Annotated in this window: 36 protein-coding genes; 17 read left to right on the top strand and 19 right to left on the bottom strand. The window is 71.5% G+C overall.

Annotated elements, in window-relative coordinates:
- The 6 genes from FAF44_RS25550 to FAF44_RS25525 all read right to left on the bottom strand — a co-directional run.
- A partial coding sequence (locus FAF44_RS25550) for an alpha-hydroxy-acid oxidizing protein (protein WP_237105791.1) occupies positions 1 to 274 on the bottom strand: 274 nt, incomplete at its 3' end.
- The gene (locus tag FAF44_RS25545; RefSeq protein ID WP_237105790.1) at positions 271 to 1272 is read right to left on the bottom strand and encodes an NAD(P)-binding domain-containing protein; all 1002 of its coding nucleotides are present in this window, start codon (positions 1270 to 1272) and stop codon (positions 271 to 273) included. The genes FAF44_RS25550 and FAF44_RS25545, both read right to left, overlap by 4 nt.
- On the bottom strand, positions 1269 to 2084 hold the full coding sequence (locus FAF44_RS25540) for a DedA family protein (RefSeq protein WP_237105789.1): 816 nt from the start codon (positions 2082 to 2084) through the stop codon (positions 1269 to 1271). Before FAF44_RS25540 ends, FAF44_RS25545 begins: the two co-directional genes overlap by 4 nt.
- A 56-nt stretch (positions 2085 to 2140) precedes the next feature.
- Complete coding sequence (locus tag FAF44_RS25535) at positions 2141 to 2752, bottom strand: TetR/AcrR family transcriptional regulator (protein WP_237105788.1); 612 nt, start codon at positions 2750 to 2752, stop codon at positions 2141 to 2143.
- 186 nt (positions 2753 to 2938) lie between these two features.
- On the bottom strand, positions 2939 to 6124 hold the full coding sequence (locus tag FAF44_RS25530) for an AfsR/SARP family transcriptional regulator (RefSeq protein WP_272894999.1): 3186 nt from the start codon (positions 6122 to 6124) through the stop codon (positions 2939 to 2941).
- A gap of 81 nt (positions 6125 to 6205) precedes the next feature.
- Positions 6206 to 6763 (bottom strand): TetR/AcrR family transcriptional regulator, encoded by a 558-nt coding sequence (locus tag FAF44_RS25525; protein ID WP_237105786.1) that lies wholly within the window; start codon positions 6761 to 6763, stop codon positions 6206 to 6208.
- Positions 6764 to 6833: 70 nt separating this feature from the next.
- On the opposite strand from FAF44_RS25525, the gene FAF44_RS25520 reads away from it, so the two are divergent.
- Genes FAF44_RS25520 through FAF44_RS25510 form a run of 3 tightly spaced genes read left to right on the top strand, consistent with a single transcriptional unit; the run spans position 6834 to position 11216 of the window.
- Entirely contained in the window at positions 6834 to 7772 is a 939-nt protein-coding gene (locus FAF44_RS25520; RefSeq protein WP_237105785.1) for an alpha/beta hydrolase, read from the top strand.
- Positions 7765 to 9510, top strand: coding sequence for an ABC transporter ATP-binding protein (locus FAF44_RS25515; RefSeq protein WP_237105784.1), 1746 nt, complete (start codon positions 7765 to 7767; stop codon positions 9508 to 9510). The genes FAF44_RS25520 and FAF44_RS25515 overlap by 8 nt, the downstream gene beginning before the upstream one ends.
- Positions 9507 to 11216, top strand: coding sequence for an ABC transporter ATP-binding protein (locus FAF44_RS25510; protein WP_237105783.1), 1710 nt, complete (start codon positions 9507 to 9509; stop codon positions 11214 to 11216). Before FAF44_RS25515 ends, FAF44_RS25510 begins: the two co-directional genes overlap by 4 nt.
- A gap of 19 nt (positions 11217 to 11235) precedes the next feature.
- On the opposite strand, the gene FAF44_RS55925 is transcribed toward FAF44_RS25510, so the two are convergent.
- The 10 genes from FAF44_RS55925 to FAF44_RS25460 all read right to left on the bottom strand — a co-directional run bounded on the left by FAF44_RS55925 (position 11236) and on the right by FAF44_RS25460 (position 22952).
- Positions 11236 to 12450 (bottom strand): cytochrome P450, encoded by a 1215-nt coding sequence (locus FAF44_RS55925; RefSeq protein ID WP_237105782.1) that lies wholly within the window; start codon positions 12448 to 12450, stop codon positions 11236 to 11238.
- Between the two features lie 16 nt (positions 12451 to 12466).
- Positions 12467 to 13216: a phytanoyl-CoA dioxygenase family protein gene (locus FAF44_RS25500; RefSeq protein ID WP_237105781.1), complete on the bottom strand. Its 750-nt coding sequence runs from the start codon at positions 13214 to 13216 to the stop codon at positions 12467 to 12469.
- 108 nt (positions 13217 to 13324) lie between these two features.
- A complete protein-coding gene (gene cysS / locus FAF44_RS25495) occupies positions 13325 to 14809 on the bottom strand; it encodes a cysteine--tRNA ligase (protein ID WP_237105780.1) in 1485 nt (494 codons plus the stop codon).
- A 55-nt stretch (positions 14810 to 14864) separates the two neighbouring features.
- Positions 14865 to 16436, bottom strand: a complete 1572-nt coding sequence (locus tag FAF44_RS25490; protein WP_237105779.1) for an RpiB/LacA/LacB family sugar-phosphate isomerase — start codon at positions 16434 to 16436, stop codon at positions 14865 to 14867.
- A complete protein-coding gene (locus tag FAF44_RS25485; protein WP_237105778.1) occupies positions 16433 to 18070 on the bottom strand; it encodes an HAD-IA family hydrolase in 1638 nt (545 codons plus the stop codon). Before FAF44_RS25485 ends, FAF44_RS25490 begins: the two co-directional genes overlap by 4 nt.
- 4 nt (positions 18071 to 18074) lie before the next feature.
- Entirely contained in the window at positions 18075 to 19001 is a 927-nt protein-coding gene (locus FAF44_RS25480) for an alcohol dehydrogenase catalytic domain-containing protein (protein WP_237105777.1), read from the bottom strand.
- On the bottom strand, positions 18998 to 19741 hold the full coding sequence (locus FAF44_RS25475; protein ID WP_237105776.1) for a sugar phosphate isomerase/epimerase: 744 nt from the start codon (positions 19739 to 19741) through the stop codon (positions 18998 to 19000). The genes FAF44_RS25480 and FAF44_RS25475 overlap by 4 nt, the downstream gene beginning before the upstream one ends.
- Before the next feature lie 25 nt (positions 19742 to 19766).
- Entirely contained in the window at positions 19767 to 20801 is a 1035-nt protein-coding gene (gene aroF / locus FAF44_RS25470; protein ID WP_237105775.1) for a 3-deoxy-7-phosphoheptulonate synthase, read from the bottom strand.
- Positions 20798 to 21979 carry a cysteine--1-D-myo-inosityl 2-amino-2-deoxy-alpha-D-glucopyranoside ligase gene (locus tag FAF44_RS25465; protein WP_237105774.1) on the bottom strand — a complete coding sequence of 394 codons (1182 nt, stop codon included), beginning with the start codon at positions 21977 to 21979 and terminating at the stop codon, positions 20798 to 20800. The genes aroF and FAF44_RS25465 overlap by 4 nt, the downstream gene beginning before the upstream one ends.
- Positions 21927 to 22952 (bottom strand): hypothetical protein, encoded by a 1026-nt coding sequence (locus FAF44_RS25460; RefSeq protein ID WP_237105773.1) that lies wholly within the window; start codon positions 22950 to 22952, stop codon positions 21927 to 21929. The genes FAF44_RS25465 and FAF44_RS25460 overlap by 53 nt, the downstream gene beginning before the upstream one ends.
- A 261-nt stretch (positions 22953 to 23213) precedes the next feature.
- On the opposite strand from FAF44_RS25460, the gene FAF44_RS25455 reads away from it, so the two are divergent.
- The 9 genes from FAF44_RS25455 to FAF44_RS25415 all read left to right on the top strand — a co-directional run bounded on the left by FAF44_RS25455 (position 23214) and on the right by FAF44_RS25415 (position 34545).
- Entirely contained in the window at positions 23214 to 24644 is a 1431-nt protein-coding gene (locus tag FAF44_RS25455; RefSeq protein ID WP_237105772.1) for a radical SAM protein, read from the top strand.
- A gap of 338 nt (positions 24645 to 24982) precedes the next feature.
- A complete protein-coding gene (locus FAF44_RS25450; protein WP_237105771.1) occupies positions 24983 to 26746 on the top strand; it encodes an ABC transporter ATP-binding protein in 1764 nt (587 codons plus the stop codon).
- On the top strand, positions 26743 to 28527 hold the full coding sequence (locus FAF44_RS25445; RefSeq protein ID WP_237105770.1) for an ABC transporter ATP-binding protein: 1785 nt from the start codon (positions 26743 to 26745) through the stop codon (positions 28525 to 28527). Before FAF44_RS25450 ends, FAF44_RS25445 begins: the two co-directional genes overlap by 4 nt.
- On the top strand, positions 28524 to 29831 hold the full coding sequence (locus FAF44_RS25440; RefSeq protein WP_308193371.1) for a condensation domain-containing protein: 1308 nt from the start codon (positions 28524 to 28526) through the stop codon (positions 29829 to 29831). The genes FAF44_RS25445 and FAF44_RS25440 overlap by 4 nt, the downstream gene beginning before the upstream one ends.
- Positions 29831 to 30073, top strand: a complete 243-nt coding sequence (locus FAF44_RS25435) for an acyl carrier protein (protein WP_237105768.1) — start codon at positions 29831 to 29833, stop codon at positions 30071 to 30073. The genes FAF44_RS25440 and FAF44_RS25435 overlap by 1 nt, the downstream gene beginning before the upstream one ends.
- Positions 30070 to 31437: a class I adenylate-forming enzyme family protein gene (locus FAF44_RS25430; protein WP_237105767.1), complete on the top strand. Its 1368-nt coding sequence runs from the start codon at positions 30070 to 30072 to the stop codon at positions 31435 to 31437. The genes FAF44_RS25435 and FAF44_RS25430 overlap by 4 nt, the downstream gene beginning before the upstream one ends.
- 49 nt (positions 31438 to 31486) lie before the next feature.
- On the top strand, positions 31487 to 33163 hold the full coding sequence (locus FAF44_RS25425; RefSeq protein WP_237105766.1) for an AMP-binding protein: 1677 nt from the start codon (positions 31487 to 31489) through the stop codon (positions 33161 to 33163).
- A gap of 61 nt (positions 33164 to 33224) precedes the next feature.
- Positions 33225 to 33785 (top strand): LuxR C-terminal-related transcriptional regulator, encoded by a 561-nt coding sequence (locus FAF44_RS25420; RefSeq protein ID WP_237105765.1) that lies wholly within the window; start codon positions 33225 to 33227, stop codon positions 33783 to 33785.
- A gap of 184 nt (positions 33786 to 33969) precedes the next feature.
- On the top strand, positions 33970 to 34545 hold the full coding sequence (locus FAF44_RS25415; RefSeq protein ID WP_237105764.1) for a dihydrofolate reductase family protein: 576 nt from the start codon (positions 33970 to 33972) through the stop codon (positions 34543 to 34545).
- 108 nt (positions 34546 to 34653) lie between these two features.
- On the opposite strand, the gene FAF44_RS25410 is transcribed toward FAF44_RS25415, so the two are convergent.
- Positions 34654 to 36120, bottom strand: coding sequence for an alpha/beta fold hydrolase (locus FAF44_RS25410; protein WP_237105763.1), 1467 nt, complete (start codon positions 36118 to 36120; stop codon positions 34654 to 34656).
- 138 nt (positions 36121 to 36258) lie between these two features.
- On the opposite strand from FAF44_RS25410, the gene FAF44_RS25405 reads away from it, so the two are divergent.
- Together FAF44_RS25405 and FAF44_RS25400 are read left to right on the top strand one after the other, a co-directional pair.
- Entirely contained in the window at positions 36259 to 37503 is a 1245-nt protein-coding gene (locus FAF44_RS25405) for a sensor domain-containing protein (RefSeq protein ID WP_237105762.1), read from the top strand.
- A gap of 23 nt (positions 37504 to 37526) precedes the next feature.
- On the top strand, positions 37527 to 38171 hold the full coding sequence (locus FAF44_RS25400) for a response regulator transcription factor (protein WP_237105761.1): 645 nt from the start codon (positions 37527 to 37529) through the stop codon (positions 38169 to 38171).
- A 39-nt stretch (positions 38172 to 38210) separates the two neighbouring features.
- Here the strand turns inward: FAF44_RS25400 and FAF44_RS25395 are convergent, their stop codons facing one another.
- Complete coding sequence (locus tag FAF44_RS25395; RefSeq protein ID WP_237105760.1) at positions 38211 to 39368, bottom strand: DUF5685 family protein; 1158 nt, start codon at positions 39366 to 39368, stop codon at positions 38211 to 38213.
- Between the two features lie 141 nt (positions 39369 to 39509).
- Here FAF44_RS25395 and FAF44_RS25390 point away from each other — a divergent pair, with 141 nt between their 5' ends.
- Positions 39510 to 39812, top strand: a complete 303-nt coding sequence (locus FAF44_RS25390) for a hypothetical protein (RefSeq protein WP_237105759.1) — start codon at positions 39510 to 39512, stop codon at positions 39810 to 39812.
- Between the two features lie 19 nt (positions 39813 to 39831).
- Here the strand turns inward: FAF44_RS25390 and FAF44_RS25385 are convergent, their stop codons facing one another.
- The gene (locus tag FAF44_RS25385; protein ID WP_237105758.1) at positions 39832 to 40341 is read right to left on the bottom strand and encodes a signal peptidase II; all 510 of its coding nucleotides are present in this window, start codon (positions 40339 to 40341) and stop codon (positions 39832 to 39834) included.
- A gap of 131 nt (positions 40342 to 40472) precedes the next feature.
- Between FAF44_RS25385 and FAF44_RS25380 the strand changes: the two genes are divergently transcribed.
- The gene (locus FAF44_RS25380; protein WP_237105757.1) at positions 40473 to 40820 is read left to right on the top strand and encodes a hypothetical protein; all 348 of its coding nucleotides are present in this window, start codon (positions 40473 to 40475) and stop codon (positions 40818 to 40820) included.
- A 1-nt stretch (position 40821) separates the two neighbouring features.
- A partial coding sequence (locus FAF44_RS25375; RefSeq protein WP_237105756.1) for a hypothetical protein occupies positions 40822 to 41865 on the top strand: 1044 nt, incomplete at its 3' end.

The following is a 41865-nucleotide window of genomic DNA, read 5'->3' as shown; positions in this document are numbered from 1 at the left end:
GGATGGTGCTGCGGTGGTCGCGGGTGGAGACGTCACGGAGCATGCGGGGGATGATGCGCCATCGGTCGAAGGCGGTGCGGTTGGCGTGGATGGTGGTTTCGCGGCCCGCTCCCCCGGCGAGGAAGCCGAAGACCTCCTGGGGAAGCTGGCGGCGGGCGAGTTCTTCGAGCTGGGTGAGGTCGACGGGGAGGTCGGGGATGGTGCCGGTGATGCCGCGTTGGTAGATCTCTCGCTGGGCGGTGCTGAGGTCGGCGCTCGGGGCGGTGGCGGTCATCGGGTCTTTCCCTGGGTGGTGAGGCGGTGGCGGACGCGGCGTTCGGCGCCGGCCAGCGGGAGGGGCCGGGAGGTGGCGCGCAGGGTGTCGAGGGGATCGTCGTCGGCGTGTGACCATTCGCGGGCGAAGGCGCCGGCGAGGATCTCGGTGTCGAGGACGTCGGTGAAGTGGCGGCGTAGCTGGTCGGTGGGCAGGGCGGCGAAGCCGCGCAGGTGGGCGTACTGGCTGGTGCGTGAGTGCAGGTTGAGCTGGGCGAACAGGCCGTCGGTGGCGGCGCGTCCGAAGATTTCGGCGAGTTCTCCTGACAGGTACATCTCGTGCAGGATGGCTTCGTCGGAGAATCCGGCGTGGTGGAGGGTGTCGTAGGCGGCGGTGAGCAGTCCGAGGATGGCGGGGCCGATGGCGAGTTCGGTGAACAGGTCGAGGGCCGCTTCTTCGCCGGCGGTGGAGGCGATGGCGCCGCCCCGGGTGGCGCCGATGGCGCGGGCGACGGCGAGGGCGCGGGTGAGCGCGTGGCCGGTGGTGTCGTGTTCGGTGGAGACGAAGCAGGGGAAGCCGCGTCCGTTCTGGAAGTTCGAGCGGACCCCGGCGCCGATCATGCGGGGGGCGACCATGACGACGTCGATGTCCCCGGGTGGTCGCAGGAGGCCGTAGGCGAGGTTGTATCCGGAGGCGACGACGAGGGTGTCTCCGGGGCGGAGGCCGGGCCGGATGTCGGTGTGGAAGGCGTCGGGCTGGGCTTCGTCGGGGATGAGCAGGAGGATCACGTCCCCGGCGGTGACGGCCTCGGTGACGGGGTGTACGTCGAAGCCGTCGGCGCGGGCGGTGTCGGCGGCGGTGGGGTCGTGGTCGGCGATGAGGATGCGGTCGATGCCGGAGTCGCGCATGTTGAGGGCCTGGGATCGGCCCTGGTTGCCGTAGCCGACGACGGTGACGACGCGAGTGGTGAGCCAGGTGAGGTCGGCGTCGTCGTCGTGGTAGATGCGGGGCGCTGTCACTGTTCTCCCTGAGGTCGGGCCGGGATGTCGGTGTGGCGGGTGATGTGGTGGCGCAGTTGGCCGGCGAGGGTGCGCAGACGGTGGTCGGGGTCGCGGTCGGCGATCTGGCCGAGGAGGTGGCTGATCTGGTCGGCGCCCGATGGGGTGAGTCGGTAGTGGTCGGGGCTGGTGGGTTCGTACAGGGAGGTGGGGGAGGCACGGGCTTTGAGAAGGGTGCCGATCAGCGGCAGCAGTGACAGCAGCATGATGATCAGGACTATCGGCAGGATGTAGCCGTCGACTCCGCCGGGGATGCGGTCGCCGATGAGGTAGCCGGCGAGGATGAGACCGTCGGTCCACACGATGGCGCCGATGACGTTGTAGAGCAGGAACCGGCCGGTGGGGACGCCGAGCATGCCTGCGGCGGGGTTGATGAAGGTGCGGACGACGCCGACGAAGCGGGCCAGGATGATCGCGCGGGCGGGGCCGTAGCGGGCGAAGTAGGTTTCGGCGCGGCGCAGGCGTTCGTGCCGGTCGGGGCGGCGGAAGAGGTGCCGCCCCGCGGTGGCGCCGAGGTAGTGGCCGAGTTGGGCGCCGGCGATGGCGCTGAGGGGTGCTCCGATGAGGAGGGGGCCGAGGGGCAGGGCGGTTCCGGCCAGGCTCGTCATGGCTCCGGAGGCGGCCAGGCCGGTGACGAACAGGAGTGAGTCGCCAGGCAGGAAGAATCCGATGAGCAGTCCTGTTTCGGCGAACAACACGACGTAGATGCCTATGAGGCCGAAGGATTGGATCAGTGCCTCGGGACTCATCAGGTCGACTGCGAGAGCCTCCATGGGGGCACGCTAACACGTGACTGTCCGCTTGGACAGCATGCTGTTCAAGCGGACAGTCAGGAGTCGATGGCGAACATCCCGTGACGCAGCAGCCGCTGGTTGGCCTCGCTGCGCGCCCGCAGCACCTCGGCCGCGAACGGCTCCGAGCTCAGGCTCCGGCGCAGCACCGGCTCCAGCAGCAGCGGCCCCAGGATGAGGAACAGCACCTGGTAGGCGGCCCACACCGGGTCGGCGTCGGAGCGCAACGCGCCAAGGCCGCCCAGCCGGTCCAGTTCGGCCCGCGTCCCGGCCAGCAGCCGGTCGAACAGGCGGCTGCTGGTGTCGCTGTCCTCCAGCAGCACCCGCCGCAGGTAACCGCGCAGGTGCGGGTCGGCGCCGAACAGCCGCGCCGAGACCTCGCCGAGCGCGGCCACCAGGTCGCCGGACTCCAGTTCGGCGCCGACCTCCTGCAACGCCTCCCCCAGCGCGCGCGACACCTCCCGGTCCACCTCCTCGCGCAGCCCCTGTTTGGAGCCGAAGTGGTGGCGCAGCAGGGCCGGGGACACGCCCGCCTGCGCGGCGATCCCCCGGGTCGTGGTGGCCTCGAAACCCTGCTCGGCGAACATCGCCAGCGCCACGTTGCGGATCTTGGCCCGCGCGGTCAGGTCCTCACTCGACACAGACGTCATGTCGGCACCGTACTGCCGCCGGGGTGCACGCCGGATCCGGGGCGAGGGCGACCCCGCCCCGCGCCGCGCGGCGGCCGGCGGCGCGGGGCGCCCGATCACGGCGACGCGGGCGACGCCCGCGGGTCAGGTCGTTCGACCTGCCACGATGGGACGCCGGAGAGGTCGGCCGCTGCCCTCGTTCGGTGATCAGTCCGGGGTGTTCGTGCCCGAGTGGCCCGCCTGAGCTTGGACGCGGGCAGGTACGGCAGCCAGCAGGGCGGTCGTACGTTCCGCCCCGAGCCGGAATCCGGTCTCGCCGTGCACGGCGAGTGCCTGCCGTGCGTACCGCGTGGACAGCGCGTGGTCGAGGCGGGCACGGTGGATCTCGGCCAGCGTGGTGAGGGCGTTGCCCGCCTGGATGCGGTAGCCGGCGTCGTCGGCGATCTCGAGTGACCGCGTGGCCTGCAGCAGTGCCTCGTCGTGGTGGCCGAGCCCGAGGTGGGCGCGGCCGAGCCCGATCATGGCCCGGACGATCATGTACCGCATGTCCGCCGCGCGTGCGCGGGTCAGAGCGTCCTGGTGTGCGTCAAGGGCCTGGCGATACGCGCGCCGGCAGGTGTGCACGGTGCCGACGGTGTTGAGGGCGCCGCACAGGGCGTAGACGTTTCCGGCTTCCTGGGCGAGTCGCCGGGACCGCAACGCCTGGTCGAGGGCGAGATCGAGGCGGCCGGCGTCACGATGGACCTGCGCCAGGACGGCGAGACTCTTCGCCGCCTCCATCTGGAAGCCTCTCTCGCGGTTGCGCGCGAGGCCGTCGGTGGCGTGCCCGAGCGCGTCATCGAGATGGCCGAGAAGCCGGCGGACGGTGGCGAGGTTACTGAGTTCGATGCCGCTGAGGCCCTTGCCGAGCGGCCGGCGCAGCGCCGCGGTCGTCCGGATGTGCTCCTGCGCCTCCCGAAGCGCACCGAGTTGCAGGTGGACGGCGCCGAGGTTGCCGACGGCGGCGGCCTCGCTGAGGGGCATCCCGGCAGCGCGGTAGATGGGCGGCACGGCGCGCAGGTTCGTCAGGGCCTGTCGCATCTCGCCCCGTTCCACATGAACGGCGGCCAGGTTGTTGTGCGCCACAGCCGCGCCTTCGGGCCAGCCGGACCGCCGGCACAGTGCCGCGGCGGCTTCGGCGATCTCGATCGCCTCGTCGTACCGCGAGCGCAGCCGGCTGATCATGGCCAGGCTGAGCTGTGCGGCCGCCTGCCCCAGTGGTTCGTCGTCCGCGATGGCGGCCCGGAGCGCGGCGTCGGAGACTGCGGCCCAGTCGGCGAGGCCGGCGCGGGGGACGAAGTAGTGGCGCAGCACGTCGCCGAGCAGCCAGGCGAAGCGGTACGGCCCGTGCTCGGCGGCGTGCACGGCGATGGCGACGAGGTTCTCGCACTCGGCGGCCAGCCACGCCGACGCGTCGCCGGGGCCGGCCGGCTCGATGCCGGACAGTCCCGCCACGGTCCGGACGGCGGGCAGCCGGGTCGTCGCCGGGTAGGCGACCTCGATCGCCCTGGCTGCCGTGGAGACGTACCAGGAGCCGAGGCGTTCGGTCGCCTCCCGCCGGCTCGGCGGATCGTCGTCCTGCTCGGCCTGGCTCCTGGCGTGCCGGCGCAGCAGGTCGTGGAAGACGTAACGGCGCGGCCGATGTTCCTCGATGAGGTGCGCGGCGGCGAGCTGGTCGAGCAGCCGGGCGGCCCGCGCGGTGTCGGTGCCGGACAGGGCCGCCGCCGCCTCGGCGGTGACGTCCGGACCGGGTACCAGGCCGAGCAGGCGAAACAGCCGCTGAGCGGCCGTGCCGAGCCGCACGTAGGACTGGGTGAAGGCGGCGCGCACCGCGGACTCACCGTCGACCTCCAGCGAGGACAGCCGGTCGGCGGCCAGCGCCGCCACGTAGTCGGCGACGGATCGGTGCGGGTGGATGGCGACGTTGGCGGCGGCGACCCGCAGGGCGAGGGGAAGGCGGGCGCACAACCGGGCCAGCTCCGCCACGGCCTCCGGCTCCGCGGCCGCCCGGTCCGCGCCGATGATCGAGCGAAGGAGGGTGCGCGCGTCGGCCTGTCCCAGCACGTCGAGGGGCAGCCACCAGGCGGTGTTGCCGACGACGAGATCGGCGAGCCGGCTCCGGCTCGTGACCAGCGTCAGGCAACCGGGCGCGGCCGGCAGCAGGAGCCGTACCTGCTGGGCGGACAGGGCGTTGTCCAGCAGGATGAGCACACGCTTGCCCGCGAGACAGGACCGGTACAGGCCCGCGGCCGCCTCCTCGTCGGCCGGGATCTGCTCGCCCGGCACGCCCAGCGAGCCGAGCAGCCGAGTCATGGCCTCGACCGGTGTCATCGCCGGGCCGGGCGAGTAGCCGCGCAGGTTGACGTACAGTTGCCCGTCGGGGAACGCGTGGGAGACCTGGTGGCCGAAGCGGATGGCGAGCGCGGTCTTACCCACGCCCGCGGTGCCGACGATCGCCGCGACCCCGCCGGCCGGCCCCGTGCCGGACGCCAGGCGCTCCTTCAGCATCGCCAGGTCTCCGTCACGGCCGACGAACTCGTCGTCCCGTCCGGACAGCCGGGACAGCATCGGCGGCAACTGCCTGGGGATCGGTGACAGGCGGGCCACGTGGGTGGTGACGTCGAGCGCCGGCTCCTGGTTGAGGATGGCCCGTTCAAGCATGCGCAGCTCGTCGCTCGGTTCCAGACCGAGGGCGTCGAGGAGCAGGCCGCGATAGGCGCGGAAGGCGTCCAGGGCCGCCGCCTGCCGTCCTGAACGGTAGAGCGCGAGCATGAGGAATCGGTGCGAGCGCTCGTGCAGCGGATGGTCCTGGACGAGTTTGCGCAGCTCGCCGAGTAGCTGCTGGTGGCGGCCGAGGCCCAGCTCCAGCTCGATGCGCCGGTGGAGGGCCAGCAGGTGGCGCTCGTCGAGATCGTGCACGATCGCCCGGATCAGGTCGCTCTCCATGCCGGACAGCGCGGGACCGCGCCAGAGGGCGAGAGCCTCGCCCAAGGTCCGCACGGCCTGGACGGGGTGTTCTCGCTCCGCCCGGCACACCAGGTCGTCGAATTCGGCGAGATCGAGCCGGCCCGGCTCGACGCGCATCAGGTACCCGGGAGCCCGGGTGATCAGGAAGTTGAACGGTTGCACCGTGTCATCGAGCAGCCGGCGGAGCTGGGAGACACGGATCTGGATCTGATTGCGGGCGGTGTTCGGCGGGTTCTCGCCCCACAACGCCTCGCTGATCCTGCCGACCGGCACGACCCGGTTCGCATCCAGCAGCAGAATCGCCAGGACGATCTGCTGCATGCCTCCGACGTGAAGTTCCTCCCCTTCATCTGCTACGGCCAAGGGCCCGAGAATCTTGAAGCGCATGCGTTCCCCTCCGCGAAGAATTGTGCCATCGCGAGATCGCACGCGGCCTGCGCGATCTCGTGATGGCACGGCCACGCGTTCTCAGCGGAAGGCCGGCAGGACCATCTCCACCAGCGCGTCGATGTCGTCGTCGGCCATCGGCCGGCCGGTCATGCCCATCCGGTGGAGCAGGGTCCCGACGACGACGTCGATGAAGAACAGGACCCGGTGCGCCGGCTCGCCGAGCGCGTCCTGGAGGGCGAGCCGGTAGGGGTCCTGCAGCCGCGAGGAGAGGATCGCGCGCAGCTCCGGATCGCTGACACCGTCGCTGAACACGCCCGCGAACGCGTCGCCCACCCCCGGCTCGCCGATCTTGCCCGCGACCCAGCGGATGGCCGCGGACATGGTCTCGGCCCGGCTGCCGCCCTCCAGCGGCACCGGGCCGAACGCGTCGAGCAGGCAGTCCACGATCAGCGCCCCCTTCGTCGGCCAGCGACGGTAGATCGTCGTCTTCGCGATGCCGGCCGCGGCGGCGATGCGCTCCACCGTGGCACGCGCGTAGCCCAGCTCGTGGACCGTGCTCAGCGTCGCGGCGAAGACCACGTCGTTGATGCCGGACCGTGGCCGGCCGGGCGGCCGGGCGGGTGTGCTCGAGGTCATGCTCACACGATATCGAATTGCGCTACCGTAGGTTTCGAAACCGAAGGTAGCGAAACTTGAGGAGAAGCCCATGAACGACATCACCGCGCCGCGACGGCCGGCGGAGCCGGACTGGTCCACGGTGACGGCCGCGGAACTGAGCGCCTTCCGGGACGCCGAGAACCGCGTCCGGGCGTCCACGGCGGCACGGGTGATCACCGGGGAGCCCGACCCCGGTGCCACGATCAGTTGGCAGCAGGTGGCGCTGCCCGGCCGCGAGCTCCCCGTCCGGGTGTACCGCCCCTCGGCCGCGGGCGTCCTGCCCCTCGTGATCCACGTGCACGGAGGCGGCTTCGTCGGCACGGCCGCGCAGAGCGACTGGGTCAACAGCCACCTCGCCGCCCACCTGCCGGCGGTCGTCGTCTCGGTCGAGCACCGCCTCCTCGACTGGGGGACGCCGCTGTCCGCCGCCGCCGACGACGGCTGGGACGTGCTGCGGCACCTGGTGGAGCACGCCGGGACGTGGGGCGTCGATCCGGCCCGCGTCGCCGTCTTCGGCGAGAGCTGCGGCGGGCTGATCAGCGCGCTGGCGGCCGTCAGGGCCAGGCGGGCCGGCCTGGGGCTGCGGGCGCAGGTGCTGGTCAACCCGGCGCTCGACGTCACCTCGACGGCCTGGACATACGACTCGACGACCCGGTACGCGGACACGCCCACCCTGTCCGTGCCGCAACTGCGGTTCTTCCAGCGGCTGGCCGTCCCCGAGGGCGCCGACGCCCGCGCGCTGTCGCCGCTGTACGCCGGCGATCTGACCGGGCTGGCCCCCGCGCTCGTGGTGGTGCCGGTCCGCGACCCGATCGCCGACCACGGCCGCCGCTACGCCGAGCGGCTCCAGGCGGCCGGGACGCCCGCGCGGCTCGGCGAGTACCCCGAAGCGGGGCACGCGTTCCTGAGCATGCCGGGCACGGCACCCCAGGCGACGCCCGCGCGGGCGGAGATCCTCGCCTTCCTCAGCGAGTCCCTCGGTGAGTGACACCCGGCCGGACTCCGGCACCGTGGCCGGGCTGTTGCGCCCGCACGCCGGCGCGTTCGCCGCCCTGGTGCTCCTCCAGGTGATCGGCGCGCTGGCGGGCCTGGCGCCGCTCCTGGCGGTGGCCGAACTGGGACGCGCCTTACTGTCGCCCGGCCCGGTCGATCGCGCTCACGTCTGGTTCGTGGTGCTCGCCGGCCTGGCCGGCCTGCTGGTCCGGCTGCTGTTCAGCGCCGCGTCGTCGGGGATCGGGCACCTGCTCGACGGCCAGGTGCAGCTCGCCTTCCGGCGGCGGCTGGCCGCGCACCTGGGCCGCGTCCCGATCGGGTGGTTCTCCCGGCGCAGCACGGGTGAGCCGGCCAAGGTGGTCGGCGAGGACGTGAGCGCGGTGCATCCGTTCATCGCGCACACGCCCGGCGAGCTGGTCTCGGCGTTCGTGGTGCCGACGGCGTCGCTGGTCTACCTGTTCACGGTGGACTGGCGGCTCACGCTGATCACGTTGATCCCGGTGCTGCTGGCGGTGGCGCTGGTCCCGTTGATGACGGCCCCGGCGCGGCAGCGCGAGCAGCGCGAGTTCGACGCCGCCATGGGGCGGATCGCCGGCTCGGTCGTGGAGTTCGTGCAGGGCATCGCGGTGGTCAAGGCGTTCGGCGGGGCCGGGCGTACGCACCGGAGGTTCCTGACGGCCACGGACGAGTTCGCCGGCACGTTCCTGCGGTGGGCGCGCGGGCTGGCGCCGATCGCCGCCGGGATGCAGACGGCGCTCTCGCCACCGTTCGTGCTGCTGGTCGTGCTGGCCGGCGGCACCGTCCTGATCGCGGGCGGCGGCCTGGCGCCGGCCGACCTGCTGCCGTTCCTGCTGCTGGGCCTGGGGCTGACCGCTCCGGTGGCGGCGCTGGGGCACGGGTTCGACGACCTGCGGGCGGCCCGGAGCGCGGTCGGCCGGATCAGGGACGTGCTGGCGGTGCAGCCACTGCCCGAACCCGCCCGCCCGCTCACGGCGCGCGGGCACCGGATCGAACTGCGGGACGTGCGCTTCGGCTACGACCCCGGCCGCGAGGTGCTGCGCGGCATCGACCTGGTGCTCGAACCCGGCACGAGCACCGCGATCGTGGGCCCCTCGGGCAGCGGCAAGTCCACGCTGGTCCAGTTGCTGCCCCGGTTCTTCGACCCCACCCACGGCTCGATCACCCTGGGCGGCGTCGATCTGCGCGAACTCGGCAGCGGGCAGCTCTACCGGACGCTCTCCTTCGTCTTCCAGGACGTCCGCCTCCTGCGCGCCTCCGTCGCCGACAACATCGCGCTGGCGGTCCCGGAGGCCGGCCGCGACCAGGTGATCAGGGCCGCCAGGCTGGCCGACGTCCACGACCGGATCCTGCGGTTGCCGCGCGGCTACGACACGGTGCTCGACGAGGAGGCCGGGCTGTCGCGCGGTGAGGCGCAACGGATCGCCATCGCCCGCGCGCTGCTCGCCGACACCCCCGTGCTGGTGCTGGACGAGGCGACCGCGTTCGCCGACCCGCGGACCGAGCAGGCGATCCGGCACGCGCTGGCCACGCTGCGGGGCGATCGCACCATCGTGGTCATCGCCCACCGTCTGGAGACGATCGCCGACGCCGACACCGTCGTGCTGCTGGATGACGGAGCGATCGTCGAGCGCGGCACACCCGCCGAACTGCTGAGCCGGGACGGCAGGTTCGCCGCGTTCTGGCGATCCCACCGAGGAGACGAGCTCCGATGATCCGTATGCTGCTGCGCGTCCTGGGACACCAGCACGCGCGACCGGTGCGCCGCACCGTGGCCCTGATGACGGCGGCCGCGGTGGTCGAGGGCCTGTCGTACGCCCTGCTGGTCCCCGTGCTGCGGGCGCTGTTCGACGGCGACGCCGCCGGTGCCCGTCCCTGGCTGATCGCGTTCGGCGCGGCGGTCGCGGTCTACGCCGTGCTGCGCTACGTCAGCGACCTGTCCGGGTTCCGCGTCGGGACCACGTTGCTGCGCGGGACGTACCGGCGGCTCGGCGACCACCTGGCCCGCCTGCCGATCGGCTGGTACGGCCCCGGCCGCGTCGGCGAGGTGTCGCTGCTGGCCGGCAGGGGCGTGCTGCGGGCGATGAGCGTGATCGCGCATGTGCTGGCGCCGTACGTCTCCGCCGCCGTGACCCCGCTGACCATCGTCGCGGTGCTGCTCGCCGTCAACTGGCAGATGGGGCTGGCCGCGCTGCTCGCCGCGCCGGTCGTGGCGGGCATCCAGCTCTGGACGGGACGCGCCACGGCCGCCGCCGACGCGGAACGCCACCACCGCGACCGGCAGGCCGCCGATCGGGTCGTCGAATACCTGCAGGCGCAGCCGGTGCTGCGGGCGAGCGGCCGTACCGTGGAGCGCTTCGGCCTGCTCGACGGCTCGCTGCGTGAGCTCCAGCGCGCCTCCCGCCGCTCCATGCTGTCGGCGCTGCCCGGCATCCTCGGCCTGTCCCTCACGGTGCAGGCGATCCTCACCGCGCTGCTGGTGCTGGGCACCTATCTGGCGCTGGGCGGCGCCATCGGCCCGGCCGAGGTGCTCACCGTCCTGGTCCTGGCCACCCGCTGCGCCGACCCCCTTCTCTCCCTCGGCGACATCGGCGGGCAGCTCCGTGGTGCCCGCGCCGACCTGGCCGAACTCGACACGCTGCTGCGCACCCCGCCGCTCCCCGAACCCCGCGAGCCGGTCGAACCGGCCGGACACGACCTGGAGTTCGACGCCGTCACCTTCCGCCACGGCGACCGCACGGTGATCGACGACCTCTCGCTGACCCTGCCCGAAGGCCGGCGACTGGCCGTCGTCGGCCCCTCGGGCGCGGGCAAGAGCACCTTGCTGCAGCTCCTGGCCCGCTTCCACGACGTGGCCGCCGGCGCGATCCGCGTCGGCGGCACGGACGTCCGCGCAGTCGACACGCAGGCGCTCATGGCCCGGTTCGCCATCGTCTTCCAGGACGTCTACCTCTTCGACGGCACCATCGAGGAGAACGTCCGGCTCGGCCGCACCGACGCCACCGAGGCCGAGGTCCGTGCGGCGGCGACCGCGGCCCGCCTGGACGAGGTGATCGAACGCCTGCCGGACGGCTGGGCCACCGCCGTCGGCGAGGGCGGCGCCCTGCTGTCGGGCGGCGAACGTCAGCGCGTCTCCATCGCCCGCGCCCTGCTGAAAGACGCCCCCATCGTGCTGCTGGACGAGGTGACCTCCGCCCTCGACCCGGTGAACGAGGCGGCCGTCCACCAGGGCATCGAACGGCTGATGGCGGGCCGGACGGTGGTGATGGCGGCGCACCGGTTGCGTACCGTGCGCAGCGCCGACCACATCGTCTTCCTGGACGGCGGCCGGGTGGTGGAAGAGGGCACGCACGACGAACTGCTCCGCCGTGGCGGGCGCTATGCCGCCTTCTGGGACCTCTCCATGGCGTCGGCGGAATAGCGGCGTCCGCGCGAGCCGGCTACTTCTCCCCCGTCTCGCGCAGGACGCGCACCTTCAGCGCCGTCACCCTGCTGAAGATCGCGTCCCGTGACCGGACGAGCGACCCGTCGACGGGGATGACCGTCACGCCCGTCGTGGCCATGGCGCCGAAGAGCTGGTCCAGCATCGCGGTGGCCAGGCCCGCCCCAGGGCAACGGTGGGGGCCCATGCCGAAGGTCAGGTGCCGGTTGCTGTCGGCTCCGGGCCGGAAGGTCAGGCCGCCGTGGAAGGTACGGGCGTCCAGGTTGGCCGCCGCGAATCCGAGCAGCACCTTCTGGCCGGCCACCAGCCGGTGGGCGCCGAGGTCGACGTCGGCCGTCACGTGGCGCACCGAGCTGAACCGGAAGGGACACGCGTGCCGCAGCACCTCGTCGGTCTCGCGCCGCACCGTGTCGGGCGGCGCGGCGGAGGGACCCGGAGATCCCGCGAGGCCGGCTTCGAACGGCAGCACGACGGCCTCGGTCAGCACCGTCATGGTCGGGTCGAGCGTGCCGGTGATGATCTGGGCCACCGCCGCGGCGGCCGGCTCGGGCCCGAGTTCGGGATCCTCCGCGATGGCCGCCAGAGCGCGGCAGAAGCCGGTGGCCGGGCCGGCGGTGAGGTGACCGGCCTCCTCGATCAGGACGTCGAGCGCCAGCCTGGCCCGCCTGCCCAGTTCGTCGTCGAAGCGGGCTCCGGTGATGTACTCGATGATCGCTGACCCCGCGCTCATCAGGCGGCCGAGCCGGTCCCGATCGACGGCGAACAGCAGGGACAGGGTGTGCTCGATGTACGGGCGGACGAATTCTCCGAGCCAGTCGACGGCGGTTCCGCGTTCGCCCAACCGCGGCAGCGCCTGTTCGCAGTACGGGCCGAGTGCCGAGATCAGCTCTTTGAGCCGGTGGGCGGAGAGCGCGCTGTTGAGGTGCGCGCGCATGCGCTGATGATAGGGACCGTCGGAGAAGACCGGCCACAACGACAGGAACCGGTCCAGCGTGTTGTGCAGGTCCCGGGTGCCGGCCGGCAGTTCGTCGAAGGACGTGCGATCGCGGCCGTTGACGAGTCGCCGGTCCAGCAACATCCGGCGGATCAGATCGTGCTCCAGTATCAAGACCCGCCGGCGTTCGTGGTCGATGTGCACGGGGGCGGCCTGAGCCGCCTCGCCGAGGAGCGCACGGAAATTTCCGGTGGAGAAGTCCTGGTCGAGAATGCTCACGCCATGTCCCTGGAATTCATCGGGCGGGTCCGCCGCTCACGTACGTGTTCATCCCGTGGCTGTGCCCCCGCGCGAGCCACAGACGATGACTCACCATCCGTTCCGGATTGACTCCCACGGTGGCCGGGAAGTACCGCATGACGAATCCGATGCGGAAATCCTCGGAGCGGTTGGGGAAGGACGCGTGCATGATGCGCCCGTCGTGCAGGCTGACCTGTCCCGGAGCCAGGACGAAGCTGACCGCTTCGCTCTCGTCGACCGCGCGGATCTCCCGGGTGAACGAGATCGGGGCCGGTCCTTCGACCTCGACGTAGTCGGTGGAGTCGGCGTCGAGGTGGCTGCCGGGCAGCACCCGCATGCACCCGTTCTCCTCGGTGGAGCCGTTGATCGACAGCCACACGCTGACCATCTGCGTGTAGTCGGTGAGGGTGTCGCTGAACTTGAGATAGGCCGTGTCCTCGTGCCAGGGCGTGGCCCGGCCCACCGGTTCTTTGGCGACGAGGTGGCTCGATCCCAGCACGATGTCGGGACCGCATATCGGCTCCACGAGGCCGAGCACCTCGTCGGCGAGCAGGAACTCCAGCAGCCGGTCGTCGGCGAAATGCGGCTTGTCCAGATCGTCGCCGGCCAATTCGCCGCGCGCCGCGATGTGTTCGTCGCAGACGGCCGCCAGTCGCGCGAGCCGTTCCGGCGCGAAGAGCTGCCCGGGCGGCAGGCAATATCCGCGGTCCGCGTAATGACGGAGCTCTGCTGAATTCAGTCGCATAAGCCGCCTGTCCAGGTCCGTTCCAGCTTTCGTGGAACACCCTATTAGCGCGGTGGCCGCCGGTCCTGCCCCCCGAAACGGGGACAAGACCGGATGCGACGCTTGTGGTCAGTGCTGCGGATCGGCGGCCACCGGCTCCCAGCGCGGTCCGGCGGGCGTGTCCACCACCCGCACGCCGAGTTCGGTGAGCTGCGCGCGGATCCGGTCCGCCTGCGCCCAGTCGCCGGCACCGCGTGCCGCCGTCCGCGCGGCGACGAGCTCGTTGATGAGGTCCTCGGAGATCGACAGCTCGCCCTTGGCCGTGAGGTCGTCCGGCGAGAGGGTGCTGAGGCGCAGGCCGAGCAGCACGTCGACGGCGGCGACCACGATCGCCTTGTCCGTGTCGGCCAGCGCGTCGTCGCGCAACACGCCGTTCAGCTCGGCGAGCACCCTGGGCGTGTTCAGATCGTCGGACACCGCGGCGTCGACCTGTCGCAGAGCCGTCCGCCCGGCCTCTGTCGTCAACGCGGCGCAGGCGGCGGCGAACGTCGCGGGTGCCGGCAGCGGCCGCAGGGGCGCGACCCTGCCGAGCAGCCGGCGCAGGGCGGCCGAAGCGGAACGGAGACCGTCGTCGCTGATGTCCATCTGGCTGCGGTAGTGCGCGTTCAACAGGAAATAGCGGAAGACCAGGGGGTGGTGACCGGCGTCGATCACGTCGCGCAGCACCGGCATGCGCCCTCGGGATTTCGCCATCTTCTGCTGCCCGAACAGCATGAATTCGTTGTGCATCCAGAGTGGCACCCAGTCGCGGGCGTGCTGCACGTCCAGGAAGGCGGTGCTCTGCGCGATCTCGTTGACGTGGTGGATCTCGCGGTGGTCGACACCGCCGGTGTGGATGTCGAAGACGTCGCCGAGCAGTTGCCGGCTCATCACCGAGCATTCGAGGTGCCAACCCGGCACCCCCGGGCCCCAGGGCGAGTCCCAGTGGACCAGCCTCTGCTGCTCGCGGCGCTCACCGCGCCACACCGCGAAGTCGGCGCGGGATCGTTTGCCGGGCACGATCTCCAACCGGGCCACGTCCGACTCGGAGTCGAGCGCCTTGAGCGCCAGCAGCCCGTAGTCCTTCGACCTGCCGGTGTCGAAGTACACCCCCGATTCCACCTGATAGGTGAAACCGCGCTCCTCCAGCACCTTGATGAAGTCGATCATCTGCGGGACATAGTCACTCGCCCGCGGGCTGTGCGTGTGCGGCAGCACGTTGAGCTCCGCCAGATCCGCGAAGTACCGGTCGGTGTAGTGCCGGGTGACCTCCCAGACCGACCTGTCCTGCTGCCGGGCCGCCAACTCGACCTTGTCCTCGCCGAGGTCGGTGTCGCCGACCATGTGCCCGACGTCGGTGATGTTGACGGCCTGTACGACTTCCAGGCCCTTCCACTCGAAAAGCCGCCGCAGGGTATCGCTGAAAACATAGGGCCGCATATTTCCGAGGTGCGGGTCGGAATACACCGTGGGACCACAGGAGTAAATTGTCACCCGGCCGGGCACGGCGGGCCGGAAATCGATCGGCGTGCGTCCCAGTGAGTTGAACAAACGAGGCGTGACCCCATTCGTCATCGCGCGATCCTCCGCTGTCTCCACAGGTTTCGACGGTTGATTCTGGCAAGCTAACTTACCGCACGTCCGGATGGCCGATCACGCAATTCCCGGCATCCCGCAGGAACATCGCCAGACGGCGCTCCCCCGGATCAGCCGGATAGTAGGAGGCGACGCGGATCATCTCCTCGCTGAGTTCACCGAGTCCGCCCGCGACGAACCAGCCGGCTTCCGCCATGGCGGCACGGAACTCGCGAGCGGTCAGGTGCGGAGGCGTCCGGAATGCATGAATCGGCGATTCTGCACATAGCACGGATTCAGGGAGATAACTCCCGAATCCGAGTGCACGCATGCCGGACAGCAGCCGGCGGCGTCGTCCGGCCGCGTGAGTGGCGCCGAGGTCCCAGTGGGCGGAGGCGGCGTGCACGGCGGCGACCAAGGGGATCGGCGGGGTCCACAACATCTCCGCGGGGTCACGGGACTCCGCCCTGACGGCTCGCTCCCAGGAGAAGTAGAGCGAGCGCGAGCGCCGGTGCGCGGCCCGCCGCCAGACCTCGTCGGTGAAGGCGACGATCCCGACGCCGGGCGGAGCGGCGAGTCCTTTCTGCGTCGAAGAGACCAGCACGTCGAAACCGTGCTCGGCGAAGGACACCGGCAGCGCGCCCAGGCTGGACACCGCGTCCACCACGAGCGGAACTCCGGCCCGCCGGGTGACCTCCGCGACCGCGCGGACGTCGTTGACCTGACCGGTCGAGGTCTCCAGATGCACCATGAACACCGCCGCCACGCCCTCGTCCAGGCAGGCGGTGAGCCGGTCGATCGCCAGCGGCCGCGTCCAGGCGGACTCGATCGCCTCCACGGACAGCCCCTGTGCGCGGGCCATGGCCACGATCCGGTCGCCGAAGTGACCGTTCGTCAGCACCACGACCCGATCCCCGTGGGCGCAGAGATTCCAGCACGCCGACTCGACGCCACCGGTGCCCGCCGCGCTCATGAGCAGCATGTGCCCGCCGGTCAGGCCGGTCATCCGGCGCAGGCGACCGGTCACCGTCTCCAGCATGGCGGCGAACTCCGCGCTCTTGTGGTGCGGGACGGGCCGGGCGAGGGCGGCCAGCACGCCCCCGTCCACCGCGGTGGGGCCCGGGGCGAAGTCGATCGCGAGCGGTTCGGAGCCCGTACGCGGGACGGCGGGCGCGGACCCGGCGGCCCGCCCGCCGAGCGCCGTCAACTGCGCCACCCTGCCGCGGTGCCGGCCGCCCTCGTAGGGGGCGTCCAGGAAGGCGGCCAGGATCTTGATCGCGTCGCCCTGCGAGGTCACCCGGGAGCCGAGGCACAACACGTTGGCGTCGTTGTGCCCGCGCGCCACCACCGCCTCCTCCACCGAGTGCCCGACGACCGCCCGCGCGGCCGGGAACCTGTTGGCGGCGATCGCCATCCCCACTCCCGAGCCGCAGACCAGGACCGCGGTCCGGCACCGACCGGCGGCGAGGTCACGCACCGCACGAGCCGCGTAGCGGGGGTAGTCGACCCGGTCGGCGGAGTGCGTGCCATGGTCGTCGGCCACGTGGGCGTTGCGCCGCGCCCAGTCCACGAGCGCCGTCTTGAGGTCGTACCCGATGTGGTCCGACGCGAACGCGACCCGGCTCACCCGCACAACCTCCTCAGACGCAGTTCGGCGCGCAGCCGGGCCGGCGAGCGGAACCGCACCGCGTCCCAGCCGGCGCGCCGGGCGGCGGCGACGTTCTCCGGCAGGTCGTCCACGAAGAAGCACCGGTGCGGCGGGACGCCGAGCGCCTCGGTGACGTGCGCGAACACGGCCGGGTCCGGCTTGGCCAGGGCGAGTTCGGCGCTGCCGTAGACGTCGTCCACCTCGGTGTCGAGCCCGAGTGCCGCCAGGTCGGTGCGCAGGCAGTCGTGGGCGTTGGACAGGATCACCACCCGCACGCGCCGCCGTGCCTCGCGCAGCAGCGCGACGACCTCCGGGTCCAGGGTTCCCCGATGCCGTTTCCAGGCGGCGACGGCCGCGGCCGCGCGTGCCGGGCCGGACCGGGCCGCCAGGTGGCGTTCGATCTCCGTGCACCAGTCCTCGAAACGCGCATGGCCGATCATGGCGTCGTGGTACTGCGGGAGCTGGAAGGCGAACCGGTCGAACGTGCCCGGCGGCAGAGCGGTGTCCCGGTCGACCCGGGTCGCGGCATCCGGATCCCAATGCCGCAGGACGCCGTCCATGTCGAAGACGCACACCTGGTGGTCGGTGTAGGTGGCCCTCGCCTTCGGCAGGAGGAGCGCTTCGGTCTGCGAGCACCCCAGGTGCTCGGCGAACTCGCGCAGGGGACGTGGCCGGTGCTCAGGGTGCTCCCCCATGACGAGGACCTCGGCAGGCTCCGGCGCGGCCCCGGATCGCCCCACCGCCACCGACCGGTTCATGAACACCGCGGCCAGGCGCAGCAGCCGATCGCCGGCGGCCACCTCCCATCCGACGGCGTGCGACGGCAGCCCGTCCGCGTACCCCAGGTCCAGCTCGTAGTGGGCGCACCCCGCCGCGGACGCCTCGGTGGCGTAGCCGATCGTCGGGCCGGCCTCGATCGGCCGGGCGGTGGCGAGCCAGGCGCCCGCGGCGCCGAGCGGCGGCCGCTGCTCCCGCATCCGGCTGGGCACCACGCCGAAGAGCAGCCGGCCGGCCCGCACCGGCACCGCGACGGGGGCGCCGGCCAGGGCGCTGCCGCCGACGTGGACGTGCACGGACGGCACCGCCGCGGCGATGTCCCGCACCATCGTCACGGCGCCGCCGGCGTCCATCGTGGCCGGGGCCTGGAACCCGACGCCGATCGACGTCGCTCCTGAGCCGAGGCGGCCGACCGCGGCCGGAAGGTCGCCGACCGTGAGCCCGCCGCGCCCCAGACCGGCGTCGGCTTCCAGATCGACCCGGCCCAGCCGGCCATGGCCGGCCACCACGGAGACGTCAGCGGCGCAGCCGAGGGTCGGCGCGGCGTCGAGGCGGCGGAACTCGTCGCACTCGTACGCGTCCTTCGCGGGCCGCAGGACGGTCAGCGCGGCGCGCCACCCCGCCCGGCGCAGCTTCCCCGCCTCGGCGAGGCTGCCGACGAAGAGGTGGCGGGCGCCCGCGTCACGCAGGGTCATCGCGACCGGGACCAGTCCGTGCCCGTAGGCGTCCCCCTTCAGCACCGGCAGCACGCCGGCCGGGTGCCGCCGGACGGCCCACGTGTAGTTCCGCGCGATGCGCTCGAGCGAGACGATGTGCCGGCCTCGGTGCCCACTCATCCCGCTACGCCTTCACGACATGCCGGAACACGTCGCGCCCCGGCCAGTCGGTCAAGGCCCTACCCGTCTCGGCGAGGTCGAACACGGTCATCCCGTACGGCGACAGATCGACCCGGCCGTCGGCCAGCAGCGCGCCCGCCGTCCTGATGTGATCGCGCAGGTTCGGCCCGGCCGTCCACGGCACGGCGTTCGTCACGGCGATGCCGCCGCGATGCCAGGCGTCCAGCAGCACGCTCGCGCGCAGTGCCGAACGGCTCTGGTAGTGCGACACGATGACCAGGCAGCCGGCCGGACGCATCGCGGCCGTCACGTCATTCAGCGACTCGATCGCGCCGGAGCACTCGAACACGACCGCCGCTTCGGCGATCGCCGCCCGCGTGTCGTCCTCGGTGCCGGCGACGGTGACGCCCGCTCGTGCCGCCGCCGCCCGGCGCAGGGGGTCGGCGTCCGCGCCGAGCACGAGGCGGGGGTGTTCCAGCCGGGCGACATCGAGGACCAGGCGACCGAGCAGGCCGAGCCCGACGACGACGATCGGGCCGTCGCGCAACGGCCTCGCCTGGGAGACCGCGTTCACGGCGCAGACCAGCGGTTCGAACATCACCGGCGTCAGCGAGCCGTCGTCCGGAACCGCGCTCACCTGCCACGCGGGTACGGCCGTGCGCCGGGCGAACGACGCGCTTCCCAGCCCGGCGACCCGCGTGCCCGGCGCAAGCCCCGACCCGGCAGGCGCCGCCGCGACCCGGCCGAGCAGTTCGTGGCCGAGCACGCCGGGCAGTGCGGCCGGCACCTGCCCGCTCCACACGCCGGTGTCACGATGGCACACCCCGCACGCTTCCACGTCGATCACGACCTCGTCGTCCGCCACCGGCCACTCGGCCAGCCCTCCCTGGCCGGGGCCGGTGACCACGTACGCCTCGGCGGGCTCCCTCATGTCCGCAGCCACGGGAGGGTGGCGGTCAGGAGGTCCACCGTGCGGAGGACGCCCTGGCGGTGCGACGGCTCGCCCTCGTACTCGATGACCCAGAAGCCGTCGAATCCGGCCGCGTGCAGTTCGGTGACGTATCTGGCGACGTCCACCGTGGTGTCACGACCCGAGTGGTCGAACGCGTACGTCTTCACGTGCACGTGTGAGGTGTACGGGACGAACTCCGTGACGACGGCGTCACGCCCGTCCGCGGGGATGTTGCCGAAGTCGACGCAGACGCCGAGAGACGAGCGTCCGAGGTCGCGTAACACCGGCACGAGATAGCCCGGATCGTTGGACAGCCCGCCGTGGGTCTCGACGACGGCCGTGACGCCGAGCGCTTCGGCGGCCTTGGCCACCCGGTGCAGGCAGGCGGCCACCTGTTCCCGGGCGGCGGCGTCGGTGTGGGTGACCCCCGTCCAGACGCGCGCCACCGGGGCGCCCAGGCGCTCGGCCGCCTCCAGCCACGACAGCACGTGGTCGACCTGGCGGTCGGCCTGGTCGCAGAGCGTGAAGTCGTTGCGGATGGCGATCGATCCCAGGCTGAGGTCTCGCTGGTCCAGCAGCCGGCGGGCGGTGTCGAGCGCGTCCAGGGACAGCGTCCGGTCGCACAGCTCCACCGTACGGAACCCGAGGGCAGCCGCCTCGTCCAGGAAGCCGGCCAGATCCATCCGGCCGGAGACCAGCGGATCGTGGTAGCTCGCCACACCGAGTGAGATGCGGGGATCGCGCCTAGGCCGCATGGTCGGCCGCCTCGACGAGTTCGCGGACCCGGCCCGCCGTCTCCACCAGCTCCGCCAGCCCGGCGGGCGGAAACGCCTGCGGCCCGTCACCTGGCCGGTACATCGTGTGCGGCGCGTCGTGGGCCTCCACGAGCAGCCCGTCGGCCCCGAACGCGGCGGCCGCGGTCGAGGCTGCCCGGACCAGCCGGACATCACCGGTCGAGTGGCTCGGGTCGAAGACGACCGGCAGGCCCGTCGCCCGCTTGACCGCGGTGATCGCGCCGAGGTCCAGGGCGTGCCGCGTGGCGGTGTCGAACGAGGTGATCCCGCGAGCGCACATGATCACGTGGGGGTTCCCGTGTGCCACGACGTACTCGGCGGCCTTGATCCACTCTGCCAGCGGAGCGCCGGCGCCGCGTTTGAGCAGCACCGGCACCGGAGCCCCGCCCAGCGCGGTCAGCAGCGCCTGATTGCTCATGTTCCGGGTGCCGACCTGCAGGCAGTCGACGACCTCCGCGAGGGCGTGGACGTCGTGCGGGTCCAGCACTTCGCTGATGATCGGCAGGCCCGTCTCGCTCCGGATCGCCCGCAGGGACGCGAACGCGGCGCGGCCGGCACCCTGGAAGTTGTACGGACTGGTGCGGGGCTTGTAGACGCCGACGCGCAGCGCGTGCGCGCCCTGGTCACGGACCTGCTTGGCGATGCGGAGCACGTCGGCCTCGTCCTCGAAGGCGCATGGTCCGGCGGCCAGCCACATCCCGGTCGTGGGCGCCCCGACGTGGACTCCGCCGACCTGGACGTCATACCGCAGCCCGCTCTCGCGCGCGACCAGCCAGTAACCGTCGCGGGTGGTGGGATGGACGGCGATGACGCCGGCGCAGGTTTCCGGGTCCCCCGCGACGAGCGCCTCGTCACCCGACACGGCGACGAACCTGCGCCCGTCGGCCCGGACCTCCCAGGTGGTCAGTCCCGGGTGGCCGAAACAGGCCGCGACCAGCCCGTCGACGCTGTCCCGTCCGGCGGCCTCGGCAATCTCGACGATCATCGGCCACGGTCCTCCGTCGCTCCGTCGAGGCCCAGCACCTTCAGGAAGGAGCGCAGCGCCACGGGGCCGCGTGCGTCGGAACCCCGGCCGGCCAGGATGTCGCCGGCCAGTTCGTCCGCGACGCCGATCGCGTCGGGCAGTTCGACGTTGTCGTCGAGCCTGGCGAAGAACGCCTCCTCGAACCGCTCCGGAGCGGGGCCCGACTCCGCCCGCGCCGCACGTCTCCACCGGTCCAGGCGCTCCGCGGCCTCGTCCACGTGGCCGTCCCGCCACTCGCCGCCGCGCCGCGGCGAGTAGGAGCCGAGTGCGGCCAGCCGGACCACCATCGGGTCGTGCTTGTCCAGCAGGTCCCGCGCCAACACGATGTTGCCCCTGGACTTCGACATCTTCTCGCCCCGATAGTCGAGCAGGGCCGAGTGGAACCAGATGCCGACCCTGCTGCCGTCCATCCCCCGGTCCTGCGCGGCCTCGCACTCATGGTGCGGAAACACGAGGTCGGCGCCACCTCCGTGGATGTCGACCCGGGGTCCGCAGTGCCGCCGCGACATCACCGAGCAGCCGATGTGCCAGCCCGGACGGCCGCGGCCGAACGGCGAAGCGTATTCGGGCTCGCCGGGGCGCGACGGCTGCCACAGGACGAAGTCGAGCGGGGCTTCCTTGCCGGACCGGTCCGGGTCGCCGCCGCGTTCGCGGGCCGCCGCGACCATCTGTGCCTCGTCGTAGTGGGACAGCCCTCCGTACGCCCGGTCACGCGACACCCGGAAGTAGACGGTGCCGTCCATCTCATAGGTGAGACCGGCCGCCGCCATCTCCTCGATCGCGGTGATCATGCCGTCGATGTGCTCCGACGCTCGCGGCTCGACGTCACAGGCGAGGCCGAGGCGCCGGGTGTCGGCCATCCACTGGGCGATCTCCGCCTCGACCAGGTCCCAGTAGGGGATGTTCAACTGCTCGGCGCGGGGCAGCAGCGGGTCATCGACATCGGTGATGTTACGCACCACGCGGACCCGGGCGCCCCGCGCGCGCAGGCGGCGGGCGATGACGTCGTAGACGGCGGCCATCGCGAGATGGCCGGTGTGCGCCGAATCGTACGGCGTCACCCCGCACACGTACAGCGTCATCTCGTCATTGACGATGACTTCGACGTCGCGACCCCGCTGCGTGCAGTACAGCTTCAAGATGTGCACCCTCCTGCAGGACTTTTTCCGCGTTGAACCTGTCCCGGCGATCGAGAACAGGCTTCCGGACGCCGACGAAGAGCGGCGCCAACTGCCCGCCCTCGGTCCGGCGCCGAAGTTGCCGGCTCGGGCTGTATTCGCGGTTGTAGTGGTCGTACGCGTCCGCGGGAATGCCCAGTCCGGGTCGCAGACGGGCGTAAAGGTCGGCGAGCAGCCCGAAACGCCTTCGTGCGTCCTCGGCGGAACCGGTACAACGAACGGCGTCGTCAAGGGCCGCTCTGTCCGCGTCGTCGAGCAGGTCGAGGGTGGCCAGTTCGCCCATCCGCCATTTCCGGGCGGGCGGGAAGCGGCCGGCGGCGATGTAGAGCAGTTCGACGAGTTCGTCGACCGCGGCGGTGAGCACCGCGTGGGCGTCCTGGGTCCGGCCGCGGCGTAGCTGGCGCTCGGGAAGCACGTCGATGTCCCACTGCAGCCGGGCGGCCAGCGTCGCCGCGCGCCGCTGGAGCCGCGTCCACCTGTCTCGGAGTTTCTCCTCGATCAGTCGCGCCAGCAGGCCGCGGCGGTCGTGGACGATCTCCGGCCTGCTCGCGTACGCCTCGCAGCGGCTTTCCGGCCAGACGGTCCGGGGATCCAGCTCGTACTCCATGAGCGACTGGTGCAGGTTGACCTCGACGGGGCCGTATTCCGATTCGATCCAGAACGAGAAGTCGGGCAGCCAGTCGGGCAGGTCCGAGGCGAGCGCGTCGGCGGTCTCGCGCGGATCCGAGCGCCATAATTCGGCCGGCACCGGGGTGTCGAGATAAACGGCCACGTCGATGTCGGACCATTCATCGAAACGGCGCCCGCCCAGGTCGCCGCAGATGCTCGACAAGAGGACGACCGCTTCCACCTCGGGCTTGCCGGCGAGTGCCGCCAGCAACGGGGCGACGGCCGCGCGGGCCTGGTCCAGCACCGATCGTCTGGTCGTGGTCACCACCGCCACCGCCGCCGGGGTCCCGGCGTCCCGTCATCGTCGAACGCGAAGCCGCCGGCGGGGTCGGTCAGCAATTCCGGCACATCGCACCCTCTCCCCCGGCAGGTCAAGTGATTCGCCATTCGCCATCGCGGTCTGCGAATCCATCGACCGCAGCCTGTCCGAAAAGATGACATCGCCCATGCCGCCCTGTCCTGTCCCCATTAAAGGGGACGAAGCACGTCACCGGATCGCGGACCGAATCAGCTAACTTCGGGGCCGTTGACACCCGACGACAGCACCGGGACGGACATCATGCTCGAACGGCGCAAGCTTGTGCTGCTGTCGACGATCGCCGTCGTCGACCGCAACGACGAGGCGCTGTGGACGCCCCTCGGCATCCTGGCGCTGGGCACCGCGCTCGCCGATGTCGGCTTCGAGCCCGTACTGATCGACACCCAGGTGGACGCCGACTGGGAGCAGCGGTTGCGCTCCGCGCTCCGGGACGACCTCGTCCTGTTCGGCGTCTCGACGCTGACCGGCCCTTCGATCGAGGGCGCCCTGGACGCCATCGCGATCGTCCGGGAGGTTCGCCCGGACCTCCCCGTCGTGTGGGGCGGCTATCACGCCAGCCTGGCCAAGGAGGCGATACTGCGCGAGGGGTGGGCCGACTACGTCGTGCGTGGCGTCGGCGAGCCGGCGATCATCCCGCTGGCGCGCCTGCTCGCCGCAGCACCGGCCGGCGCGTCCCGCCCGGACATGAGCGACCTGCGGCGGGTGCCGAACCTGACGGTGCGGCACGAGGACGGCTTCGTCGACACGCACACCGTGGCGCAGAACCTCGACGATCTTCCGCCGATGGACTATTCGCTCATCGATCCGATCCGGTACTACACACCCGGCCGACGCAACATCTCCTACATCTCCAGCTATTCGTGTCCATGGCGCTGCAGCTACTGCGCCGAACCCATGCACACGATCCGCAAGTGGCGGCCACAGGGCCCGCAGCGGGTGCTGGACGCCGTGCACCAGATCCGCACCGCTTACCGGCCGGACTTCATCGACCTGGTCGACCCGAACTTCTCCAGCTCACCGCCACGTGTCGTGCAGATCGCGCAGTTGCTCACCGCGGCCGGGAACGACCAGCCGCTGGCGTGCAACATGCGCGCCACCGACGTCGTACGGCTCACCGAGATGACCGACCTCCGTGTCCTGCGGGACGCCGGTTTCGCGCGCGTCTTCCTCGGCCTGGAGTCCGGCTCGCAGGCCATGCTCAACTCCGTGCTGAAGAAGGACTCGCAGGTCGAGCACGCCCGCATCGCCTGCCGCAAGCTCGACGAAGCCGGCATCGAGCAGTTTTCCAGCTTCATCCACGATTTCCCCGGCGAGACCGACGAGGACAACGAGCAGACCGCGGAACTCGCCCGCGAGCTCGGCGAGCTACAGCACAACAAGCAGTTTCACCACTTCTTCATCCCTTTCCCGGCCACCGACCTTTACAATCAGCTCCTGGCTCGCTCCGAGATCGACCCGAGCAAGCTCAGGGTTCGCGACTGGGCCAGGGCGAACACCTATGGCGGCTGGCAGGCGCTGTGGCCGGGCCGGCGGGACTTCCGCGAGCGGGTGCTGCACCGGCTGGAGGCACTGAGGGCGGAATTCCCGGAGAAGTTCTCCTATCCCCAGACGGTGCCGGAAATGCAGCCGGAAACCTGAGTCGAACCGCGCGGAATCAGCGTTCCCGTCGGCGCTCCCGCCGCCTCGCCGAGGCGGCGGGGCGCATTTGTGCCAGGTGCCGGTTAGCGCTTTCCATACCGCCTCCATACCGCCTCCATACCCGCGCGACGTACCCTTCATGATGATCAGTCCGACAGCACCTCAAGGTGCGTGTCGGCGATTGTTCGATCCGGGAAACGAATTATCAGCGGCGCTGAAGCACGCGATTTGGAGTTCTCACCCGCATGGCGACGTGCAACCTCCCCGATCCTCGATTCGGATTAGGTGCGCTACGGCCTTCCGAGTTCCGGGCACTGACTGCGGAGCGGGTCCGGCTCATGCGGCTGCTCCCCCTGGCCGGGGCCGGCTCGATGACCGCGATGCTGGGCGTGCTGACGCTCTCCGCGCTGACCGGACCGGCGCTCGCGTTGCTGACCGGCGAGCTGGTCACCCAGGTCCAGCAGGAGCGGAACGCCGGATGGGCGCTGGGCGGGCTGCTGGGCGGGATCCTGCTCAGCCGTCTGGTGCGGCCGTTCGGCGACGTCGTGCTGACGCGGGCCGGTCGCCGGATCGACGGGGCCGTCCGGGCCGGGTTGCGCCGTACCGCGCTGGCGCCGCGCACCATCACGCACCTGGAGGAGGCGGAGTTCGCGGACGACGCCCTGCGGGCCGGCGAGATCGGTGACGGGTTCTGGGTGCGTTCGTCGGGCACCGCCGCGTATTCCAGTCTGCTGCTGACGGGACGGCTGCTGGCCGCGGCCGGCTCCGCGTTCGTGCTCGCCGCCTGGTTTCCGTGGCTGGCCCTGTTCCTGCTCGCCGCGTCGCTGTTCAGCCGGGCCGTGCAACGCCGTCAGTGGACCTACTTCGTCAACTTCGGCGACCGGTTGACCGGTGGCCAGCGGCGGCTGGACTACCTGGACGAACTGGCCGCGGGGCCGGCGACCGCGAAGGAGATCCGGCTGTTCGGCCTGGCCGACTGGGTGGTGCTGCGCCGGGCCGGCGCCCACTTGGAGCTGCGTTCGCCGATGTGGGCGTTGCGGCGCAGCCTGCTTCGCCGCCAGGGGCTGGCCGTCCTGCTGTCGGTGGTGTGCGGCGGGGGCGCCTTCATGGTGCTCGGCCTGGCCGCGGCCGACGGATCGATCAGCGTCGCCACGCTGACCACGTGCCTGGTCGCGGCCTTCGGCGTCTTCGAGATCACGTATGTCGGATCCGAGACGTTCGACATCGAGTACGGCAAGGGCGCGGTCCAGGCGGCGGATCGGTTGACCGCCCGATACGGCTCGCGCCCGGCCCACGCCGCACGCGCCCAGGCCGGGAACACGGCGCCGGAGATCCGCTTCGAGAACGTGCACTTTCACTATCCGGGCAGCACGCGGCCCGTCCTGAGCGGCCTGGACCTGACCGTCGGCCCGGGTGAGGTGCTCGCCGTCGTCGGCGTCAACGGCGCGGGCAAGACGACGTTCACCAAGTTGCTCGCCGGCCTGTACGAACCTGCCGGCGGGCGGATCCTGATCGACGATCATGACCTCGCGGAGTACGACATCGACGCCTGGCGCCGCCGGCTCAGCGTCGTCTACCAGGACTTCCTGCGTTATCCGGCGACGGCACGGGACAACATCGCCTTCGGCGCCGTCGAATGCCCCGCCGACGACGACGCCGTCACGACCGCCGTCCGGCGGGCCGGAGCCGAGGACGTGCTGTCAGGGCTGGACGACGGTCTTGACACGCAGCTCTGGCGTACCGGCAGCGGCGGGCGGGACCTGTCGGGCGGGCAGTGGCAGAAGCTGGCCATCGCGCGCGCCCTCTATTCCACCGCCCACGGCCGCGAGCTGATCATCCTGGACGAACCTACGGCGCACCTGGACGTCAGCGCCGAGATCCAGTTCTTCGAGAAGGTGGTCGAGGGCGCGCGGGCCGGCGGGGCGTCAGTGGTGATCATCTCGCATCGGCTGTCCACCGTCCGCGACGCGGACCGCATCGTCGTTCTGGAGGATGGACGGATCGGCGAGTCCGGCACGCACGCGGACCTGCTCGCCCGCGGCCGCACGTACGCACGGCTGTGGAACCTCCAGGCGGCCCGCTTCGAAGCAGCCGCCTCATGAAGGATCTGCTGGTCAGCTACCGTCACACGTTCGGGCTCTGCTGGAAGATCGCTCCGGCGGTGACCGTGGTCAACCTCCTTCTGATCGCGTTGACGTCCGGCGCCGTCACGCTGACCGCGCTCGCCCAGCGATTCCTCATCGACGCGGCGGGCATCGGCACGACCGCTGCCGTCGTCACGGCGGCCGGACTCGGGGTGCTGGCCCACGCGGGCAACTTCCTGCTCTGGCGCGTCCAAGGGGAGGTGAACCAGGACCTGACCGTACGGGTGGCCCGCGAGCTGGATCTGGAGGTCCTCTCCCTGTCCGCCGCCATCCCCACCCTGGAGCACCTGGAACGGCCCGAGTTCCTGGATCGGGTGACCAACCTGCGCCGTGGCACCGCGTCGCTCGCCCGCGCCCTGTGGTGGGGCGCGTCCCTGGTCGGGACCCTGCTCAGCGTGGGTGCGAGCATCTGGTTGCTGGCCGCCGTGCACCCGGCGTTGCCGCTGCTGGCGGGCTGCGTGGTGCCGCTGCTCCTCCTCACCCACCGCGGCGACCGCCATCGGCGGCTGGTACGCGACCGGACCGCGGAGAGCGAACGCCACGAGCGCGCCCTGCACGAGCTGTGCCTGCGTCCCGAACCGGCGAAGGAGTTGCGGATCGCCGGCACCGGCCCGGAGCTGTCTGATCGCGCCGGCCGGTTGTGGGACGAGACCACGCGGCAACTCGCTCGCGCCCGACTGCGCACCGCCGGCTACGAGGCCGTCGGGTGGCTGATCCTGACCGCCGCACTGGGCGCCGCCCTGCTGCTCATGGTGGACCTCCATGGCAGCGGCCAGGCCGGCATCGGGGACGTGGTGCTGGTCATCACCCTGGCCACCGCGCTGAGCGGGCAGATCGACCGCGTGCTGAACAGCTTCACCATGGTGAGCGACGGCGGCCACGTCACGGGCCACTACCTGTGGCTCAAGGAGTACGCCCGGGCCCGGCCCGCCGGGGAACTGCCGGCACCGGCCGAACTGTCCGGCGGCATCAGCCTGCGCCGGGTCTCCTTCTCCTACCCCGGTACGACCAGCCAGGTGCTGCGGAACATGGACCTGGAGCTGCGCGCGGGGAGCATCGTCGCGATCGTCGGGCTCAACGGCACCGGCAAGACCACGTTGATCAAGCTGCTCACCGGCCTGTACCGGCCCGGCTCCGGCACGATCGCCGCCGACGGCATCCCGCTCGCCGACATGGCCCCAGGGCAGTGGGCGAACCGCTGCGCCGGGGTCTTCCAGGACTTCGCCAAGCTGCAACTCCTGGCCCGCGAGAACGTGGGCGTCGGCGACCTGCCCCGGCTGGACGATCCGGACGCCATCGCCGATGCCGTGACCCGCGCCGCCGCGGACTCCGTCGTCGCCGGCCTGCCGGACCGGCTCGACACCCAACTCGGCACGCTCTTCCAGGGCGTCGACCTCTCCCACGGCCAGTGGCAGCGGCTCGCCCTCGCCCGCGGAATCATGCGGGCCCGGCCGCTGCTGCTGATCCTCGACGAGCCCACGGCCGCGCTCGATCCCCAAGTCGAGCACGAGCTGTTCGAGCAGTTCGCCGCCGAAGCGCGCGAAGCGGCCGCCGCGCACGGCACGATCAGCGTGATCGTCTCCCACCGGTTCTCCACGGTGCACATGGCGGATCACATCGTCGTCCTCGACGACGGGCGCGTCTCCGAACAGGGCAGCCACACCGACCTGCTCGCCGCCGGCGGCCGGTACGCGCACCTGTTCACCGCTCAGGCAACCGCATACGCACGTGAGCCATGACCGCGAGAGGAGGAGAGCCGATGCGGAATCCGCCACAGGACGATGTCCACACCCTGCGGTTCACCGGGTTGCGCCACAGGAAGGGACCGCTCACGTGGTCCCAGAGATCCATGTGGAACAACATCCAGCGACTCAAGCCCGACGACCGGCACCTCAACCAACTGCTTCGCCTGACCCTGCCCGAGGCCGTTCCGGTGGAGCGTGTGTCGCAGGCCGTACGGGAGTTGCTGGGACGTCACGAAGCGCTGCGGACCACCTATTCCACGGATGCGCGCGGGACCCCTGTCCAGCAGGTGCAAGGGGCCGGCGAAGTGACGCTGGTCGCCTACCGCCGGGAGCCGGGGACGGACGCGGCGGAGACGTGGCCCCCTTCACTGACGGAAAGATTCGAGCTGGACACCCACCTACCGCTTCGCGTCGCCCTCGGGCTGCACGACGGCATGGTCTGCAACGTGGTCCTCTGTCTCTCCCACCTGGCGACCGATGCCTACTCGAACCGGATTCTCCGCGATGAACTGCGGACACTGCTCACCGCCGGGAGCGACCCGCGACGGCTTCTGGAGCCGCCCACCGCGCAACCCCTGGATCTGGCGTCGGAGCAGCAGGAGAGCTCGCCGGAACGGCTGGCGGCGACGTACGCCTACTGGCGCGAACTGATGGCGTCGGCCGCGCGCACCCGCTTCGACGCCCCCACCGGTGCACCGATGTCGCCGCGCTTCTGGCATGGCGAGTACTCGTCCCAGGAGATGTTCGAGGCGTCCTCCGCCGTCGCCAAACACGCGCGTATCAGCGAGGCCGCGGTGCTCCTGGCCGCCATGTTCGCCCCGCTCGGCGGCGAGTTACGGCAGACACGGTTGCCCGTATGGCTCCGGGCCGGCAACAGGTTCAGACCGGAGACCAGGAGATCGGTCACCTATCTGTGCCAGAACGTCCCGATGATGTGCGAGGTGGGCTCCGCCGGCTTCCGCGACGCCGCCGTTCAGGCGCACCGGAGCATGATGCGGGCATCCCGGCACTCGAGCTACGACCCGGATCGGGTCGCGGGCCTGGCCGCCCCTGGCGCGCCTTTTCCGTCCGTCACCTACAACGCCATCGGCCGCCACGGCCCCGCGCGGTCCGTCGCCGGGGACCGGTTCCGCTGGATCGAGAAGCTGGACCACGAAGGCATCCTGATCTTCGCCAATGTCTTCATGGGTTCGAGCGTGAGCCTGCTCGCGGACTCCGCCCTGCTCCCCCCGGACCGGCTCCACACGTGTCTGCGGGAAACGAAGCACATCCTCGTCTCGGCGAATCGGGAGTGTTGATGGCCGCGATCTCCACCCTCAGGACGGTGTTGACCGTCGCCGAAACGGTCTTCGGCACGAGAGTCGACGCCGACGACAACTTCTTCAGCGTGGGCGGCGATTCGGTGAGCGCCGTGGAGCTCATCGCCCGTCTTCATGAGGCGTTCGACCGGGAGATCGATCCGGAGGTCATCCTCGAATCGGACACCTTCGCCGAGATGGCCGAAAGCCTGCACGCCCTGCGGATGAACGAGAGCGCATGATGCGACCGTTCCTGTGGGACCCCTGGCGGATGGCCGACGCGGACCCACGGCGACCGGCGGTGATCGCCGGAGCCGACTCGTGCACCTTCGGCGAGCTGGTGACCAGGGCCGACACCCTCGGGCAGGGGCTCCGGGCGCTCGGGGTGGCGGACGACCAGGTGGTCTCCACCGACCTGCCGAGCGGGCCGAAGTTCTTCGCCCTCACCCTCGCCGCCCTCAAGTACGGCTTCGGCCTGCTTCCCGTCAACGACGGCCTGCTCGACGTGCCGGCGGGCCGAAGGCTGATCGCCCAGGCCGGCGCCCGGATGCATGTGAGCGACGATCCGGGCGTGGACGTGGTGTCGGTCCCGGAGCAGGAACTGCACGCGGCGGGCCGTTCGGAGCACCCCCGGTTCCGGGCGGGAGGCGCGGGCAGAGCGGGCTACCTGATCTTCGTCACGTCCGGAACCACGGGATTCCCCACGCTGGTCAGACGGGCCCGGCCCTGGTACCCCTACAAGGGCGTCGCCGTCGTCGATCGCTACGCCGCGGGGCCCGCGGCGGGTCCGCACATCATGTCGAACCCCACCTTTCACCTCGGCACGGTCGGGCCCGCGCTGTACGCGCTCCAGGCCGGCAGCACCGTGGTGGTCCAGCAGCAGTGGTCGCCGGGCGCCTTCGTCGAACTCGTCGATCGGTGCCGGGCGGACAGTGCGTTCATCAGCGCGGACCGGCTGGTCGAACTGGTCGGCTACCAGCGGTGGGGACGGCACCGGCCCGGTGCCGTCTTCCACGGCGGTTCGTCCTGCCCGCCGTGGGTCAAGCGGGCTGCGATCGACATGATGGGCCCGATCCTGCACGAATACTACGGAACGTCAGCGGCGGTCATCAGCGAGATCTCCGCATCCGACTGGCTCGGCCGGCCCGGGTCGGTCGGCCGCCCGCTGCCCGGCGTGAAAGTGGAGATCATGGCAGACGGCGCCGCCCAGCCCGTCGGCGCGGTCGGGGAGATCGTCGTCCGTCCGCGGGCCATCGACCGGACCGGCGAGAGCACGATCCACACCGGTGATCTGGGCTACCGGGACGAATCCGGTCACCTGTACGTGCTCGGCAGAATCACGAGCCGGCAGGACTGGCCGGCGGCTCGCCTCGAACACGCGATCCGATCCGTTCGCGGCGTCTTCGACTGCGTGGTGCCGGGTACGGAGAGCGATCCGCCGACCTGCCATATCGAAGGCGACGTGCGGGCCGCCGAGCGGATCGCGGCCGAAGCGCGGCAGTCGGCCGCCCGGCTCGGCTTCCCGCAGGTGACCATCGACATTCGCGCCTTCGGCAGCTTTCGCCGCACACCGAGCGGAAAGATCGAACGCCGATCGCTTCAGTGAGCTCAGGGGCTTCGGCACGCGGCTCGCCTCCACGTCAAGAAGGAGTGTTTTGACCATTCGCGGCACCGCCTACGACTGGCTGCGGCAGAGAGCCGCTGCTGACGGCTCCTCCGGTGCGGTGGCGCTCTGGCGGGATCAGCAGGTCAGGAAAGGTCTCAGCTTCGGAGAGCTGCTGCACCTCACCGACAGGGTGCGCGCGGGACTTCGGGATCTTGGTGTGCTGCCGGGCGAACGCGTGTTGATCTCGCTTCCCAACGACGAGGGATTCACCGCCGTCGTACTCGGATGCATCGGGGCCGGCGCCATCGCGGTCCCGGCACCGGTGCCCGACATCGGGCGGCGGGAGGCGTTCCGCGACCGGCTGCGCGCGATCGCGGCCGACTGCGCACCCGTCGTCGCGGTCACCTTGGAGGGCTGGGCCGCAGATCTCACCGGCTTTCTCACGACCCGCGTCGTCACCTGGGAGACGCTCCGTCAGTACGCTGCCGACCCGCCGCCAGGCGCGCGGAACAGCCCGACGGCGTTCCTTCAGTACACCTCCGGGTCCACGGGCGATCCCAAGGGCGTCCGCATCTCACATGAGGCATTGCTGTCGAGCTGCCGCCAGGCCGCGCAGGTCTATCGCGAGGAGAACAGCGACACCGCCGTCACCTGGGTCCCGCTCTACCATGACATGGGCCTGATAACCGGGCTGATGCGACCGCTGTTCTCCGGTTATCGATCGGTCCTGCTGACACCTGGTGACTTCGTCCGGAATCCGGGGAGCTGGCTCGCCGCACTGTCCGGCTGCCGCGGCACGGTGTCCAGCGCGCCGAATTTCGCCTATGACCTCTGCGTGCGAAAGATCAGCGACGACGAGGCCGCCCGCTGGGACCTTTCCCGCTGGCGAATAGCGCGTAATGCCGGCGAGGTCGTGCACGCGGACACGATGGCGAGATTCGTCGGGAAGTTCTCCTCCTCCGGTTTCCGGGAGAGCAGCTACTGCCCTTCCTACGGCCTGGCGGAGGCGACGCTGACGGTCTCCACGTGCACGCCGACGGCCCGCCCGATACACCTTGCCGTACCGCGGACCGAACTACGCGCCGGCGAACCCGCCGATCAACGGCCGGTCAACTTGATCTCCTCCGGGGTCGCGCTTCCGGACACCGGCCTCCGAATCTCCGGCGCGCACGGCCGCTGGCAGGTCGGGGACATCCTGGTCCGGGGTCCGCAGAACTTCTCGGGCTACTGGAACACGAATCGCGACCACCCGCAGGGCGCCGATGGCTGGCACGCGACGGGCGACGTCGGATTTCTCTACGCCGACCACCTCTTCGTACTCGGCCGGAGCGCCGAAAGCTTCACGCATCACGGCCAGAACTACTACCTGAGCGACATCTCCCGCGCCTGCGAGCGCATCGACGGCATTCGAGCCGGACGCGTCGCCGCCTTCGTCGTCCGAGGCTCTCCTCCTGAGGAGGAGAAGGTGTGTCTCGTGGCTGAACTGTCCCGCGACTTCGCTCCGGGCCGGTCGTCGTTCGCCGAGGTGGAGAACGCGACGAAGCGGCGTCTGGCCTCCGGCCTCGGCCTCTATGTCGCCTCGGTCGTGTTGCTGAAGACCGGGAGCATGCCGATGACGACCAGCGGCAAAGTACGCGTATCGGAAGTGAGGCGGCGGTGGCTGGACGGGACCCTGCCTCCGGTCACCTCGACCCAGGTTCAGCCTCCGCGACAGAAAGAGCGGTAGAAGCGTGATTCGAGTCAGAGTCTTTTCTCGCTCGGAGATAATCTGCGCCGGACTGGTCAGCATGCTTTCCTGCGCCAACCTGGAGGTTCGGGCGGTGCAGCCGAGATGCGCCGAAGAGGCGGTCCGGGGAAGCGACATCTATCTGATCGACTCGGACGCGCTCCTGGAGAAGGAGATGGTCAGCCGGGTCGCCGTATTGTCCAAGCACGCACCGGTGATCATTCTTCGGCAGCAACTGCTGCCGACCACGGATCCGCTCTTCGACGCTGGAGCGTCTCTGGTCATCGACAAGTTCACCACGCGCGAATCACTTATCGAGGACATCTGGCGTGCCGTCGCCCTCATGGGGAATGCCGAGACCTTGACCGCCTGCGAGGTCAGCCAACCGAAGCTCTCCAACCGAGAGGCGCAGATTCTGCATCTCATCTCCCAAGGACTGACCCATGGCCAGATCGCTCGACGGCTGACCATCAGCCAGCACACGGTGGACACCTACGTCAAACGCATCCGCGCCAAGCTCGGCATCGGGAACAAGGCGGAGCTCGCCCGTGCGGCTGTTCTCCACCAACTCGGCGAAGTCGGCTCCGCACCCACCGACAACCACATCCACACCTGCCGGTAAAGCTCCGCGCCCGAGGATGCCGGATGCCCGCGCTTCGGGAAGCGTCCCATTCCGTCGGTGGCTCGTGAAATTGTGCTTGATGCGCCTACGCTGATCCGCCGTTGATCGCCCACCGGTGGCTGCGCGAGGCTTGTCCCGGGCCGCCCGCCCGGCGCAATCGGCTACGCATTCGAAGGAGACTGCCATGGCACGAGAGTTGGTCTACACGGGGTTCATGTCGCTGGACGGCATCGTCGACTCGCCCGGGGACGTGACCGAAGGACACCGGAGCGGCGGATGGGTCGTCCGCACTCCGTTCGTGCCCGAGGCGTTCTCGCTGAAGGCCGATGAGCTGGCGGAGACGTCGGCGGTGATGTTCGGCCGGCGCAGCTACGACCTCTTCGCGCCGGTCTGGCCGAGTTCGGAAGATCACGCCGCCTACAAGGAGCTGCCCAAGTACGTCGTCTCCGGCTCACTGACCGAGCAGGAGCTGGTCGCGGACTGGGGGCCGATCGCGATCCTGCGCTCCGCCGAGGACGTGGCCGAGCTCAAGCGGGGCGACGGCGGCGCGATCTTCATCCACGGCAGCGCGGAGCTGGCCCGCCGGCTGAGCGAGGCGGACCTCATCGACCGGTACAACCTGCTCGTCTTCCCCGTCCTCCTGGGCGCGGGGAAGAGCGTGTTCAGCCGTGCGGACCGGGACCAGCAGAACCTGGCGCTGCGGGAGTCGGCCGGCTACTCCAACGGGGTCACCAAGCTCGTCTACGACGTCGTCCGATGACGGCGTGGCCATGGGCTCTCCGCTGAGCTGAGCCCGGAGCGACTCCGGGTCGGGCGAGGGAAAGGCTGCGGCGATCGCCGAAGTGGGCTCTCCGAGGTTTCGGCTGGATCATTCGGCGGGGCAGGTGGTGCCCGGCTCGGGCAGCCGTAGGTCGGTCAGGTACGTGGTCGCGTGCCGGATCACACACTTCTTGCCCGACAGGTACATGACATGGCCGGGCCCGTCGTAGGCGACGGTCACCGATCCCGGGATCATCCGGGTGAAGCTCTCGGTCCATGCGTAGTCGCCCCACGTGCTGCCGGCTCCCAGGAAGGGCGGCAGGCCACGCGTCGGCAGCGGGCGGGACGGGTTGGCGACCGGCAGCGGCCAGCCGGCGCAGCCGAGCGCGTCGAGGGCCGTCGCCCCGAGGCTCGGCGAGACCTTCTCCGCCTGACGGCGGTACGTCCGCAGTTCCGCGTAGCCGCCGAAGCCACGGTCATCCGCGCACGTCATCGCGAGCGCTCCGGGCGCGGCCCAGATCCGCGCGTTGCCGAGCGCGAATTCGGCGAAACCGGACCCGTCCCCGCCCCGGGCCTTGGCGACCGCCTCGGCGAAGGTCAGCCATCGCGAGTCGTCCGGTCCGGGGTCGCCGAGGAACCCGAAACTCCTCAGGTGCCATCCGGTCAGCTCGCCCTCGCCGAAGGACGAGGTGACCGGGATCGGCCGGCGATCGGCGTCCCGGACGAGCTTGCGCCAGACCTTCCCGGCGTCCTGTCCGTGCAGCGCGCAGGCGGGGGTGTCGGCGCACCAGGTGGTGAACCTGGCGAAGACCTGCTCCGTGACGGAGAGAGCGCGCAGTCGCAGGTCGGCCCAGCCGCCGACCTGATTGACCGTCCCGTCGAGATACATGGCCCGGATGCGCCGCGGGAACAGCCGGGCGTAGGCGGCGGCGGGCACCCCTCCGTAGGAGTTGGCCGTGAAGCTCAGCCGTTCCTCGCCCAGGGCCGCGCGCACCGCGTCCATGTCCCTGGCGGCCGACAGCGAGTCCAGGTTGGCGAACAGGCCGGTCCTGTCCGCTTTCCGGCAGGCTTCGAATGCCTTGGTCATCGCCGCGGTCAAGGCCGTGTACTGCTTGCGCTCCGGTGGATCCAGCAGCGACGTCCCCGGTCGCATGCAGGAGGCCGGCATCCGCTCCTGCCACACGTTGGTGCGCGGCCGGTAGGCGACCAGGTCGAACCTGGTCCGCAGTTCGGTGAGGTCGGCCGCGGCGTGCTTCAGGTCGCCGATCCCGTTGGCCCCGGGACCGCCGGGGACGCCCAGCACGCTGCCGATCCGGCGGGCGGGCTCGGTGGCGGGCAGCCGGGCCAGCTCCAGTTCGACCTTCGGCCCGTCCGGTCTGGCCCAGTTCACGGGCACCTCGATCGCGGCACACCGCAGGCCCGCCGGTACGTCCTGGCCGGCGCAGTCGCGCCAGACCGGTTGCGCGTCCGGGGCGGCGGAGGCCGCCGGGGCCAGTCCCGCCAGCGCCGCCATCGTCACCCCGATGACCAGCCCGCTGGTCCTGCCGCGCCCACGTCGCTGCTTGGTCGTCATCATGCCGATCACTGTGGTGGCACCGGCCGGACGGCCACCACCGGGATGTCCTCCGTTGTGCCTTCGGGATGTCCCCCACGGGCTGCCCGGGTGTTCCCACAGGTGAGCGACCGGCAGGATGGAGACCGGACGAGGAGGGGCGTGGACGAGCGAGCAACGGGCGGCTCCGTCTGCCGGCGTGCTCCGGCGCGGCGTGACCTCGCCTACACGCTGGTGCTGCCGGTGCTGGCGGTGCTCGGCCTGGCGCATCTCGTCCTCGTGGGGCTGAGCACCGTCCTGACCGTCAACCTGGTCGGCCTGCCGATGCTGGCCCTGTGCGTACGGGCGGCCAGAGCCCTGGGCACGGCCAACCGGCGGGCGGCGCGGGCGCTGGCCGGGGTGCGGGTGCCCGATCCGGCCCCGTTCCGCGCCGGGCCAGGCCTGCTCGACCGGTTCACGGCGGCGCTCGGCGACGTCACGGGTTGGCGTGCCGTCGGCCACGCGCTGGTCCGGCTGCCGGCCGCCGTGGTCGCCGTCGCGGCCACCGCCGGGCTGTGGGCGGGCGGCCTGCTCCTGCTCGGTTGCCCCCTGTGGTGGCAGTTGCCCGCCCTGGCGCGGCTGTCCCCCGGCGGCTGGCCGGAGGCGGCGCTGATGAGCGCGGCCGGACTGGCGCTGCTGCTGCTCGCCCCCAAGGGCGTCCACCTCGCCCTGGCCCCCGAGCGCCTGCTCGCCCGGAGCCTGCTGGGGCCGGGGCCGGGCGAGGCGCGGATCCGCCGGCTGGAACAGGCGCGGACGCTGGCCGTGGACGACGCGGTCGCCAGGCTGCGCCGGATCGAACGAGACCTGCACGACGGGACGGCCGCACGGCTGGTGACGCTGGCCATGAGCCTCGGCATGGCCAGGGAGGAACTGGAGCAGGCCCCCGATCCCGGCCGGCTGGACCGCGCCCGCGCTCTCGTCGAGGGCGCGCACCGTGACGCCAAGGAGACGGTGGCCGAACTGCGCGACCTGATCCGCGCCATCCACCCGCCCGCGCTCGACCACGGGCTGGAGACCGCCCTGGCCACACTCACCGCCCGCAGCCCGATCCCCGTCCGCCTCGACGCCGACCTGCCCGAACGTCCGCCCCGGGCCGTCGAGGCCGTCGCCTACTTCTGCACGACCGAACTGCTCGCCAACGTGATCAAGCACAGCGCCGCCGGCCACGCCACGGTCGAGGCGCGGACGGCAGACGGCCTGCTGTCCCTGCGGGTGCGGGACGACGGCGTCGGCGGCGCGGCGATGCGGACCGGATCCGGGCTGCACGGCCTGGCCGCCCGGGTCCGGACGGTGGACGGCACGCTCGACGTCCACAGTCCGGCTGGAGGGCCTACGGTCATCACCGTCGAACTACCGCTGCACCTGTGAACGCGCACCTGAAGGGACGGCCCATGCGGATCGTGATCGCCGAGGACGCCGTGATGCTCCGGGAGGGCCTGTGCATGCTGCTCACCTCGCGCGGCCGGGAGGTGGTCGCCGCCGTGGGCGACGGAGACGCGCTGCGGGCCGCCGTGGCGGAGCACCGTCCCGACATCGCCGTGGTGGACGTGCGCATGCCGCCGTCGCACACCGACGAGGGCCTGCGCGCCGCGATCCTGATCCGCCGCGATCACCCGGAGACGGGCGTGCTGGTGTTCTCCCAGTACATCGAGACCCGCTACGCAACCCAACTGCTCGCCGGCGGGGCCCAGGGGGTGGGCTATCTGCTGAAGGAGCGCGTCGCCGACGTCAAGGACTTCCTGGCCGCGCTCGACCGGATCGCGGCCGGGCAGACCGTCCTCGACCCCGAGGTCGTCACCCAGATCATGGGGGCCAGCAGGCGGGCGGAGGCCCTGGGCACGCTCACTCCCCGGGAACGCGAGGTGCTGGCGATGATGGCGGAGGGGCGCTCCAACAACGCCATCGCCGGCGCGCTGTTCCTGTCGTACGGCTCGGTGGAGAAACACGTGACGCAGATCTTCACCAAGCTCGCCCTGCCCCCGTCGGACAACGACCACCGCCGTGTCCTCGCCGTCCTGCACTATCTACAGGCGTGACCTCCGGCCCATGATCTGCCGGCGTGATTCCCGTGGTGGTCAGCCGCAGTCGCAACTGCAGCCGTCGCAACTGCAGCCGTCGCAGCAGCAGTTTTCGCCGGGGCAGCAGGAGGAGCAGTTGCCGCAGTTGCCGCAGCAGTCGCAGCCGGAGCAGTCGAGGCGGCTGCAGCAGGAGCTTTCGTGCTCCTCGTCCCAGGCGGGCCGGTACAGGCCGCAGGTGCAGCAGGTCATCGTGGCGCAGGCCATTGACAGCAGCCCGCCGGGATCCCGTTTCGGCGGCCGTCCCTCGGGGGGCGCGCCGGGATGGCCGGGTGGGTGGCCGGGGGTGTGCGTGCCGGCGGTGGTGAAGGCTCGGGAGATGGCGGTGCCGGTCTCGCGGACCAGCAGGGCGCGGGTCAGGGCGGGGCGGGGCAGGTCCAGCTCGTCCACGGCGGCGCGCAGTTCGGCGTGCGCGGCGTCGCAGTGGCGGCGCGCCTCGTCCAGGCCGGTGCCGGTGGCCGCCAGCGGGTTGTACGCCCCGGACGCCCGGTCGTCGGCCAGGTCCTCGACCGCGTCGATCAGGTGGGCCAGCCGCCCGAATCCGCGCCCGGCCGTCTCCAGGGCCTCCCGGTTGTGCGGCCGGCCCGTGAGCACCGCGGTGTGCGCGAACGCGGCGGCCACGGCGTCCTCCGTCGGCACCGTCAGCTCCGGCAGGCCCCTCCTCGGGGACGCCTGGGCGGGGACGCGCTCCAGCAGGGCCTGGCGGTCGGCCGCCGCCGTCAGCGGGGTGGGGTCGAACCCCAGCGCGCCGGCCGTGGCCGTGCCGGCCGAGGACCAGCGGCCCGCCAGACGGGTCGCGCCGGCGGCGACCGGGCGGCGGGCGTACGCGCCGTCCCCGTCCGACACGTGGTCGCGCACCTTGCCGGCCGCCAGGAGCAGCGACACCGAAGCCGCCAGCCGTACCCCCTCGGACTCCACCACGTCGGCGCTCTTGAAGCCGCGCAGCGCGCACGGGCCCGCCCTCCGGCGCGACGCGGACGCCGGCGACTGGGCCTCGGTGAGGACGGACACGAGCAGGCCGTCGTAGTTGGTCACCAGGCGCGACAGGTGTCCGTGCTCGTCGCGGAGCGCCAGGCAGAGCCCGCACAGGTGGCCCATCCAGTCGGCGTAGAGCCCCTTGCACAGGGCGTGCCGACACGGCCGGACAATCCCTAACATATGTCCCCCAACGCGCGAATTTGCGAGCCAACCGTAGCACCAGGCCCCCCGACGGGACGGCACCTCGGCGGCGAACGCATCCTCCCCGCGACCGGCCCCGGCGGTACCGGGCGAGGCCCAACGAGCTGATACAAATGCGACATGAGCGATTCCGTTGGGTATCCCCCGCAGCCCCACGTGCCGCCGGCCGGGCGTGTCCGCAGCCGGGCGTACCGGGTGTGGGCCCGCGTGCTCCTGTGGACGCCGGTCGCGCTCGCGGTGACCGGTCTCGTCCTCGGGTTCGGGCTGTTCGCGGCCGCTGACAGCGACCCGACGTACAATTCGTCCGCGCTCGGCTATCTCGGCATCTTCGTCTGGGGCGCCCTCGCGATCCTGTCGCCGATCCTGCTCGTGTCGTTCATCGCCGGGCTGGTCATGCTGAGCCGCGCGCGCCGCCGAGGCTGACGGCCGCTCCCGGCCCGTACTAGGCGGACTCCTCGCGCGGAGCCCCGGCGAGCGGCACCCCGCGCAGGCTGAGCACCATCATCGCGACGCACGCGCAGAAGAGCGCGATGTCGGCGACGTTCCCCACGAACGGGCCGTAGTCGATGAAGTCGACGACGTGCCCGCGGGCGAAACCGGGCTCGCGGAAGAGCCGGTCGCCCAGGTGGGAGACCGCGCCGCCGAGCAGCGCCCCCAGCCCGAACGCCCAGCCCGCGGAGGCCAGGCGGCGCGCGATGTAGAGCACGCCGATGACGGCCGCCGCCGCGGCCAGGGTGAACACCCAGGTCACGCCGGTGCCGGTGGAGAACGCGGCGCCGGCGTTGTACAGCAGCCGGAAGTGGATCAGCGGGGGGATCACGGCGAGCCGCTCGCCGCCGGACAACGCGGCGACCGCCCAGAACTTGGTGACCTGGTCCGCGACCAGCACCACCACGGCCGACAGCACCATCAGGCCGTACAACCGGCTCGAACCCCGCGCCAACCACGCCATCCACGGCCTCCGTACCGATCCCGAACCCACGATTCCCAGAGACTACCGAGGCCGCGCGCGGCCTGAGCAGCGAGCCGGCCGGTCAAGCCGCTCGCAAGTCAGCGACAATCCGGATCGTTAGGCTCCGCACCATGATCGAGGAGTATGTCCAGCAGTTCTGCCGCCAGCACGAGGCCCTGATGGAACTGATGCTCGACACGGACCTGATCGAACGCGTCCGCCTGGCGATCAGGCGCCGCGAGCCTGGCCTCGGCGACCTGTTCGAGGAGCTCGACGCGGCCATGGAAGGCGAGGGCATGGTCGGCGGCCTCCTCGGCGGATACCGCGACTGGGCTCCGTTTCCCGGCGAACGGCGTCCCCTCGACTTCGTCTATCGCTGCCCTTCCGGGCTGTGCGGGCGGGAGTTCCGGCCGATCGAGGAGCCGGGAGTGGCCGTCCCGGTCTGCGCGGTCGCCGGGCGCAAGCTGAAAGAGTCCTGAGGTGTCGGGGCTGCTGTCCGAGCTCGGCAAGCGGCTGCCCGACCGCTGGCTGACCGGTGTGGTGCTGCCCGGCCTGCTGCTGGTGGCGCTGCTGGCCGTCGGCCATCGCAACGGCCTGGACGTGGCGGCGCTGGTGGCCCGGATCGGGCGGCTGGCCCAGGACGCCGGCAAGGGGCAGGCGGCGCAGACGCTGGCCTGGCTCGTCGCCGGGGCGGTGGCCGCCGGGCTGGCCGCCCGGCTGCTGGCGCTGTGCGTGCGGTGGCTGTGGCTCGGGGAATGGCGCTGGTGGCCGCTGTCGCCCCTGGCGCGGGTGCTCACCCGGTGGCGCTGGGAGCGGTGGGAACGCCGCAACACCGCCTTCGAGCAGGCCACCGGCGACCGCTCCGCGGCGCTGGCCGCCCGCGACCGCGTCGGCCTCGTCCCGCCCCGATGCCCCACCTGGATGGGCGACCGGATCCGGGCGCTCGACACGCGGCTGTGGGAGTACTACCGGTTCGACCGGGTCGCCTCCTGGCCCGCCGTGCTCCTGGTCGTCCCCGCCGAGGTGCGGGCCGAGCTGCAACGCGGTGGCGAGCGGCACGGCTTCGCCGCGTCCTTGTGCGGGTGGGGCCTGGTGTACGTCGCCGGCGGCTGGTGGTGGTGGCCGTCGGCGGTCGCGGGCGTGACCGTCGTGCTCTACGCGGTGCGGCAGGGGCGTACCTCGATGGAGCAGTTCGCGGCGCTCGGTGAGGCGGCCTTCGACCTGTACGTCGGCGACCTCGCCGACCGGCTCGGCGTCGCCGGTCCGTCGCCGCTGGACAGGGAGGCCGGGCTGCAGCTCTCGGGACGGTTGCAGAAACGTTCGGTCTGGCGGGTCGTGACGGTCACCGCCGAGCCGTCCCCGCCGGGCCGCGACGTCGCCCGGGAGCTGGGCGAGCTGGCCGTGCGCACGGTGGAAGGGCCGGCCCAGGCGCGCCGGCTGCTGATGGCGGCGGCCAGGGAGCAGGGCGCGGACGCGGTCGTCTCGACACGGCTGGAGAACCTGGGCCGGCCCTTCCACCGTGCG

Source organism: Nonomuraea sp. MG754425 (genome assembly GCF_021699195.1).
Classification (GTDB): Bacteria; Actinomycetota; Actinomycetes; order Streptosporangiales; family Streptosporangiaceae; genus Nonomuraea.
Note: the sequence above shows the minus strand (reverse complement) of the source record. Positions and strands in the feature narration are given on the sequence as shown.

Coding starts and splice junctions, on each gene's coding strand:
- FAF44_RS25540 (WP_237105789.1), bottom strand. CDS start 2,084: ATGGAGGCTCTCGCAGTCGACCTGATGAGTCCCGAGGCACTGATCCAA.
- FAF44_RS25535 (WP_237105788.1), bottom strand. CDS start 2,752: ATGACGTCTGTGTCGAGTGAGGACCTGACCGCGCGGGCCAAGATCCGC.
- FAF44_RS25530 (WP_272894999.1), bottom strand. CDS start 6,124: ATGCGCTTCAAGATTCTCGGGCCCTTGGCCGTAGCAGATGAAGGGGAG.
- FAF44_RS25525 (WP_237105786.1), bottom strand. CDS start 6,763: ATGACCTCGAGCACACCCGCCCGGCCGCCCGGCCGGCCACGGTCCGGC.
- FAF44_RS25520 (WP_237105785.1), top strand. CDS start 6,834: ATGAACGACATCACCGCGCCGCGACGGCCGGCGGAGCCGGACTGGTCC.
- FAF44_RS25510 (WP_237105783.1), top strand. CDS start 9,507: ATGATCCGTATGCTGCTGCGCGTCCTGGGACACCAGCACGCGCGACCG.
- FAF44_RS25500 (WP_237105781.1), bottom strand. CDS start 13,216: ATGCGACTGAATTCAGCAGAGCTCCGTCATTACGCGGACCGCGGATAT.
- cysS (WP_237105780.1), bottom strand. CDS start 14,809: ATGACGAATGGGGTCACGCCTCGTTTGTTCAACTCACTGGGACGCACG.
- FAF44_RS25485 (WP_237105778.1), bottom strand. CDS start 18,070: ATGAGTGGGCACCGAGGCCGGCACATCGTCTCGCTCGAGCGCATCGCG.
- FAF44_RS25480 (WP_237105777.1), bottom strand. CDS start 19,001: ATGAGGGAGCCCGCCGAGGCGTACGTGGTCACCGGCCCCGGCCAGGGA.
- aroF (WP_237105775.1), bottom strand. CDS start 20,801: ATGATCGTCGAGATTGCCGAGGCCGCCGGACGGGACAGCGTCGACGGG.
- FAF44_RS25450 (WP_237105771.1), top strand. CDS start 24,983: ATGCGGCTGCTCCCCCTGGCCGGGGCCGGCTCGATGACCGCGATGCTG.
- FAF44_RS25445 (WP_237105770.1), top strand. CDS start 26,743: ATGAAGGATCTGCTGGTCAGCTACCGTCACACGTTCGGGCTCTGCTGG.
- FAF44_RS25440 (WP_308193371.1), top strand. CDS start 28,524: ATGACCGCGAGAGGAGGAGAGCCGATGCGGAATCCGCCACAGGACGAT.
- FAF44_RS25435 (WP_237105768.1), top strand. CDS start 29,831: ATGGCCGCGATCTCCACCCTCAGGACGGTGTTGACCGTCGCCGAAACG.
- FAF44_RS25430 (WP_237105767.1), top strand. CDS start 30,070: ATGATGCGACCGTTCCTGTGGGACCCCTGGCGGATGGCCGACGCGGAC.
- FAF44_RS25420 (WP_237105765.1), top strand. CDS start 33,225: ATGCTTTCCTGCGCCAACCTGGAGGTTCGGGCGGTGCAGCCGAGATGC.
- FAF44_RS25415 (WP_237105764.1), top strand. CDS start 33,970: ATGGCACGAGAGTTGGTCTACACGGGGTTCATGTCGCTGGACGGCATC.
- FAF44_RS25410 (WP_237105763.1), bottom strand. CDS start 36,120: ATGATGACGACCAAGCAGCGACGTGGGCGCGGCAGGACCAGCGGGCTG.
- FAF44_RS25400 (WP_237105761.1), top strand. CDS start 37,527: ATGCGGATCGTGATCGCCGAGGACGCCGTGATGCTCCGGGAGGGCCTG.
- FAF44_RS25395 (WP_237105760.1), bottom strand. CDS start 39,368: ATGTTAGGGATTGTCCGGCCGTGTCGGCACGCCCTGTGCAAGGGGCTC.
- FAF44_RS25390 (WP_237105759.1), top strand. CDS start 39,510: ATGAGCGATTCCGTTGGGTATCCCCCGCAGCCCCACGTGCCGCCGGCC.
- FAF44_RS25385 (WP_237105758.1), bottom strand. CDS start 40,341: ATGGCGTGGTTGGCGCGGGGTTCGAGCCGGTTGTACGGCCTGATGGTG.
- FAF44_RS25380 (WP_237105757.1), top strand. CDS start 40,473: ATGATCGAGGAGTATGTCCAGCAGTTCTGCCGCCAGCACGAGGCCCTG.